50 protein-coding genes and 4 pseudogenes (1 of these 54 cut by a window edge) are annotated in these 56,950 nt (G+C 59.6%); 24 read left to right on the top strand and 30 right to left on the bottom strand.

The features are described from left to right. The 3 genes from BZ163_RS22495 to BZ163_RS22485 all read left to right on the top strand — a co-directional run. Positions 1–43, top strand: the end of a protein-coding gene (locus BZ163_RS22495) for an HD domain-containing phosphohydrolase (RefSeq protein ID WP_128872644.1). It extends 1,337 nt beyond the left edge of the window; only the last 43 of its 1,380 coding nucleotides appear in the window; its start codon lies beyond the left edge, outside the window; it ends in the stop codon at positions 41–43. A 292-nt stretch (positions 44–335) separates the two neighbouring features. Next, a complete protein-coding gene (locus tag BZ163_RS22490; protein ID WP_128872643.1) occupies positions 336–767 on the top strand; it encodes an NUDIX domain-containing protein in 432 nt (143 codons plus the stop codon). A gap of 22 nt (positions 768–789) precedes the next feature. Beyond that, positions 790–1,428, top strand: a complete 639-nt coding sequence (locus tag BZ163_RS22485) for a LysE family translocator (protein WP_128872642.1) — start codon at positions 790–792, stop codon at positions 1,426–1,428. Positions 1,429–1,638: 210 nt separating this feature from the next. On the opposite strand, the gene metR is transcribed toward BZ163_RS22485, so the two are convergent. Next, positions 1,639–2,556 (bottom strand): transcriptional regulator MetR, encoded by a 918-nt coding sequence (gene metR, locus BZ163_RS22480; RefSeq protein WP_128872641.1) that lies wholly within the window; start codon positions 2,554–2,556, stop codon positions 1,639–1,641. Between the two features lie 120 nt (positions 2,557–2,676). Between metR and metE the strand changes: the two genes are divergently transcribed. Next, on the top strand, positions 2,677–4,989 hold the full coding sequence (gene metE, locus BZ163_RS22475; protein WP_128872640.1) for a 5-methyltetrahydropteroyltriglutamate--homocysteine S-methyltransferase: 2,313 nt from the start codon (positions 2,677–2,679) through the stop codon (positions 4,987–4,989). 247 nt (positions 4,990–5,236) lie between these two features. Here metE and BZ163_RS22470 read toward each other — a convergent pair whose 3' ends face one another. Further along, the gene (locus BZ163_RS22470) at positions 5,237–10,771 is read right to left on the bottom strand and encodes a dermonecrotic toxin domain-containing protein (RefSeq protein WP_256579089.1); all 5,535 of its coding nucleotides are present in this window, start codon (positions 10,769–10,771) and stop codon (positions 5,237–5,239) included. A 224-nt stretch (positions 10,772–10,995) separates the two neighbouring features. Between BZ163_RS22470 and BZ163_RS22465 the strand changes: the two genes are divergently transcribed. Next, entirely contained in the window at positions 10,996–12,027 is a 1,032-nt protein-coding gene (locus BZ163_RS22465; protein WP_128872639.1) for an alpha/beta fold hydrolase, read from the top strand. Between the two features lie 149 nt (positions 12,028–12,176). Here BZ163_RS22465 and BZ163_RS22460 read toward each other — a convergent pair whose 3' ends face one another. The 10 genes and pseudogenes from BZ163_RS22460 to BZ163_RS22410 all read right to left on the bottom strand — a co-directional run bounded on the left by BZ163_RS22460 (position 12,177) and on the right by BZ163_RS22410 (position 24,426). Then, entirely contained in the window at positions 12,177–13,505 is a 1,329-nt protein-coding gene (locus BZ163_RS22460) for a sigma-54 dependent transcriptional regulator (protein ID WP_128872638.1), read from the bottom strand. Continuing rightward, entirely contained in the window at positions 13,502–15,403 is a 1,902-nt protein-coding gene (locus tag BZ163_RS22455; protein WP_128872637.1) for a sensor histidine kinase, read from the bottom strand. Before BZ163_RS22455 ends, BZ163_RS22460 begins: the two co-directional genes overlap by 4 nt. Positions 15,404–15,628: 225 nt before the next feature. Then, positions 15,629–16,363 (bottom strand): amino acid ABC transporter ATP-binding protein, encoded by a 735-nt coding sequence (locus BZ163_RS22450; RefSeq protein ID WP_128872636.1) that lies wholly within the window; start codon positions 16,361–16,363, stop codon positions 15,629–15,631. Further along, positions 16,360–17,031: an amino acid ABC transporter permease gene (locus tag BZ163_RS22445; RefSeq protein ID WP_064679493.1), complete on the bottom strand. Its 672-nt coding sequence runs from the start codon at positions 17,029–17,031 to the stop codon at positions 16,360–16,362. The genes BZ163_RS22450 and BZ163_RS22445 overlap by 4 nt, the downstream gene beginning before the upstream one ends. Then, complete coding sequence (locus BZ163_RS22440; RefSeq protein WP_128872635.1) at positions 17,031–17,777, bottom strand: amino acid ABC transporter permease; 747 nt, start codon at positions 17,775–17,777, stop codon at positions 17,031–17,033. The genes BZ163_RS22445 and BZ163_RS22440 overlap by 1 nt, the downstream gene beginning before the upstream one ends. 189 nt (positions 17,778–17,966) lie before the next feature. Next, positions 17,967–18,881 carry a glutamate/aspartate ABC transporter substrate-binding protein gene (locus BZ163_RS22435; protein ID WP_128872634.1) on the bottom strand — a complete coding sequence of 305 codons (915 nt, stop codon included), beginning with the start codon at positions 18,879–18,881 and terminating at the stop codon, positions 17,967–17,969. Positions 18,882–19,329: 448 nt separating this feature from the next. Continuing rightward, a pseudogene (gene glpD, locus BZ163_RS22425) lies at positions 19,330–20,867 on the bottom strand (glycerol-3-phosphate dehydrogenase). A 275-nt stretch (positions 20,868–21,142) separates the two neighbouring features. Continuing rightward, on the bottom strand, positions 21,143–21,898 hold the full coding sequence (locus BZ163_RS22420) for a DeoR/GlpR family transcriptional regulator (protein WP_027922833.1): 756 nt from the start codon (positions 21,896–21,898) through the stop codon (positions 21,143–21,145). A gap of 95 nt (positions 21,899–21,993) precedes the next feature. Continuing rightward, positions 21,994–23,499 (bottom strand): glycerol kinase GlpK, encoded by a 1,506-nt coding sequence (gene glpK, locus BZ163_RS22415; protein WP_128872632.1) that lies wholly within the window; start codon positions 23,497–23,499, stop codon positions 21,994–21,996. A gap of 75 nt (positions 23,500–23,574) precedes the next feature. Beyond that, on the bottom strand, positions 23,575–24,426 hold the full coding sequence (locus BZ163_RS22410; RefSeq protein WP_128872631.1) for an MIP/aquaporin family protein: 852 nt from the start codon (positions 24,424–24,426) through the stop codon (positions 23,575–23,577). Positions 24,427–24,788: 362 nt separating this feature from the next. Between BZ163_RS22410 and ybaK the strand changes: the two genes are divergently transcribed. Together ybaK and BZ163_RS22400 are read left to right on the top strand one after the other, a co-directional pair. Further along, on the top strand, positions 24,789–25,259 hold the full coding sequence (gene ybaK / locus BZ163_RS22405) for a Cys-tRNA(Pro) deacylase (RefSeq protein ID WP_128872630.1): 471 nt from the start codon (positions 24,789–24,791) through the stop codon (positions 25,257–25,259). Further along, a pseudogene (locus BZ163_RS22400) lies at positions 25,253–25,375 on the top strand (isomerase); the annotation flags it as partial. The gene ybaK and the pseudogene BZ163_RS22400, both read left to right, overlap by 7 nt. A 111-nt stretch (positions 25,376–25,486) precedes the next feature. Here BZ163_RS22400 and BZ163_RS22395 read toward each other — a convergent pair. Further along, positions 25,487–26,596: an ABC transporter ATP-binding protein gene (locus tag BZ163_RS22395; protein ID WP_128872629.1), complete on the bottom strand. Its 1,110-nt coding sequence runs from the start codon at positions 26,594–26,596 to the stop codon at positions 25,487–25,489. Continuing rightward, complete coding sequence (gene argF / locus BZ163_RS22390) at positions 26,593–27,513, bottom strand: ornithine carbamoyltransferase (RefSeq protein ID WP_128872628.1); 921 nt, start codon at positions 27,511–27,513, stop codon at positions 26,593–26,595. Before argF ends, BZ163_RS22395 begins: the two co-directional genes overlap by 4 nt. A 394-nt stretch (positions 27,514–27,907) precedes the next feature. On the opposite strand from argF, the gene BZ163_RS22385 reads away from it, so the two are divergent. From BZ163_RS22385 to grxD, 3 genes are all read left to right on the top strand, one after another. Continuing rightward, positions 27,908–28,198, top strand: a complete 291-nt coding sequence (locus BZ163_RS22385) for a hypothetical protein (RefSeq protein WP_128872627.1) — start codon at positions 27,908–27,910, stop codon at positions 28,196–28,198. Positions 28,199–28,332: 134 nt separating this feature from the next. Then, positions 28,333–30,438, top strand: a complete 2,106-nt coding sequence (locus tag BZ163_RS22380; RefSeq protein ID WP_128872626.1) for a molybdopterin oxidoreductase family protein — start codon at positions 28,333–28,335, stop codon at positions 30,436–30,438. A 96-nt stretch (positions 30,439–30,534) separates the two neighbouring features. Then, the gene (gene grxD / locus BZ163_RS22375; protein ID WP_007943565.1) at positions 30,535–30,876 is read left to right on the top strand and encodes a Grx4 family monothiol glutaredoxin; all 342 of its coding nucleotides are present in this window, start codon (positions 30,535–30,537) and stop codon (positions 30,874–30,876) included. A gap of 194 nt (positions 30,877–31,070) precedes the next feature. On the opposite strand, the gene bfr is transcribed toward grxD, so the two are convergent. Both bfr and BZ163_RS22365 read right to left on the bottom strand, forming a co-directional pair. After that, positions 31,071–31,544 carry a bacterioferritin gene (bfr, locus tag BZ163_RS22370; protein WP_064679481.1) on the bottom strand — a complete coding sequence of 158 codons (474 nt, stop codon included), beginning with the start codon at positions 31,542–31,544 and terminating at the stop codon, positions 31,071–31,073. A gap of 198 nt (positions 31,545–31,742) precedes the next feature. Beyond that, positions 31,743–31,961 (bottom strand): bacterioferritin-associated ferredoxin, encoded by a 219-nt coding sequence (locus tag BZ163_RS22365; protein WP_064679480.1) that lies wholly within the window; start codon positions 31,959–31,961, stop codon positions 31,743–31,745. A 314-nt stretch (positions 31,962–32,275) separates the two neighbouring features. On the opposite strand from BZ163_RS22365, the gene BZ163_RS22360 reads away from it, so the two are divergent. Next, complete coding sequence (locus BZ163_RS22360) at positions 32,276–32,878, top strand: peroxiredoxin (protein WP_064679479.1); 603 nt, start codon at positions 32,276–32,278, stop codon at positions 32,876–32,878. A gap of 189 nt (positions 32,879–33,067) precedes the next feature. On the opposite strand, the gene rnt is transcribed toward BZ163_RS22360, so the two are convergent. Together rnt and pyrC are read right to left on the bottom strand one after the other, a co-directional pair. Next, positions 33,068–33,745, bottom strand: coding sequence for a ribonuclease T (gene rnt, locus BZ163_RS22355; RefSeq protein ID WP_064679478.1), 678 nt, complete (start codon positions 33,743–33,745; stop codon positions 33,068–33,070). Continuing rightward, positions 33,742–34,787 (bottom strand): annotated as a pseudogene (gene pyrC / locus BZ163_RS22350) (dihydroorotase). Before pyrC ends, rnt begins: the two are co-directional and overlap by 4 nt. Before the next feature lie 159 nt (positions 34,788–34,946). Between pyrC and BZ163_RS22345 the strand changes: the two are divergent. Further along, entirely contained in the window at positions 34,947–35,855 is a 909-nt protein-coding gene (locus BZ163_RS22345; protein WP_128872625.1) for an OmpA family protein, read from the top strand. Positions 35,856–35,983: 128 nt separating this feature from the next. Then, the gene (locus BZ163_RS22340) at positions 35,984–37,201 is read left to right on the top strand and encodes an argininosuccinate synthase (RefSeq protein WP_007898502.1); all 1,218 of its coding nucleotides are present in this window, start codon (positions 35,984–35,986) and stop codon (positions 37,199–37,201) included. A 148-nt stretch (positions 37,202–37,349) separates the two neighbouring features. Here the strand turns inward: BZ163_RS22340 and BZ163_RS22335 are convergent, their stop codons facing one another. After that, positions 37,350–38,048, bottom strand: coding sequence for a hypothetical protein (locus tag BZ163_RS22335; protein ID WP_128872624.1), 699 nt, complete (start codon positions 38,046–38,048; stop codon positions 37,350–37,352). A 494-nt stretch (positions 38,049–38,542) separates the two neighbouring features. Between BZ163_RS22335 and BZ163_RS22330 the strand changes: the two genes are divergently transcribed. Further along, the gene (locus tag BZ163_RS22330) at positions 38,543–39,169 is read left to right on the top strand and encodes a response regulator transcription factor (protein WP_128872623.1); all 627 of its coding nucleotides are present in this window, start codon (positions 38,543–38,545) and stop codon (positions 39,167–39,169) included. Between the two features lie 88 nt (positions 39,170–39,257). On the opposite strand, the gene BZ163_RS22325 is transcribed toward BZ163_RS22330, so the two are convergent. The 9 genes and pseudogenes from BZ163_RS22325 to BZ163_RS34930 form a co-directional block, all read right to left on the bottom strand. Further along, positions 39,258–39,437: a PA3496 family putative envelope integrity protein gene (locus BZ163_RS22325; protein ID WP_007898493.1), complete on the bottom strand. Its 180-nt coding sequence runs from the start codon at positions 39,435–39,437 to the stop codon at positions 39,258–39,260. Positions 39,438–39,544: 107 nt separating this feature from the next. Next, entirely contained in the window at positions 39,545–40,183 is a 639-nt protein-coding gene (gene nth / locus BZ163_RS22320) for an endonuclease III (RefSeq protein WP_128872622.1), read from the bottom strand. A gap of 25 nt (positions 40,184–40,208) precedes the next feature. Continuing rightward, positions 40,209–40,796, bottom strand: coding sequence for an Rnf-Nqr domain containing protein (locus BZ163_RS22315; protein ID WP_128872621.1), 588 nt, complete (start codon positions 40,794–40,796; stop codon positions 40,209–40,211). Next, positions 40,789–41,400: an RnfABCDGE type electron transport complex subunit G gene (locus tag BZ163_RS22310; protein ID WP_128872620.1), complete on the bottom strand. Its 612-nt coding sequence runs from the start codon at positions 41,398–41,400 to the stop codon at positions 40,789–40,791. Before BZ163_RS22310 ends, BZ163_RS22315 begins: the two co-directional genes overlap by 8 nt. Continuing rightward, a complete protein-coding gene (locus BZ163_RS22305; protein ID WP_128872619.1) occupies positions 41,397–42,389 on the bottom strand; it encodes an RnfABCDGE type electron transport complex subunit D in 993 nt (330 codons plus the stop codon). Before BZ163_RS22305 ends, BZ163_RS22310 begins: the two co-directional genes overlap by 4 nt. 601 nt (positions 42,390–42,990) lie before the next feature. Next, positions 42,991–43,365: pseudogene (gene rsxB / locus BZ163_RS36550) on the bottom strand (electron transport complex subunit RsxB); the annotation flags it as partial. 17 nt (positions 43,366–43,382) lie between these two features. Then, positions 43,383–43,952, bottom strand: coding sequence for an electron transport complex protein RnfA (locus BZ163_RS22295; protein WP_128872617.1), 570 nt, complete (start codon positions 43,950–43,952; stop codon positions 43,383–43,385). Positions 43,953–44,095: 143 nt separating this feature from the next. Next, positions 44,096–46,147: a methionine--tRNA ligase gene (gene metG / locus BZ163_RS22290; protein WP_128872616.1), complete on the bottom strand. Its 2,052-nt coding sequence runs from the start codon at positions 46,145–46,147 to the stop codon at positions 44,096–44,098. Between the two features lie 9 nt (positions 46,148–46,156). Further along, complete coding sequence (locus BZ163_RS34930) at positions 46,157–46,321, bottom strand: hypothetical protein (protein WP_168187395.1); 165 nt, start codon at positions 46,319–46,321, stop codon at positions 46,157–46,159. A gap of 66 nt (positions 46,322–46,387) precedes the next feature. Here BZ163_RS34930 and apbC point away from each other — a divergent pair, with 66 nt between their 5' ends. Continuing rightward, entirely contained in the window at positions 46,388–47,482 is a 1,095-nt protein-coding gene (gene apbC / locus BZ163_RS22285; protein WP_128872615.1) for an iron-sulfur cluster carrier protein ApbC, read from the top strand. 65 nt (positions 47,483–47,547) lie between these two features. Here apbC and BZ163_RS22280 read toward each other — a convergent pair whose 3' ends face one another. Next, positions 47,548–48,306, bottom strand: a complete 759-nt coding sequence (locus BZ163_RS22280; RefSeq protein WP_128872614.1) for an SDR family oxidoreductase — start codon at positions 48,304–48,306, stop codon at positions 47,548–47,550. Positions 48,307–48,469: 163 nt separating this feature from the next. On the opposite strand from BZ163_RS22280, the gene BZ163_RS22275 reads away from it, so the two are divergent. The 4 genes from BZ163_RS22275 (at position 48,470) to groL (ending at position 51,976) form a co-directional block, all read left to right on the top strand. Further along, positions 48,470–49,201: a HugZ family protein gene (locus tag BZ163_RS22275; RefSeq protein WP_128872613.1), complete on the top strand. Its 732-nt coding sequence runs from the start codon at positions 48,470–48,472 to the stop codon at positions 49,199–49,201. Positions 49,202–49,267: 66 nt separating this feature from the next. Continuing rightward, positions 49,268–49,744, top strand: a complete 477-nt coding sequence (locus BZ163_RS22270; protein ID WP_128872612.1) for an FxsA family protein — start codon at positions 49,268–49,270, stop codon at positions 49,742–49,744. Between the two features lie 245 nt (positions 49,745–49,989). After that, complete coding sequence (locus tag BZ163_RS22265; RefSeq protein WP_008155545.1) at positions 49,990–50,283, top strand: co-chaperone GroES; 294 nt, start codon at positions 49,990–49,992, stop codon at positions 50,281–50,283. Positions 50,284–50,332: 49 nt separating this feature from the next. Beyond that, complete coding sequence (gene groL / locus BZ163_RS22260; protein WP_027922861.1) at positions 50,333–51,976, top strand: chaperonin GroEL; 1,644 nt, start codon at positions 50,333–50,335, stop codon at positions 51,974–51,976. Between the two features lie 104 nt (positions 51,977–52,080). Here the strand turns inward: groL and BZ163_RS22255 are convergent, their stop codons facing one another. Next, complete coding sequence (locus BZ163_RS22255; RefSeq protein WP_128872611.1) at positions 52,081–52,824, bottom strand: phosphatase PAP2 family protein; 744 nt, start codon at positions 52,822–52,824, stop codon at positions 52,081–52,083. Between the two features lie 220 nt (positions 52,825–53,044). On the opposite strand from BZ163_RS22255, the gene colR reads away from it, so the two are divergent. The 5 genes from colR to BZ163_RS22230 all read left to right on the top strand — a co-directional run bounded on the left by colR (position 53,045) and on the right by BZ163_RS22230 (position 56,774). Then, positions 53,045–53,728 (top strand): two-component system response regulator ColR, encoded by a 684-nt coding sequence (gene colR, locus BZ163_RS22250; protein WP_128872610.1) that lies wholly within the window; start codon positions 53,045–53,047, stop codon positions 53,726–53,728. Next, positions 53,718–54,998: a HAMP domain-containing sensor histidine kinase gene (locus BZ163_RS22245; protein WP_128872609.1), complete on the top strand. Its 1,281-nt coding sequence runs from the start codon at positions 53,718–53,720 to the stop codon at positions 54,996–54,998. The genes colR and BZ163_RS22245 overlap by 11 nt, the downstream gene beginning before the upstream one ends. A 157-nt stretch (positions 54,999–55,155) precedes the next feature. After that, positions 55,156–55,827, top strand: coding sequence for a class I SAM-dependent methyltransferase (locus tag BZ163_RS22240; RefSeq protein ID WP_128872688.1), 672 nt, complete (start codon positions 55,156–55,158; stop codon positions 55,825–55,827). Positions 55,828–55,830: 3 nt separating this feature from the next. Further along, positions 55,831–56,544 carry a lipopolysaccharide kinase InaA family protein gene (locus BZ163_RS22235; RefSeq protein ID WP_128872608.1) on the top strand — a complete coding sequence of 238 codons (714 nt, stop codon included), beginning with the start codon at positions 55,831–55,833 and terminating at the stop codon, positions 56,542–56,544. Positions 56,545–56,546: 2 nt separating this feature from the next. Continuing rightward, positions 56,547–56,774, top strand: coding sequence for a hypothetical protein (locus tag BZ163_RS22230; RefSeq protein ID WP_128872607.1), 228 nt, complete (start codon positions 56,547–56,549; stop codon positions 56,772–56,774). The last annotated feature ends 176 nt before the right edge of the window (positions 56,775–56,950 follow it).

Here is a 56,950-nt window from a genome sequence, read left to right as displayed (position 1 = left end):
CGCGACTCTCGAGGCAGACAAGGCGGCCCCAGCCCTGCATTGACCCCCCCTGTAGGAGCTGGCTTGCCAGCGAAGGCGGCCTCAAGCCAACGCAAACCTCAAGGCCTGCGCAAACCTAGGCCAACGCAAACCTCAAGGCCAGCGCAAACCTCAAGGCCAGCGCAAACCTAGGCCAACGCAAACCTCAAGGCCAGCACAAGCCTCAAGGCTATTGCAATCCTCAAGGGCCTCTTCGCTGGCAAGCCAGCTCCTACAGGGGGCGTGTTGTTCATGGGTTGCCCGGCACTCACCCTCATGTGATCCTTGCGCGTTTTACCCAAGGCCAGATCTGCCCCATGACCCTATCCAGCGTCTCGCCCCGCCTCATCCGCATCGCCGCCGCCCTGTTGATCGGCCCCGACGGGCGCACACTGCTGGTCCGCAAGCGCGGTACCGAAGCCTTCATGCAACCGGGCGGCAAGATCGAAGCCCATGAGCGACCGGTGCACGCCCTGGCCCGAGAACTGGATGAAGAGCTGGGCCTGGTCATCGATCCGGCGCAGGCCACCTACCTTGGGCAATTTTCGGCACCGGCCGCCAACGAGCCGGGTTTTGTCGTCCAGGCCGAACTCTTTCAGCTGACTATCGATTCAGCCGTATCCCCGGCGGCAGAGATCGAAGAGGTGTGCTGGATCGACCCGGCCACCGACGGCGATCTCATCCTGGCGCCATTGACACGGGACCTGATCCTGCCGTTTTATCGAGCCTCGCTGACCGCGATCGCCTGATCATTCACGCCGGGGAACTGCCATGATCCCGCTTCAAGACCTGCTGATTTTCGCCGCCGCCGCGTTGCTGATGGTGCTGACACCGGGGCCGAATATGATCTACCTGATCTCCCGTTCGATCTGCCAGGGGCGCAAGGCCGGAGTGACTTCGTTGCTCGGCGTGGTCGCGGGATTCTTCGTGCACCTGTTCGCGGCGGCTGCCGGTTTGACCGCCGTGTTCCTCGCGGTGCCGTTGGCTTATGAAGTGCTGAAGTGGGCCGGCGCGCTGTACCTGATGTGGCTGGCCTGGCAGGCGGTCAAGCCGGGGGCGCGTTCACCTTTCGAGGCGCAGCAATTGCCGCCGGACTCGTCGCGCAGACTGATCGCCATGGGCTTTTTGACCAGCGCTCTGAATCCGAAGATCGCGGTGTTTTACCTGTCGGTGTTTCCACAGTTCATCACGCCTGAACATGGCTCGGTGTTTACCCAGAGCATCCTCCTCGGCCTGACCCAGATCAGCGTCAGTTTCTGCGTCAATCTGCTTATCGCACTGTTCGCGGCGGGCATTGCCTCCTGGTTCGTCAACAACCCGACCTGGCTGGCGCTACAGCGTTATTTCATGGGGTTCGTGCTATCGGCGCTGGCCGTGCGGCTGATGCTTGAGCAGCGACGCACCGCCTGAACCTGCGGATTGAAAGGCTGGATGCCAGTCATGCCCTGGACTATCGGGCACCGCTGGCGGTTCGGGGGTGGGCGAGAAGGAGAAATATGAACACCACAGACCCTTGTAGGAGCGAGCTTGCTCGCGATGGACGTGAGGGCGCCGCGTTAAACCAGGCAGCCCGCGTCATCGTTAACGTCCATCGCGAGCAAGCTCGCTCCTACAGGGGGGTCAGCGAGCGGCGCTGACGCCATCCAGGGTCGAGAACGAGGTGTCCTTGGCCGTCAGCAAGAAATCGCGCATGTACGGCGCGTCCAGCATGTCGGCACGAATCCCTGCATACAAGGTTGCAAACAAGCCCTTCTCACCGAGGCGCTTGGCCTTCACATAACCCCGTGAGCTGTATTCATGCAGCGCCCAATGCGGCATGCCGCACACCCCGCGTCCGCTGGCCACCAGTTGCATCATCATTACCGTCAGTTCCGAGGTGCGGACCTGGGCCGGTTCGATGTCGGCCGGTTCCAGGAAGCGGGTGAAGATGTCCAGCCGGTCACGCTCCACCGGGTAGGTGATCAGCGTTTCCGTCAGCAGATCTTCCGGGACGATGTAGGCCTTGCCCGCCAGACGGTGCTGGTTGGCGACCGCGAGCATCGCTTCATAAGTGAACAGCGGCACATAGGTGATCCCGGCCAGCTCCAGCGGATCGGAGGTCACCACCAGGTCCAGGTCGCCACGGGCCAGGGCTGGCAGCGGGGCGAAGGAGAAGCCCGAGGCCAGGTCCAGTTCGACCTCCGGCCAGGCGTCGCGGAACTGGTCGATGGTCGGCATCAGCCATTGGAAACAACTGTGACACTCGATCGCCATGTGCAAGCGGCCCGCAGTGCCGCCGGCCAGCCGCGCGATGTCGCGCTCGGCGCCACGCAGCAGCGGCAGGGTGGCATCGGCCAGTTGCAGCAGGCGCAATCCGGCGCTGGTGAAGCGCACCGGCTTGGTCTTGCGCACGAACAGCGGCATACCCATGCGCTCCTCCAGCTCCTTGAACTGGTGGGACAGGGCCGACTGGGTCAGGTGCAGCCGATCGGCGGCATCGACCAGGCTGTCAGCTTCGCGCAAGGCGTGCAGGGTCTTCAGGTGGCGGATTTCAAGCACCGGGGGCTCCATGAGGAAAACTTGTGATCAACACGAAAAGGTTGAGTTTGTCTCATGTTGGGTTAGCTGTCGACAATAGCGCCATGTTTTACCGCATCTTTTACCGAGAGAATTTTCAACATGGCCTTGGCACACACACTGGGTTTCCCCCGCATCGGCGCAGACCGCGAACTGAAAAAAGCCCTCGAAGCCTACTGGAAGGGCGATCTTGACCAGGACGCGTTGAAAAGCGTCGGTCGCCAGCTGCGCGCCAACCACTGGCAAGTGCAGAAAGACGCCGGCATCGACCTGCTGCCGGTGGGCGACTTTGCCTGGTACGACCAGGTCCTCACACACTCCCTGACCTTCGGGGTGATTCCCGAGCGTTTCGACAGCGTCAAGGATCAAGACGGCCTGCCGACGCTCGACACCCTGTTCGCCATGGCCCGTGGCGCTACCGCGAGCTGCTGCGGTGGCGAACATGTCACAGCGCAATACGCCCAGGAACTGACCAAGTGGTTCGACACCAACTACCACTATCTGGTCCCGGAGTTCAGCGCTGATCAGTCGTTCAAACTGAGCTGGGAACAGCTGTTCGATGAAGTCGATGAAGCCAAGGCCCTGGGCCACAACGTCAAGCCGGTGATCATCGGCCCGCTGACTTACCTGTGGCTGGGCAAGGCTAAAGGCGACGATTTCGACAAACTCGACCTGCTGGAACGCCTGCTGCCGGTCTACAACGAAATCCTCGGTCGTCTCGCTGAACAAGGGGTGGAATGGGTGCAGATCGATGAACCGATCCTGACCCTCGATCTGCCGCAGGACTGGAAAAACGCCTTCGAGCGCGCCTATCACATCCTTCAGTACTCTCCGCTGAAAAAACTGCTGGCGACCTACTTCAGCGGTCTGCAAGACAACCTCGGCCTGGCAGTTGGCCTGCCGGTGCAAGGCCTGCACATCGATGCGGTGCGTGCCCCCGACCAACTGCTGCACGTGCTCGATCGCCTGCCGACCTACAAGGTTCTCTCGGTGGGCCTGGTCAATGGGCGCAACGTCTGGCGTTGTGAGCTGGAGCCCGTACTGGCGCAACTGCAATTTGCCCAGGAACGTTTTGGCGACAACCTGTGGGTCAGCAGTTCCTGCTCGCTGCTGCACAGCCCCGTGGATCTGGAGCGTGAAGACAAACTTGATCCGGAGTTGAAAAGCTGGCTGGCGTTCGCGGTGCAGAAATGCGGGGAAATCGCCGTACTGCGCGACGCCCTCAACGATCCGCAAGCGCCCAAGGTACAAGCCGCCTTGGCCGAAAGTCGTGCGATCCAGGCCAGTCGTGCCGAGTCGCCACGTATTCACAAAGCCGAAGTGCAGGCCCGCATCAATGCCATCGGCACCGCGGACAGTCAACGCCATTCGCCGTTCGCCAAGCGCATTGAGCAACAGCGCGCCCGGCTGAAACTGCCGGCGTTCCCGACGACCACCATTGGCTCGTTCCCGCAGACCGCTTCGATCCGCCTGGCACGCCAGGCCTTCAAGCAAGGCAAGCTGTCGGCCAACGATTACACCGATGCCATGCACAGCGAAATCCGCCACGCCGTGCAAGTCCAGGAGCGCCTGGGCCTGGACGTGCTGGTGCACGGTGAAGCCGAGCGCAACGACATGGTCGAGTACTTCGCCGAACAGCTGGATGGTTATGCCTTCACCCGTTTCGGCTGGGTCCAGAGCTACGGTTCGCGCTGCGTCAAACCGGCGATCATCTATGGCGACCTGAGCCGCCCGACCGCCATGACCGTTGACTGGATCACCTATGCCCAGAGCCTGACCGACAAGGTCATGAAAGGCATGCTCACCGGTCCCGTGACCATGCTGATGTGGTCGTTCCCCCGCGAAGACGTCTCGCGCAAAATCCAGGCGCAACAACTGGCGCTGGCCCTGCGCGATGAAGTGCTGGACCTGGAAGCCGCCGGCATCAAGATCGTGCAGATCGACGAAGCCGCGTTCCGCGAAGGCCTGCCGCTGCGTCGGGCGCAATGGCAGGAATATCTGGACTGGGCAGTGGAAGCCTTTCGCCTGACCGCGTCCGGCGTACGGGACGAAACCCAGATCCACACCCACATGTGCTACAGCGAATTCAACGACGTGATCGAGTCCATCGCGGCCATGGACGCCGACGTGATCACCATCGAAACCTCGCGTTCGGACATGGAGTTGCTCGAGGCCTTCAAAGCTTTCGACTACCCGAACGACATCGGCCCGGGCGTCTACGACATCCACTCGCCTCGTGTGCCGGACACGGCCGAAATGGTCAAGTTGATGAGCAAGGCGGTGCAGCGGGTTCCGGCCGAGCGGCTGTGGGTCAACCCGGACTGCGGGTTGAAAACCCGGGCGTGGCCGGAGACCGAGGCGGCGCTGGTGAACATGGTGGCGGCGGCTCGGCAGTTGCGCAGTCAGTTGGCGTAAATAGCCGAAGCTGATCCGGTCACACGAAAAGCCGTTGAACCTGTTGGCTCAACGGCTTCTTTGTTTCAGCGAACACGCGGTAGAACCGGGAGGCGGGCAGCCCGCCCCCCTCGGGCTCAAATCTCTTCGAAGTGCACAACGACGGGTGATCGTTGACCAATATCGGCATAGGGCAGGTCGGCGTCGTCAGCATGGGTCAGAAACCGATGTTCAGGCAATTTCAAGTGGGCTTTTTCGAAATTTCGCATCACTGGTTTTGCGCTGGAGTAGTGGAGTGGGCATACCAAAGCAGTTCGTTTGGCATGATTGTGGTGTTCCATACTTCGTATTCCTGCATATGATCGCTTCGCCCGTGCTTGCGCTTTCCGAGGTTTTTCAGCGGTCTGGTTTTGCGGATTTCCGCGGCGTTCTGGCCAATGAGATCGTCCAACATGCCATCGGTAGGTTTTTTACTGGCCAGCGCCTGGGAGGTGCGCATTTGTCGTCCAATAGTCCTGAGTTCCGTAGCCTTGTCGAGCAGTTCTTGAATGATCGGATTTGTAGCGTCCGTCGTTTCGATGCGCCGGGCGCTACCGGTCAATGTGTCCGCTTCGAATACCATCATGTGCTCCAGGTCGACAGGGAGCGTGTTCTGCCTGGCATAGGCCTGGACTTGGGTTTGATGTGCCGGTAGGTTGTCCAGGCGTTTCCGGGCATCGGAAACCAACGTTGCGAGATCCGTTTGAATCGGTGCCGGTGCCTGAGTTGGCGGGTTCAACAGGCGGAACTTCCCGTTGCTGCCTTGCTCCCAGACGACCTCGGTTCCACGCGGTCCGGTCAGGACGTATTGTCGTGCTTGGGTCGTTTTCTCCAGCCTCTCAGTCCCGATAAGCAATTGATCGTCTTCGGTGATGAAGACTTTTTTGTTGATTTTCCCTACCGGTTTCACGACTGGAGTCCCGCCGACGCCTTTGCGGGCTCGCTCGGTCAACTTATTGATACTCATCAGCAGCGGTTCAACCCATTCCACATGGAAATGCTGAGGATAACTGGCGGTCCAGGCTCGCAAGCCGCGACGGAATTGCGTGTAAACGTCAAAACATTCCTGGAGTATCTTATTACGCTCGTCTCGGGTAACGACGGTTTTCGACAGGTCATGATGCATTAACACGGCCTGATCCATTTGGACGCGCAAATTCCTTGTTTGTCGTTGCAACTCGAGCCAGGACGTATCGGTGGTAGCGTCGACACGCTTGACCATTTCCAATAGATGGCCAATTTTCACAGTCAGCACGGTGACAGTGTTGGTTTGATTCAATGATTCAACTTTCTCTTTCAGTTCTGCGTATCTTATTTCGTCAGGTGTCTTGTTTGTCCCGTGTTTTTTGGGGGGGGTGATTTTACGGAACCATCGATCCGACTGGTTTATCAGTTCCTCTGACTTATCCAGTTCGCTCACGATTTTTACACGTAATGTGCGCACTTTCTCCAGAATGCTCAGAAATTGATCAAGGCTCCCTGACGGCACCGTGTCCAACTCCCGCAAGAGGTCATCAGCCTGCTCCACCAATAGATCAATTCGTTGACCGACAAAGTGGTAGCGCAGAGTGCAGCGGTCAGCCAGCACCCAGGCGCACTCGCTTCGCACACGCACGTCGGCTGCGTTATCGCGTCTGGCCAGGCTCTTCAATTCCTCCAATGCCTCGTATCGCGGAATGACCAAATCGATATCGTTGGCGCACGCAGTATCGGCAGTCTCCACAAGTTGGGAAAAATGTGCTTGCTCAGCTTTGCTCAGTGAACTGAGTTCGGTATCAGGTTGTGGTGTATCGGCGTGCTCTTGAGGATCAAGCTTATAGAGTTTCCGAATTTTTTCGTATTCATCGAGCGCCGCTGTTGTTTGCAATCGCTGTATGTTGTATCGATCGGCAATTTCATTAGTTATGTCTTCCAACTGACCCTCTCGACGATAAGCCCGATCACGCCAAAAGCGTGGCAACCGCTGACGAATAGCCAATGGCCAGATCGGATCGAGCGCATCGGCTAAATGCCCAAGCCTTTGGCCGCCACCGAGCCCGCCGCCTTCGAAAGTCGTCCCATAAACACCGTACCAGGTGTCCCAATGACCCGTTTCGTCCAGGGCAATCGGCTGTTTGTAGGTTTTTTGGGCGTTACCGGACAATCGCCAGTTGCGTGAATCCTGGCTAAGTTCGACCTGGAAGAGGCGTCCCTGGCGTTCGATGAAGTCACCCTCGGCATGTCGGAAAATGCCACGATAGAGGCCGTGAGTGGCGGGTTGCAAACCGGCAAGCGAGAGCGGTTGTTCAAATTCGTAACCGGCGAAGCGTGCCAGCACGTGTCGGGCCTGGCGCTGCGAGACGCCATGCAGCGCCGCCGTATGTCTGACCAGCCTGTGAAGCTGGCGAGCGCGCGCCAGTGAGCGCGCCGCCCTGGTGCCGACCGAGAAGGCTACTTCACCAGGCAGCAGATCCATGGCGGCGTCGATCAGCGACAACAGCACCGATCCCAGTTCCGCCACGCCATCCCCAACCTCGCCGCGCAAAAAGGCGGCCACCGCCTGATTCGCGCTGGTCCAGGCATCGTAGAGGGCAATGGCGCTGCCAATGAAGGGCAGCATGCCCACCGCCATTTTTATGTAGTTGAAGGCGCGCGGGCCTTTCAATGTGTACCGTTCCAAGTACAGGTCGTCGTTGGAGCGCGAGGTGCCGCGATGGGCTTCGAGCAGGCGACCCATATGAGCATCGAGCAGGTGGTCGGCCAGCGAGGTGGTCGTCGGCCAGCGTGTCCCGACCTCGATCATGCCATCGAAGTTTTTCTCCACGGCCTGGTTGATGCGACTGACATGCGCCCTGACGTTACCTTGCAATGTTTTGTGGGCCAGGTAGTCGATCCACTTGTCATTCCCGCACAAGTTGTACAGACCTTTGCGCGCCGCTTCGAGACTGTCGTAGCGGCGCAGGAATTGGCCATCGTGGCTGTCGGGCAGGTACAGCAGGGTGACTCCGCTGATCTGCTCTTCGATAAAGGTCACGCCCGACAGGGTGACGGGACCTTCCCGGGGGGTATCCTGGCCACCCACTTTCAGGGAAACCGGCAGTATGGCGACGCGCTTGCCTGCGGTGGTCCAGGCCTCTGGGGTGTTGGCATCGATGGCGATGTTCAACACCTGTAACTCGTCGCTGTTGATGTGCTTTTGAAGTCGCGCGCATTCACCCTGAATCTTGAGCATCAGGCGCCAGGGTTCGACAAGACTTTCCCGGCGATGCTCCTTGACGAAGACGGATTCGGTGGCTGACCCCTTGAACGCTTCGAGGATCAGCTGTTCGTAAGCCTTGGGCAGATCCAGTTCCGGCAAGACTTTGCGCAGATAAGTCAGATCGATTCCGTTCAGCAAGCGAAGGCGATCTTTGTTCTGCGCCGCGCTGACCTCCAGCCGCATGAAGACTAAACGCTGCGACAGTGAGTCCTGCAGCACCGAATGAACATTATCGATATTGAGCTGCGCCAGGTCTTCGAGCGACATTTTGCTGCGCGCGGAGCCGGGCACGATGACCGTATTCTTCCTGACTCCGCCTGGCCCTGATTCAGACGCTGTTTCAATCGTGGTCGAGTCGGGGAAGTCGACTTGCACGGCAAATTGTCCCTCGGTCGAGAAGTCTTTGCTTAGTCGGGCGTGCAGGTGTTTGCGGGTGAAGTCGTCACGGGGTTCCAGGGCGATTGTCATGAGTTGGTGACTGCGTTGCATCGCCGGGATGTACGCCTCGAACAGGTCCTTGAGCCCGGCACGGTCAGCCTCGGTCAGTTTGCTGAGCCAGTCCGGCAGGTTGGAGGCGAGGGTTGCGCTTTGGTCCTGCTCCAGCAGATGGGCGATGGCCAGGCTTCGGGCGGCGTGTACCGGGACCTGTAAGGTGGCGAGGGATTTTTGACGCAAGATGTCCAGCTGTTCGGCACGTTGCACGGCGTCGGCCGATTCGACGTGACGCTGGCGTATTGCGGCGGCCTGTACTTCGAAGTCGCCGGTCAGTTGCTCCAAGCCATACAGGAGCGAGTCGCCGGTGATTTTTTTCAGCTGCACCGACAGCCCGTCGCTGCGATCGTGAATCTTGAACACCTGGCGTTCCAGCTCGCGACGATTGGCGAACCGTTGCAGGCCACCCCCCGTGCCGGGCCAATAGAGCAGCACGCTGTGTGGCGAGTCGGGGTCGGCGAGCACCTGCGCCCGGGTCATGATAAACGCGCCTTTGAGTGCCTCGGAGGTGACCGTGGAGGTCTCACCTTCCTGGCTGGTCAGCGATAGTGTCAGGCTGGCCGCCACCCTGTCCGGGCCGGGATCGTCGGGCGTATCCAGCAGGGCTTTGAGCAGGCTGCAGTCATCGTCGTCCAGTTGCTCGAGGGCCAATTGCAGTGCGGCTTCGGCATGCAGGCCTGTCTTGTGCGCGCGGTGCAGGGCGGTGAATGCCTGCTGGAACCTGTCCAGGTCCAGTGTGCGTGACCGGTTCAACAAGTCAGAGGCCGCCGTGTCGGCGGCTTGTTCGGCGTTTGCCAGGGCCTTGAGCGAGTCTTTGAACGGTTGCAGGCCCTCACCCTCGCCAACGTCTTCCACCAGTGCTTCGAGCGCATCGCGCTGTTTTTTCACCGTCCTCTGGCGCAAGGACCAGGGGATATCGGCGTACAGGTTGCCGAACAGTGACGTTTCATCGGTCTCGGCAATGTCACCGGCAGCTTCCAGCCTGGGTGGCGAGGCAAAAAAAGTGACGTGATTGCGTTGTCGATCAACCTGGTCGGCCTGGACCAGGGATTGCGCACCATGCGCCGCCAGTCCGGGCTTGCCGCGGGTTCCATGGCGTAAGGCAGTGACCTGAGCCTGCAGGTGAGCCGCAAACAGATCGCTCGAGCCCACGACCAACGGGTTGCTGGTGTTTGCGGTGTACTCAAAGCGCGTGTCATCGCTGGGTAAACCGGTCGGGACGAGTGCCTGGCTGGACAGCCAGTCTTCCATATCGCTGCGTTGATTGAATACCTGGATGGCGACGGGCTTGCTGGGCAGGTACAGCAATTGCCAGCCGCTGGTTGCCTCTGCGGCAGTGATGACCCACGCGCCTGTGAGTTTGATTCTGGCACTGTTGCTTAACACCAGCGCCACTTGCTCGGTATGAATGGGCTTCGCGTTCAGCGCCAACGGCCCGATGGGTGGGTCAATCAGCAACTGCAGGAATGTAAGCTGTTCCTGCGTCAGGGTGTTGCGGGCGACTGCCAGTTGGGCGGCTGCCTCGAAGTGGTTACGGTAAAGCTGAATGACTCGTTCCTGTCGCGATATTGCAGTACCGGGAGCGCGCTGGGCCCAAAAGGTTCGCCAGCGGTCGCCGTGGATTAATACCGGATCGAGTGCCTTGAGTCGTTCGAGCATTTGTAGCGGTGTCAGGGACAACAAGGGGTGGGCTTGCCCCAGGCCGGTCACTCGCCATTGCTGATCAAGCGTTGTTTCTAGCGTCGGGTGTTGCAGGACGAAGGCGCACGCCTGGGTAAAGCTGACAAAACTTTCCGGCTGTTCATCCGTGCCGGCGAAGAGCAAGCCGGCGTGTTGCCCGTTCAGGTCCAGTGATTGTTTCAGCAGTTGGTCGAGGGTGTCGCGGATTGTCGGACTGGCAGCCGCCAGTTCGCGCAAGGCCTGGCTGCTTTCGCGCCAGCGGGCCGAGGCAGTCAGAAAAAGGTTTTCGTCAGGCGATGGCGGCAAAGGAGAGAAGGGGGGCAGGTCAGCCGGTTTCGGCAGCGCGAGGTCCAAGAGCAGTCTATCGGTCATGGCAATATGGCTCACAGTGGCGGAGCGGCGGTTGCGCTCCTTGAGCGAGCCATTTAAGGAGAGTCCTGCGGGGCATTGGCACTACATAGTTACCGCACGGACCATTCAGCGACATTCATCAAACTGTCACGCAACTGTGGCAGCGCGCTTGAACAAATATCATCAGACTCGCGCTCTACTGGGGTTCTGCGTTTTGGTGTTTTTTCATGCGTGCTTTGTTTTTATCGGCGGCCATTTTTCTGGCCGCGCTGTTTAGTCTGCCATCCCTGGCGGCATCTCGTTGTGATGTGAATGTTCCAACCGAACGGGCCGATCTGGCGCAGGTGAGCCTGGCGTACCAGAGCATCGGTCGTGCGTCGGATCCGGCATTGCTCCTGGTCATGGGCCTGGGCGGACAGTTGATTCATTGGCCGGACGAGGTGGTGGTCGCGCTGTGTCAACAGGGTTTCCGGGTGATCCGGTATGACAATCGCGATGTCGGTCTGTCCACCTGGCGGCAAACGCCCGTCGATGCCAACCTGACGTTCGAAGTGCTGCGCTACAAACTCGGTCTGCCGGTGGCCGCGCCATACACCCTGACCGACATGGCTGACGATGCCTTTGGGCTGATGGATGCCTTGCACGTCGAGCAGTTCCACGTGCTGGGTGCGAGCATGGGCGGGATGATCGCCCAGCATATGGCGGCAATGGCGCCGCAACGGGTCGAGAGCCTGACCCTGATCATGACCAGCTCCGGTGCCGAAGGCTTGCCGGCGCCGAGTGCGGCGTTGGTGCAGCTCCTGTCGCGCCGGGGGGCGCCGAATCGCGAAGTGGCGCTCGAGCAGCAGGCCGATTTGCTGGCAGCGCTGGGCAGCCCGACAGTGAGTGACGATCGACAGGCGCTGTTGCAGCAGGCGGCACAGTCCTACGACCGGGCGTTCAACCCCGAAGGCGTGAAGCGCCAGATCATGGCGATCCTCGCCGAACCGAGCCGGGTGGCGCTGCTCAACCAATTGCGACTGCCGACGCTGGTGGTGCATGGCACGGCCGATCCGCTGTTGCCGGTCATGCACGGCGTGCACCTGGCGGCGCATATCCGCGGCAGTCAGCTGAAGCTGATTCCGGGACTGGCCCATCGATTCCAGGAAGCGTTCAAGACGCCGTTGCTGGCGGCGGTGTTGCCGTACTTGCAGGCCCATCGCGAAGATACTTCGCATTGGGCGCAGATTGATCCGGAGCCAGCGCCGAACCTCCTGTAACCCCCCGCAACCCCCCTGTCGGAGCTGGCTTGCCAGCGAACGCGGCGTGTCAGGCGACATCGATGCTGGATGTGCCGGCCCCTTCGCTGGCAAGCCAGCTCCTACAGTTGGATTTCGCCGGGCACAGGATTGGTGTACACCCCGATTCCTCAGTGACTCAACCCATACTTCTTGACCTTGTCGAACAGCGTGGTCTTGGCCATTCCCAGTTCGTGGCTGGCCTGGGTCAGGTTGCCGCCGCTGCGTTGCAAGGCGTCGCCGAGCAGGTTGCGCTCGAAGGCTTCCACCGCTTCGGCGAAGGCCAGGCCCTGATTGTTGCCGTTGGTGCCGGATTTCTTGAAGGCCGGCAGACCGAGGGCGAAACGTTCGGCGACGTTGCGCAGTTCACGCACGTTGCCTGGCCAGTCGTGACTCATCAGATTCGACAGGGTCTGGTTGTCCAGCTCCGGCACCGCGCGGTCGAAGCGCAGGGACGACTGCTGCAGGAAGTGTTCGAACAGCTGCAGGATGTCTTCCCGGCGCTCGCGCAGCGGTGGCAATTCCAGGGTCACCACGTTCAGGCGGTAATACAGGTCGCTGCGAAATTCCCCGGCCTTGCTCGATTCGTCCAGGTCGGACTTGGTCGCCGCGATCACCCGGCAATCCACCGCCACGCTCTGGTTCGAACCGAGACGTTCGAGGGTGCGTTCCTGCAGCACCCGCAGCAGTTTGATCTGCAAGGGCAGGGGCATGCTTTCCACTTCGTCGAGGAACAGCGTGCCACCGTCGGCGTGTTCGATCTTGCCGATCCGCCGTTTGCCGGCACCGGTAAACGCGTTGGCTTCATGGCCGAATATTTCGCTTTCGAACAGGTTTTCCGGCAGGCCGCCGCAGTTCAATGCGACGAATTGTCGGGTATGGCGACGACTGAAATCATGCAGGCAGCGCGCAACCAATTCCTTGCCGGTACCGGTTTCGCCTTCGATCAACACGTTGGCCGAGGTATCGGCGACGTTGGCGATCAGTTCCCGCAGGTTCTGCATGGCCGGCGAGCGGCCGATGATGCGGCCTTCCAGGGAGTCCCGTTCGGCCAGTTGCCGGCGAAGCGACGAGACTTCCCGCGCCAGGCTGCGTTGTTCCAGCGCACGACGGGCGACCTCCACCAGGCGTTCGGGAGAGAAGGGTTTCTCCATGAAGTCGTAGGCGCCTTTTTGCATGGCGCCGACGGCCATGGAGATGTCGCCGTGACCGGTGATCAGCACCACGGGCAGGCTGCGATCACGGGCCTTGAGCCGGGTCAGCAGTTCCATGCCGTCAATGCCCGGCAGGCGGATGTCGCTGATGACGATCCCGGCAAAGTTATTGCCGACACGCTCCAGTGCTTCTTCGGCGCTGCCCACGCCCACGCAGGGAATGTCTTCCAGGGTCAGCGCCTGTTGGCAGCCGAGCAGCACATGGGGGTCGTCTTCGACGATCAGCACACTAAGGTCGTTGTTCATATTGGCTCGGCGTGAAGGGGGCTTACCAACGGTAAACTGAGGACGAAGGAGGTACCACCGCTGGCCGGGTGTTCGACGCCCAGGTGGCCGCCGGTGGCCGCGGCCAGGCTCGCCGACAGCGTCAGGCCGAGGCCCAGGCCCTGTTCGCCGGGTTTGGTGGTGAAGAACGGTTCGAACAGATGCTTGCGCGTCTCGACGTCGATGCCATGGCCATTATCGCGCACACGCAGGCGATACTTGCCGTCGAACACCTCGCCTTCGAGCCACAATTGCGGCAACGGTTGGGCCTGCATCGCATCGAGGGCATTGCCTATCAGGTTGACCAGGATCTGTTCCAGTCGGGTCTGGTCGATCTGCACCTGCACATCGGCGATATCGCGATGCAATTGCAGGTGCGCGCTTTCCACGCGACTGCCAAGCAGTTGCAACGCCGCGTCGACAGCCTTGCCGAGGCTGGCCTGGCCTTTGTCGTCGCCACGTCGGGCGAAGGAGCGCAGGCTGGCGGTAATCCGGCCCATGCGGTCGATCAGTTCGTTGATGGTCTTGAGGTTGGTGCTGGCGACGTCCAGCTGACCGCGCTCGAGAAACCGTACGGTGTTGCCGGACAAGGTCCGCAGGGCGGCCAGCGGCTGGTTCAGTTCATGGGCGATGCTGGTGGACATCTGGCCAATGGCGGCGAGTTTGCCGGCCTGCACCAGTTCATCCTGGGCGCGGCGCAAGGTCTCTTCGGCCATCCGGCGTTCGCGAATCTGGCCCTTGAGCCGTTCGTTGCTGGCGCGCAGGTCGGTGGTGCGTTCGGTAATCCGACGCTCCAGTTGATTGTTGGCTTCCTGCAAGGCTTCCCGGGCGGCGAGGCGGGTGGCGATCACTTTGCGCCGCTCGTTCCAGGCGATCAGCAGGAACGCCACCAGGGCAAACGCCACTGCCACCAGAATCCCCTGATTGATCGCTTCACGCCGCAAATCCTGGAGGGGGGTGAGCAGGGTGAAATGCCATGGGGTGTCGCTCAGCGGTCGGGTTTGCGACAGGTAGCTGATGTTTTCTTCTTCGGACTCCAGCTCGCTGTTGGCCGGGAAGGTCAGTTTTTCCTCGCCTTCAGCCAGTTTTTCCCGGGCCAGCGGTTGCAGTTCGTTCAGCGGGAACCAGTAGTACTGCAGGCTGCGGGCCAGTTTTTCCTTGGTCTCTTCGCTGAGCGGTATCACCGATTTCAGGCGCCGCGCCGGATCGCTGGACAGAATGATGATGCCATTCTCGTCGCTGACGAAGGCCTCCAGGCGTGCCCGCTGCCAACGTTCTTCCATGGCTTCGAGGCGGACCTTGACCACCGCCACGCCGATGATCTTGCCGCGTTCTTCCAGGCCATGGGCCAGGTAATAACCGGGCTCGCCGTTGGTGCTGCCGATGCCATAGAAGCGTCCCGACTCGCCACGAACGGCGTTCTGGAAGTAGGCGCGAAAGGACAGGTCTTCGCCCAGGTAACTGTCGACGTCGCGCCAGTTGCTGGTGGCCATGACGCGGCCGGTGGTGTCCATCACGTAGATGGCCCGACTGCGGCTGCGCCGGTTCAGGCCTTCGAGGTATTCATTGACCGTCTGCCGGTATTCCGGTGACGGGTCGTCCAGCAGCCTGGAAACACTGGATTCGAGTTCCAGCAGGCTGGGCAGGTAGGTGTACTTGCTGATCTCGCTCTCGACGGCGCGGGCGTGCAGTTCCAGCTGACGCTGGCCATTCTCGCTGAGGCTGCGTATCCCATAGTGCTCGCTGATCCAGAAGCCGAGGTAACCCAATCCGATCATCAAGGCGATGACCAGCGGCGGCAGGAACAGGTGGCGAATCAGACGAGGTTTCACGACGAGTGATGGCGGCGCGGCGCGGTAAAGAGTGGGGTCGCATTTCATCACAGATGCCTTGGGTCAACCACAACACTTGATCGTTAGCCACCACCGGCCCCTGTAGGAACCGGCTTGCTGGCGAGGCAGACGACGCGGAGTGTCAGACAGACCGCTTTCGCTTTTGTAGGAGCCGGCTTGCTGGCGAAGGCGTCCTTTCAGACAACAATGATGTCGAATGGAAGGGCCTCTTCGCTGGCAAGCCAGCTCCTGCAGGGGGGAGCGGTGCTCTTCTTAGTGCTGCAGAATCTTGGCGAGGAAGTGCTGTGTCCGTTCGGCGCGGGCGCTGATATCGCCGAAGAACTCCTCTTTCTTGCAGTCTTCGATGATCTTGCCCTGATCCATGAAGATCACCCGGTCCGCCACTTTGCGGGCGAAGCCCATTTCGTGGGTCACGCACATCATGGTCATGCCTTCGTGGGCCAGTTGCACCATCACGTCCAGCACTTCGTTGACCATTTCAGGGTCGAGCGCCGAGGTCGGTTCGTCGAACAGCATGACGATCGGGTCCATCGCCAGCGCACGGGCAATCGCCACGCGCTGTTGCTGGCCGCCGGAAAGTTGCCCGGGGTGCTTTTTGGCGTGGGCCGAAAGGCCGACGCGCTCGAGCAGTTGCAGGGCTTTCTTGGAGGCCTCTTCCTTGCTGCGCCCCAACACCTTGACCTGCGCGATGGTCAGGTTGTCCATGATGCTCAGGTGCGGGAACAGTTCGAAATGCTGGAACACCATGCCCACGCGCGAGCGCAGTTTCGGCAGGTCGGTCTTCGGGTCGGCGATGGAAGTGCCATCGACCACCACATCGCCTTTCTGGAACGGTTCCAGGGCGTTGACGCATTTGATCAAGGTGGATTTGCCGGAACCGGACGGCCCGCACACCACGATCACCTCGCCTTTTTTGACCTCGGTGCTGCAATCAGTCAGTACCTGGAAGTCCCCATACCACTTGTTGACGTTCTTGATAGAGATCATACGGCGAACCTTTTTTGCAGACGCTTGACCAGCTGCGAGGCGGCAAAGCTGATGATGAAGTAGGTGAAACCGGCGAAGATCAGGAACTCGTTGGAGCGACCGATAATATCGCCACTGGCCCGCGAGGCATTAAGGAAGTCGACCAGGCCGACCGCGTAGACCAGGGAGGTGTCCTGAAACAGGATGATGCTCTGTTGCAGCAACAGCGGGGTCATCTTGCGGAACGCTTGCGGCAGGATGATCAAGCGCATCATCTGGCTGTAGTTCATGCCCAGGGCTTGAGCTGCACCCATCTGGCCCTTGGGAATCGACTGGACGCCGGCCCGGACGATTTCGCAGAAGTACGCCGCTTCAAACATCATGAACGCCACGATGCACGAGGCGAACGCACCGATCGGCGTGTCTTCGCCGGTGATCCAGCGCAGCACGAACGGCACCGCCAGGTAGAACCAGGTGATGACCAGCAGCAGCGGGATCGAGCGGAAGTAGTTGACGTAGGCGCCGGCAATGTTCGACAGCAACTTGCTGTGGGACAGGCGCATCAGGGCCAGGATCGTGCCGAGGATGATCCCGCCGACGACGCCCAGCGCCATCAGTTGCAGGGTCATGACCATGCCGTTCCACAGGCCCGGCAGGGACGGGATGATGCCCGAGAAGTCGAATTCCATCATTTACCCCCTACGGAGATCAGGCCAGGCACGGCAACTTTCTTCTCGACGCCGCGCATCAGCAGCATCAGGCCCATGTTCAGGGTGAAGTAGATCAGCGTCGCCAGGGTGAAGGCTTCGAACAGGTTGGCGGAGAACTCGGCGGTCTGCTTGGTCTGCGCCAGCAGCTCCATCAGGCCGATCAGCGAGGCCACGGAGGAGTTCTTGAACACGTTCAGGAATTCCGAGGTCAGCGGCGGAATGATGATCCGGTAAGCCTGGGGCAACAGCACGTTCCAGTAGATCTGCGGCAGCTTGAAGCCCATGGCCCGAGCGGCGGATTCCTGGCCGCGGGGCAGCGCCTGGATACCTGTACGCACTTGTTCGCAAACCCGTGCGGTGGTGAACAGGCCAAGGCACACGACGACGCTGAGGAAGGCCGAGGTGGTCGGGTTCAGGTCCTGTTTGTACCAGTCCTGCAGGTTTTGCGGCAGCAGGTCGGGTACCAGGAAGTACCAGATGAACAGTTGTACCAGCAGCGGCACGTTACGGAAGAGCTCGACGTAGCAGGTCGCGATGCCCGACACGATGCGATTCGGCACCGTACGCATGACACCCAGAATCGAGCCCAGCACCAGCGCGATGATCCAGGCAGCGACGGCGATGGCGATGGTCCAGCCCAAACCGGAGAGGTACCAGTCGAAATAAATCTCGCTGCCCACGCCGGTGGACTTGAAGAACACGCCCCAGTCCCAGTTGTAATTCATTAGGGTCTCCCCTCAGATCGTTCGATGTACAAGTGCCCGCATGGGGAAACTCCGTTCCCGTGACCTTGACGGTCAGGCACACACGAGCGGCTCGACAGCCACCGGTTCGAGTGTTTCCAAAAATGCCAGCAGGGAGTGACCATCCCTGAAAGGGCAGAAGCCCTCTCAGGAGATAAGGTTAGTCAGAAATCAGGACTTCTTGTCGTCAGCCGCTTTATCGGTCGGATTGGCGATCAGGGCCTTGAGCTCGTCGCTCATCGGGAAGTTCAGGTTCAGGCCTTTAGGCGGGATAGGTTGCATGAACCATTTTTCGTAGATCTTGTTGATCTCGCCCGACTTGTAGGTCGCGACGATAGCGTCGTCGACCGCCTTCTTGAACGGCTCGTCGCCCTTGCGGACCATGCAGCCGTAGATTTCGTAGGACTGGGGAGTACCGGTGACAGCCCAGTCATCGGCCTTTTTGGCCTTGGCTGCTTCACCGGCCAGCAAGGCGTCGTCCATCATGAAGGCAACGGCGCGGCCCGATTCCAGCATCTGGAACGACTCGCCGTGGTCTTTGGCGGAGATGACATTCATGCCCATTTGCTTGTCGGCGTTCATCGATTTAATGATGCGCTCGGACGTGGTGCCCGCGGTGGTCACGACGTTCTTGCCTTTAAGGTCGTCGAAATCCTTGTACGCGGAGCCTTTCTTGGACAGCAGGCGGGTACCGATTTCGAAGATGCCGACGGAGAAGGCGACTTGTTGCTGACGCTCGACGTTGTTGGTGGTGGAACCGCACTCGACGTCCACGGTGCCGTTTTGCACCAGCGGAATACGGGTCTGCGACGTCACGAGGTTGTATTTGACCTGGAGGTTGGGCATGTCCAGGTCTTTCTTGATGGCTTCAACGATTTTCAACTGGATATCGTGGGAGTAGCCAACTGGCTTGCCGGAAGCGTCCGCGATATAGGAAAACGGAATGGAAGCGTCACGATGCCCGAGGGTGATGGTGCCGGACTCCTTGATCTTCTTCAGTGTGCCGGTGAGTTCGGCAGCAAAAACTGGAGTGCTAATCAGAGCGGCAGCAATGGCTGCGCCCAGGATATGGGGAACGATGCGCATCAAATTTTCCTCGACATTGTTTTTTTTATGGAGCCAGTTCATCGGCCCTTTTGTGCTTCGAACGGCTGCCGGCTACTGAAGTGTCCGCCAACAGGTATTCGTCCAAGAGTGTAGAGCATGACTCGTGCCAGGCCAGGCCATATAGATCAAGTTATTGATTTATAAGGATATTAAATATTTATGGCTTGGTTTTTAATAACGAGATATCCGGTAAACCGAATTGACCGACAGGTCGCGTTCGGAAAACCGAATACAATCCGGCCCCCTACACATATCCCCTGTAGGAGCTGGCTTGCCAGCGAAGGCGGTGGATCAGTCAACATCTTCATTGCCTGTTATGACGCCTTCCCTGGCAAGCCAGCTCCTACAGGGGGTAGACAGTGTTAATCAGAACGCAAAAAGCCCCTGAATCTGGCGATTCAGGGGCTTTCGTTAACCGGTTTGCCGATCAGGCCGCTTCAATCTTGCTGCGGTTCTGTTCGACCTTGCCCAGATAATCCACCAGCTTTTGCTGCTCGTCCGCAGTGGTGAACAACCCCAGCTTGCTGCGACGCCACAGAATATCGTGCGCCGTGGTCGCCCACTCCTCGCTGCACAGGTAATCGACTTCGCGGGTATAGAGGCCGCCGCCGATGTGTTCACCCAGGTCGCCGAGGTTCTGCACACCTTCAAGCATGCGCCACACGCGGCTGCCGTAAGTGGTGGACCAGCGGCGGGCGATCTCGCTCGGCACCCAGTCGAACGTATCGCGGATCGCGAGCCGAGCGCCTGTGGAGTGGTCATGTCCTCGCCGCCCGGCAGGGTAGCCGTGGCCGTCCAGCGTGGCTTGATGTCCTTGAAGTACGGCGCCAGTTGCGCCAGCGCCGACTCGGCCAGTTTGCGGTAGGTGGTCAGCTTGCCGCCGAACACCGACAGCAGCGGCGCTTCTTCGCCAGTGCCCGACAAGGCCAGGGTGTAGTCGCGGGTGACGGCCGACGGGTTGTCGGATTCGTCGTTGCACAGCGGACGAACGCCGGAATAACTGTGCAGGATGTCGTCGCGGCTGATGCGCTTCTTGAAGTGGGCGTTGACCACTTTGAGCAGGTAATCGGTTTCGCCTTCGGTAATCGCCACCTTGGCCGGGTCGCCGGTGTACTCGCGGTCGGTGGTGCCGATCAGGGTGAAGTGGTTCAGGTACGGAATGGTGAACACGATACGCTGATCTTCGTTTTGCAAAATGTGCGCATGTTCGCCTTCATACATTTTCGGCACGATCAGGTGGCTGCCCTGGATCAGGCGGATACCGTACGGCGATTCCATTTTCAGGTCGTCACGGATGAATTTGGCGACCCAGGGACCTGCGGCATTGACCAGCGCCCTGGCGCGGATCGAAAACAGGCTGCCATCGGCGCGTTCCAGATGCAGGTGCCACAGACCCTTGGTGCGACGAGCGCTGACACAGCGGGTCTGGGTGTGAACGTGGGCGCCGTTCTCGCGGGCGGCCATGGCGTTGAGCACGACAAGGCGCGCGTCATCGACCCAGCAATCGGAGTATTCGAAGCCTTTGCTGATTTCGCTTTTCAGCGGGCTGTCCGGGCCGAACTTGAGACTCTTCGAGCCTGCGAGTTTTTCCCTTTTGCCCAGATGGTCATACAGGAACAGGCCGGCACGGATCATCCAGGCTGGACGCAGGTGCGGACGGTGGGGCAGCACGAAGCGCATCTGCTTGACGATGTGCGGCGCTTTGGCCAGCAGCACTTCGCGCTCGGCCAGGGCTTCGCGCACCAGACGGAATTCGTAATGTTCGAGGTAACGCAGGCCACCGTGGATCAGCTTGCTGCTGGCCGACGAGGTGTGGCGGGCCAGGTCATCCTTTTCGCAAAGGAACACCGAAAGACCGCGACCGGCGGCATCCGCTGCGATCCCCACGCCATTGATCCCACCACCGATGACGGCGATATCGTAGACCTCGGCGAGAGGGGGCGTAGGCAAGGTAGAAGTGGGCATCGGCTGGCCTCGGGCTTTTTTGATGTTCTGTATTGGATTTCGAACATTAATGTTCATTTGCGAAAATGGTAGCCCATAAACGCGCCCACAGCCAGCTAACTTCGATTGAAAATACTGATCGAAGGGCTAGGAAAGGAAAATTTTCGAACATTAAAAACGAGCGGAGGGGTATTGCGGGGAGGCATATTGTAGGAGGCGGCTTGCAGGCGAAGGCGTACTCAAGGGCGCCTTCGCCAGCAAGCCGGCTCCTGCAGGTCGTTTAACGCCCTTCGGGGTTAAACGACCTCCAGCCGAATCTTGTGCTGACTCAGCAACTGCGCCAACGCCGGCACTGGCTGCTGATCCGTCACCAGGCAATCGATCAGGCTGATCGGCCCCAGGCGAATCATCGCGTTGCGCCCGAACTTGCTGGAGTCGGCGGCGAGGATCACCTTCCGAGCGTTGGCGATGATCGCCTGGGACACCCGCACTTCCTGATAATCGAAATCCAGCAGGCTGCCGTCTTCGTCGATACCACTGATACCCACGAGGGCAAAGTCGACCTTGAACTGGTTGATGAAGTCGACACTGGCCTGGCCCACCACCCCGCCGTCGCGCCGCACGTTGCCGCCGGTCAGCAGTACGTCGAAGTCGTCCTTGGCGCTGAGCATGGAAGCCACGTGCAGGTTGTTGGTGATGATCTTCAGGTGATTGTGGTTGAGCAGCGCGCGGGCGATCGATTCGGTCGTGGTGCCTATATTGATGAACAACGAGGCGTGATCGGGAATCTGCGCGGCAATGGCTTCGCCGATCCGCTGTTTTTCATCGCGCATCTGGTCGGCACGCATGGCGTAGGCGGTGTTTTCGACGCTGGAATCGTAGGCTGCGCCGCCATGGTAGCGACGCAGCAGGTTGGCTTCCGCGAGCTGATTGATATCGCGGCGGATGGTTTGCGGTGTAACGACGAACAGCGTAGCCATTTCCTCGATGCTGACATAGCCGCGTTCGCGGACCAGTTCGAGGATTTGCTGCTGACGGGGAGGCAGATTCATGGGGCGTCCTTTGGGCTGCCGTGCAAAATTTGCCCATGATGCCGGAGGAATCTGCTCCCTACCAGTTACATACCGATACGAGTACCGGGCTTGGCTTATTCAGCGCCTTCGTGCGGTTCCCAGTCGCGTGTGCGGCTGACGGCTTTTTTCCAGCCAGCGTAGAGTTTTTCCTTGGCGCTTTCTTCCAGGGTCGGTTCGAACTTGCGCTCGATTACCGCCTTGCCGCGCAACTCGTCCAGGCTGCCCCAGAAGCCACAGGCCAGGCCGGCGAGGTACGCGGCGCCCAAGGCCGTGGTTTCGCGCATTTGCGGACGCTCGACCTGAGTGCCAAGGATGTCGGCCTGGAACTGCATCAGGAAGTTGTTCGCCACTGCGCCGCCGTCCACACGCAGGGACTTGAGGCGTTCGCCGGAGTCCTGTTGCATGGCATCGAGTACGTCGCGGGTCTGGTAGGCAATCGACTCCAGTGCGGCACGAATGATGTGATCCACGCGCACGCCGCGGGTCAGGCCGAACAAGGCGCCACGGGCATACGGGTCCCAGTACGGCGCGCCCAGGCCAGTGAAGGCCGGTACCAGGTACACGCCGTTGCTGTCCTTGACCTTGTTGGCGAAGTATTCGGTGTCGTGGGCGTCGTTGATGACCTTCAGTTCGTCACGCAGCCATTGAACGGTTGAGCCGCCGTTGAACACGGCCCCTTCCAGCGCATAAGCCACTTCGCCGCGGGGGCCGCACGCGATGGTGGTCAACATGCCGTGTTTGGACTTCACGGCTTTATCGCCGGTGTTCATCAGCAGGAAGCAGCCGGTGCCGTAGGTGTTTTTCGCCTGGCCCGGCTCGACGCACATCTGGCCGAACAACGCCGCCTGCTGGTCGCCGGCGATGCCGCCGATGGCGATGCCGCTTTTAGTGTGGCCATAAATTTCTGATGACGACTTAACTTCCGGCAGCATTTCCCGCGGGATATCCAGCACCTCCAGCATCTTCGCGTCCCACTCCAGGGTGTGGATGTTGAAGAGCAGGGTGCGCGAGGCGTTGGTGTAGTCGGTGACGTGTACCTTGCCGCCGGTGAATTTCCAGATCAGCCAGCTGTCGACGGTACCGAACAGCAGTTCGCCCTTGCGTGCGCGCTCACGGCTGCCTTCGACGTGATCGAGGATCCACTTGAGCTTGGTGCCGGAGAAGTACGGGTCAGTGACCAGGCCGGTGGTGTCGCTGATGTATTGCTCATGGCCATCGCGTTTGAGCTGCTGGCAGATTTCGGTGCTGCGCCGGCACTGCCAGACGATCGCGTTGTAGATCGGGCGGCCGGTGATCTTGTCCCAGACTACGGTGGTTTCGCGCTGGTTGGTGATGCCGATGGCCGCCACCTGGTCGTGGTGCAGGCCGGCTTGAGCCAGGGCCTCGACCATCACCGCGCTTTGGGTGGCGAAGATTTCCATCGGATCGTGTTCGACCCAACCGGGCTGCGGGTAATGCTGGACGAATTCGCGCTGTGCGGTGCAGACCACATTCGCGTCACGGTCGAAAATGATCGCGCGGGAGCTGGTCGTACCCTGATCGAGGGCAATGATGTAGTTCTTATTCTGAATGTCGGTCATGTCGATTGCCTTGGACGAAATAAGGGAGTGGGATCAGGCGCGGGATCGAATGGGCAGGATCGCACGCCTACGCTATCAAGAAGTTCTTGGTTTGCCGTCAATGGCCGGTGCGGCATCCGTCGTAGCAGGTAGGAGGCTGGGCAGATGACGGGCAATCAGCCCGCGATAGGCGGCAGCACCGAGGCAGGCACCGACTATCGGTGCAAAAATCGGAATCAGGAAATACGGGATATCGCGCCCGCCGGTGAGGGAAATTTCACCCCAGCCGGCAAAGAAAGTCATCAGTTTGGGGCCGAAGTCACGTGCCGGGTTCATCGCGAAACCGGTCAAGGGGCCCATCGAGCTGCCGATCACCGCAATCAGCAAACCGATCAGCAATGGCGCCAGCGGGCCTTTCGGCAGGCCATTGTTGTCGTCGGTCAGGGACATGATCACACCCATCAGAATCGCAGTGATGATGACTTCAACCAGGAAGGCCTGGGCGGTGGACAAGACCGGGTGGGGAAAGGTGGAGAACACCGACGCCAATTCGAGGCTGGCCTGAGTTCCACGAACCATATGGTGAGTTTGTTCGTATTCGAAGAATAAATTGCTGTACAGCGTGTACACCAGCAACGCGCCACAGAACGCACCGGCCACCTGGGCGAGAATATAAAAGGGCAGTTTGCGCTTTTCGAAATCGGCAAAAATGCTCAGGGCGATGCTCACGGCGGGGTTGAGATGCGCCCCGGAAACGCCTGCGGTGAGATAGATGGCCATGCTCACGCCGACGCCCCAGATGATGCTGATTTCCCACAGGCCAAAGCTGGCACCCGCAACCTTGAGCGCGGCAACGCAGCCGGTACCAAAAAATATCAGCAGCGCAGTACCCAGGAATTCGGCCATGCATTGGCTCGAGAGCGACGGTTGTTGTAAAGCAGTTGTCATTGAAAACCTCGTTTATTGTTGTTGTATGGCGCTTTTTCAAAGCGCGATTTTCACCGAGGCAGAATCCCCATCCTGATCCTCGGTTTGCTGCCGGGTGCTGCGGTGAGACATTTGTACTGTATTCGTATTCGAAAAAATATAGACAAGAAACGCTGCTGTCAAAGGTCGAAAGTGAACCGTCAGTCACAATCGAACTATTAGTCACGTCAATGACCACTTCGTTCACGCTGCGGGCTGAACATGGACGAACGGCGCAAGACCCCGCCAAGCCATTGAAACAGCACGGCAATAGCGCCATTTGTCGATCAATGTCTTAGAATCCAGCGCAGGATTTTTCTTCTGTCGCCCAGTCTGGAGCTGCCATGACCCCCGCATTGGATTTGTTGAAAAAAGTTCGTGCCGAACATCGAGTGCACAGTTACGAACATGATCCCAAGGCCGCGTCCTATGGGCTGGAGGCTGCAGAGAAACTGGGACTGGACCCGGCGCAGGTGTTCAAGACCTTACTGGCGGCCAGTGAGAAGGGCGAATTGCTGGTGGCGGTGGTGCCGGTCGTCGGAAGTCTCGACCTGAAGGGCCTGGCTCACGCGGCAGGCGTGAAAAAAGTCGAGATGGCCGACCCGGCGGCTGCGCAGCGCTCCACCGGTTACCTGTTGGGCGGCATCAGCCCGCTGGGACAGAAAAAACGCTTGCGCACCTTTATTGATAATTCCGCTCAGCCTTTTGCCAGCATTTTTGTCAGTGCCGGTCGTCGCGGCCTGGAAGTCGAATTGGCGCCTGCGGTGCTGGCCGAGCACACCCAGGCGAAGTTCGCCGAGATCGGCCGTTCCTGACGGCTTATCAGTGTTCGGTGCGGTGCGGGGGGGTGTTCTGCCGTCTGGAAAGGGATCGGGTGAAGATTGGCGGGAATGCGACACTTGTTGTGAGCGGCACGTTGTTGCTGGGTTGACTTCAATCCCTGTAGGAGCCGGCTTGCCGGCGAAGACGGTCTATCAGTTAATACCTCTACTGAATGTACCGCCGTCTTCGCCGGCAAGCCGGCTCCTACAGTTTTCAGATGTCAGCTGGCAGTGCTGTAGCGGCGGACACCGGAGTCGACCACCGGAATCTGCGCCGCGACGCTGCCCGATGCCTGGAACAGCACCAGATGTTCCGCGGCAACCCGAATGCCGACCTCTGCCCCCACCTGATGGTCGGCATGACTGGGGAAAATCGACTCCAGCTGCGCGCCGGTCGGCAACTGCAGGCGATACAAGGTCGACGCCCCCTGGAAGGACTTGCCGACAATCTTCGCCTTCAAACTGTTGTCCGGCGCATAAACGATGTCATCCGGACGCAGCAGCACGTCCACTGCGCCACCGATCGGCCAGGTGTAGGCCCGGTTGCCGCGCAACTCGCCCAGTTCGGTCTGCACCGACTCCGGGCTATTCAGCTGGCCGCGAATGAAATAGCCCTGGCCGATGAAACTGGCCACAAAGGGTGTCAGCGGTTCGTGATACAGGTTGTAGGGCGTGTCCCACTGTTCCAGGCGACCCTCCCTGAAAACCCCCACATGGTCGCTCACCGCGAACGCTTCTTCCTGGTCATGGGTCACCAGGATCGCGCTGGTGCCGCGAGCCTTGAGGATGTCGCGCACTTCGTGGCTGAGCTTGCGTCGCAGTTCGCCATCAAGGTTGGAGAAGGGCTCGTCGAGCAGCAGCAGTTGCGGCTCCGGCGCCAGGGCCCGGGCCAGGGCGACACGCTGCTGCTGGCCACCGGACAGCTCATGGGGGAAACGCTTGCCGAGGTTTTTCAGGTTGACCAGTTCCAGCAGTTCTTCGATCACGCGATCCTTCTGCGGATGTTTGCGGATCCCGAAGGCAATGTTTTCGGCCACGCTCAAATGCGGGAACAACGCATAGTCCTGGAACACCATACCGATCCGACGCTTCTCCGGAGCGAGGGTGAAGCCGGCGCGGGAGATGGTTTCCCCGGCCAGCTGGATTTCACCTTCGTGCACCGGTTCGAAACCGGCAATCGCCCGCAGGGTGGTGGTCTTGCCGCAGCCCGAAGAGCCCAGCAGGCAACCGATATCGCCGGCGTTCAAATGCAGGTTGAGGTTCTGTACCACCCGCTGGTCTTGGTAGCCGCAGGCGAGGTTGCGCAGGTTAAGCAGTAAGGGATGGCTCATGCGTGGTGATACGCCGGCTCGACCAGAAATTCGAGCAGGGCCTTTTGTGCGTGCAGCCGGTTCTCCGCTTGATCCCAGGCGACGGAGCGCTTGTCGTCCAGCAGGTCGAGGCTGATTTCCTCGCCACGGTGGGCGGGCAGGCAATGCATGAACAGCACATCGTCCGCGGCCAGATCGAGCAGGGCTCGATTGACCTGGAACGGCGCGAACAGCTTCAGGCGCTTGGCGGTTTCTTCTTCCTGGCCCATGGAGGTCCAGACGTCGGTGCTCACCAGGTGGGCGCCGCGCACGGCTTCCTTCGGATCGCGGACGATGGTCACCCGATCGCCGGCCTTGGCCACGAATTGCGGGTTGGGCTCAAAGCCCTCCGGGCACGCGACACGCAACTGGAAGTCGAACTGGATCGCCGCTTCTATATAGCTGTTGCACATGTTGTTGCCGTCGCCGATCCAGGCCACGGTCTTGCCCTGGATCGAGCCGCGGTGTTCGAGGAATGTCTGCATGTCGGCCAGCAACTGGCACGGGTGCAGGTCATCGGACAGGCCGTTGATCACCGGCACGCGGGAGTTGGCGGCGAATTCGGTCAGGGTGCTGTGGGCGAAGGTACGGATCATCACTGCATCGAGCATGCTCGACATCACGATGGCGCAGTCGCCGATCGGCTCGCCACGGCCCAGCTGGGTATCGCGCGGCGACAGGAAGATCGCCTGGCCACCGAGCTGGATCATGCCGGCTTCGAAGGAAATTCGGGTGCGGGTCGAGGACTTCTCGAAAATCATCCCGAGCACGCGGTTTTTCAGGGGCTCGAACAGTACGCCGCGGTTACGCAGGTCTTTGAGCTCAACGCCTCGACGGATCACGCTGACCAGCTCTTCGGGCGTGCAATCCATCAGGGAGAGGAAGTGCCTTGCGCTCATCATTGACTACCTTTTTGCAACAGACCGCAGATACTCAAAGCCTTGTTTAACTGAAAAACGGGCGAGACCTGCGGCGTAAGCCGCACGGGGCGACGAAATAGGGGAAGGCGCGATCTTATAATTAAATGTCGCGTCTTACCAATAGGGGCTACGGTTTTAGGGGATTCCAGAGGGGCTACGGGGTGACCGCAGTAGCGCATTTGAAGCCTGTTTCCTGACAGCAGCCGGTCATTTGTACACTGGGCTTGCAGGGCTTTGCAATAAAACGGCGTGGGGTTGACATGGCGATGGTCGGTTTTCTGCTGGCCATTGGCCGCTTTTGCTGACTGAAACATTTGATAAAGCAGGGGGCTGGGTTATAACTAAGATTCAAGCGACGCAGGGAGCCTTTGGAATGGAATCGAAAGAACAGCAGCTAATGGAATTACTCAGCCTCACGGCCCGCTCTCTGACCCATCTCACCGCGTCCATGACCTCGATGTCTTTCGAGCTGATGCGCAGTAACGACGAGGTCACCAAGGCGGCCGGCCGGCGGATGATCGACCGCATGGCGACCATCAGCACCGGTCTCGACGAGCACTGGCGACTGATCGGCGAACTCACCGGCGTGCATCTCGCCCAGGAACAGATCGAAACCATTCAGGAGATCCAGTTGCAGGCGCCGGCGAACCTGCCGCCGAACTGAACCGCAAAGGTCATCGGCTGGCCTGATGGTCACCGATTCACAAGACGAACCTCGCTGGCGCGACGCCGGGTCAGGCGCCATAGTTTTGTTCCCGCGGCCGACATTGCCCGCCCAGAACAAGACAGAGACTGGCCATGACCAAGACTCTCCATCACCGCGCGTGCCACCTGTGTGAAGCCATCTGCGGCTTGACCATCGAAACCACCGAGGCCGAAGGTCGCGTGCAGATCACCTCGATCAAGGGGGATGCCCAGGATAGTTTCAGCCGCGGGCATATCTGTCCCAAGGCCGTTGCGCTGCAGGATATTCAGAATGATCCGGATCGCCTGCGCCAGCCGATGCGGCGGGTCGGCAGCGAATGGCTGCCTATCGAGTGGGAAGAGGCCTTCAGCCTGGTCGCCGAACGCCTGGCAGCGATTCAGGAACGTCACGGCCAGAACGCGGTGGCGGTCTATCAAGGCAATCCCAGCGTGCACAACTACGGGCTGATGACCCACAGCAATTACTTTCTCGGCCTGCTGAAAACCCGCAACCGGTTTTCCGCGACGTCGGTCGACCAGTTGCCCCATCACCTGACCAGCCATCTGATGTACGGCCACGGTTTGCTATTGCCGATCCCGGACATCGATCACACCGATTTCATGCTGATCCTGGGCGGCAATCCGCTGGCCTCCAATGGCAGCATCATGACCGTGCCGGACGTGGAAAAACGGTTGAAGGCCATTCAGGCCCGGGGCGGCAAAGTGGTGGTGGTCGATCCGCGCCGCAGCGAAACGGCGGCGATGGCCGATCAGCATCTGTTCGTGCGTCCGGGTGGCGATGCGGCCTTGTTGTTCGGGCTGCTCAATACCCTGTTCGCTGAAGGGCTGACCACAGGCAGTCATTTGCCGGTGGACGGTCTGGATGAAGCGCGTGCCGTCGTCGCGAGTTTCACGGCCGAGGCCATGAGCCCGCTGTGCGCCGTGCCGGCCGAACAGATCCGCCAACTGGCGCGGGACTTCGCGGCTGCGCAGGCCGCGGTGTGCTACGGGCGCATGGGCGTTTCGACCCAGGCGTTCGGCACCTTGTGCCATTGGCTGGTGCAACTGATCAATCTGGTCACCGGCAACCTCGATCGCGTGGGCGGGGCGTTGTGCACCGAACCTGCCGTGGACCTGGTGGCCTCGACGTCGGGCGGGCACTTCAATCTGTGGCAGAGCCGGGTGTCCGGGCGTCCCGAATACGCGGGCGAACTGCCGGTGTCGGCGCTGGCCGAAGAGATGCTCACCGAAGGGGAAGGGCAGGTCCGGGCGCTGATTACCGTGGCGGGCAATCCGGTGCTCTCCACCCCCAATGGCCGCCAGCTGGAACAGGCGCTGGACGGGTTGGAGTTCATGGTCAGCGTCGACCTGTACATCAATGAAACCACGCGTTATGCCGACCTGATCCTGCCGTCGACCTCGGCGCTGGAAAACGATCACTACGACACCACTTTCAATATGTTCGCGGTACGTAACGTGACGCGCTTCAACCGCGCGATTCTGGCCAAACCGGAAGGCGCGTTGCATGACTGGGAAATTTTTGTGGGGCTGGCCAAGGCCTTTGCCGCGAAGACCGGCAAGGAACTGAAGCCGACGGTCCCGCCGGCGCAGATGATCGATCGCGGCTTGCGGGCGGGGTTGTATGGCGATGCTTCGCAACACAAGCTGTCGCTGGCGACGTTGTTCGATCACCCGCATGGTGTCGATCTCGGGGCGTTGAAAGCCAACCTGGCGCCACGTTTGAAAACCGCCAATCAGCGAGTCCAGGCCGCACCGGCGGCGCTCCTTGCCGACCTGGCGCGTTTCGCCGCCCTGCGAGCCCCGGCCCTGGATGAGTTGCTGATGATCGGCCGCCGTCATGTCCGCAGCAACAACTCGTGGATGCATAACTATCACCGCCTGGTGAAGGGCAAGCCGCGCCATCAGTTGCTGATGCACCCGGACGATCTGGCCAGTCGTGGGCTCCACGATGGACAGCGAGTGCGCGTCAGTTCGCGGGTCGGCGTGATTGAAGTTGAAGTGCTGAGCAGCCTGGACATGATGAAAGGCGTGGTCAGCCTGCCTCACGGTTGGGGTCATGCGCGGCCGGGCGTGCAGATGACGATTGCCAGTGGCCAGCCGGGCGCCAGTGCCAACGACCTGACGGATGAATGTCAGCTCGATGAGTTGTCGGGCAATGCGGCGTTGAACGGAGTGCCGGTCACTGTCGCGGCGGCTTGATCAAGTCTGTGGGGAGGCCGAGCATGGCGCTCGGGTTTCCGTTACAATGCGCTACCGTGCCGACCCTTGAGTCGGAAAGTTCAGCCGAGGTGCTCCATGGATATCATCGAAACGATTAAAGAGCAGATTGCCAACAACACCATTCTGCTTTACATGAAAGGTTCGCCGAATGCCCCGCAGTGTGGCTTCTCCGCAAAAGCCGCGCAGGCCGTGATGGCATGTGGTGAAAAATTTGCTTATGTGGACATCCTGCAGAACCCGGAAATCCGCGCCAACCTGCCAAAGTACGCCAACTGGCCAACTTTCCCGCAACTGTGGGTCGGTGGTGAGCTGGTCGGCGGTAGCGACATCATGACCGAGATGGCTGCAGACGGTTCGTTGCAAACGACCATCAAGGCTGCTGTCGAAGCTGCTGCTGCGAACAAGACCGAAGCCTGATCCGATCCCTGCAGGAGCAAGCTTGCTCGCGATGAACGATAATGCGGTCTTCCTGTAGGACCGCGTCGCCCGCATCGCGAGCAAGCTTGCTCCTACAAGGTTTCAGGTGCGCCTGAAATCCGGGCACAAAAAAAGCCCCGCCTCTGTAAGAGAGAGCGGGGCTTTTTATTGTCTCGAGTTCAGCAGGCGCTGATTTACTCTTCGCCCATCTGCGATTGCAGATAGTTCTCAAGACCGACTTTATCGATCAGGCCCAGTTGGGTTTCCAGCCAGTCGATATGTTCTTCTTCGGATTCGAGGATGTCTTCGAGCAATTCACGGCTACCGAAGTCGCCAACGGTTTCGCAATGCGCGATCGCCACCTTGAGATCGGCATGCCCGGTTTTTTCGATACGCAGGTCGCACTCGAGCATTTCCTGGGTGTGTTCGCCGATCTGCAGCTTGCCCAGGTCCTGGACGTTAGGCAGGCCTTCGAGGAACAGGATGCGCTTGATCAGCTTGTCCGCGTGTTTCATCTCGTCGATGGATTCGTGGTATTCGTGCTTGCCGAGCTTGTTCAGACCCCAATCTTCGTACATGCGCGCATGCAGAAAGTATTGATTGATCGCGACCAGCTCATTGGCAAGGATCTTGTTGAGATGCTGGATGACTGTAATGTCGCCTTTCATGATGGGGTCCTGCCCTGTATTAGCTGTCTATAAGGTAGAGTTTGAGCCGCACAAGTAAGAGTGTCAAACCTAAGTTATTGAAAGTTAAGTGAAAATTAATAGGAATAAGAATGTTTGTGTTCCGCGTCTAGAGCGTAACCGATTGATTTTCAGGCATAAAAAAACCGGACTTCAGTCCGGTTCTTTGAAATACGGTATTTATGCAGCGGTAAATTCTACAGGATAGGGTATCGCAGCCTGGGCCGATTGTATTTTGGTCAGGGTTTCGCGGACCACTTCCTTGGCAAGGCAGGCGCATTTACCGCATTGACTGGCAACGCCGGTAGCCTGGCGGACTTCCTTGTAGCTGCAGCATCCTTCATAGATTGCATCGCGAATTTGGCCGTCGGTGACGCCAGTGCAGAGGCAGACATACATAAGTGAAAACCGTCGCTGGTTGTGACTCAATTGCGATGGATCTTAATGTTAACGAGAATGATTGTCAAAGTTGTTTCTGACAGCTTCGCGTTATAAACGGGCACGACCGACGAACGGTTTTTTCCAAAGCAATGTGCCAGCAAGCGCCACCCAGCCTTTTTAACCTGTCTGCGAAAAACCGTTGAGGACAGCTCAAACACGCAGTGTATGATGGCCGGTCCTTATGAAGCGGGTGCGTGTCACAGGGCTGTCGCCTGAAGGTGGCAGGCTGGCACAAACCCGGAACTTCACGTTTTTACACCAGGAGATATCCAATGAGCGTACTCGTAGGCAAGCAAGCCCCTGACTTCACCGTACCGGCCGTACTCGGCAATGGCGAAATCGTAGACAGCTTCACCCTGTCGTCGGCCATCAAAGGCAAATACGGCCTGGTGTTCTTCTACCCACTGGACTTCACCTTCGTATGCCCGTCAGAGCTGATCGCTCTGGACAATCGCATGTCCGATTTCAAGGCGCGCAACGTTGAAGTGATCGCGGTGTCGATCGACTCGCACTTCACCCACAACGCCTGGCGCAACACCCCGGTCAACAATGGTGGCATCGGCGAAGTCCGTTACACCATGGCGGCCGACCTGAAGCACGAAATCGCCAAGGCCTACGACGTTGAGTCCGAAGGCGGCGTGGCGTTCCGTGGCGCGTTCCTGATCGACGACAAAGGCGTTGTCCGCTCGCAGATCATCAACGACCTGCCGCTGGGCCGTAACATTGAAGAGCTGATCCGTCTGGTCGACGCTCTGCAATTCCACGAAGAGCACGGCGAAGTCTGCCCTGCCAACTGGAAAAAAGGCGACAAAGGCATGACCGCTTCGACCGAAGGCGTCGCGGCTTATCTGACCGAGAACGCTGCTGCGCTGTAAGGCAGGTTCGAGGCATAAAAAAACCGGCCCTGGAGGCCGGTTTTTTTATGGGCGGGATATTTGCCGCCCAACGCAACCCCCCTGTAGGAGCTGCTTGCAGCGAAGGCGTCTGTCGCCTCACCCATGAGTTGCGGTGTATGGGAGGGACCCTTCGCTGGCAAGCCAGCTCCTACGGGGGAGGCGTTGCGGTCAGTCGTTGAAATCTTCCCAGCCGCCCATCTGTTTCCAGCGATTGACGATGCCGCAGAACAGCTCGGCCGTCTTCTCGGTGTCATAACGAGCCGAATGAGCCTCGCGACCGTCGAAGTCGATATCGGCGGCCTGGCAAGCCTTGGCCAGAACGGTTTGGCCGTAAGCCAGGCCTGCGAGGGTGGCGGTATCGAAACTGGAGAACGGGTGAAACGGGTTGCGCTTCATGTCCAGGCGCGCAACCGCTGCGTTAAGGAAGCCCAGGTCGAAGCTGCTGTTGTGCCCGACCAGAATCGCCCGCTTGCAACCGTTGGCCTTCAGGGCCTTGCGGATACCGCGGAAGATATCGGTCAGCGCCGCTTCTTCACTCACGGCCATGCGCAGCGGGTGATCGAGTTTGATCCCGGTGAATTCCAGCGCAGCGGCTTCGATGTTCGCGCCTTCAAACGGCTCGACGCGAAAGAAGTAGGTGTGATCGGGGTAAACAAACCCTTTTTCATCCATGGCGATGGTGGTGGCGGCAATTTCCAGCAAGGCGTCAGTGGCAGAGTTGAAACCCCCGGTTTCAACGTCGACAACAACGGGCAGGTATCCACGGAAGCGCTCAGCCATCGGGTGGCGCGAGCCACCTCCGCCGCCTTGACCGTCCTGTTCGTCGTCGAAATGGTCTTCACTCACGCGTGTTCCTCCAGCAGGCGCCAGCGCAGTTTTTCACCGGCGCGCAGCGGGATAACGGTCAGCTCGCCAAATGGCAGGCTGGTTGGGGCGTCCACTCTTCGCGGACCAGGGTGATGCGATCGGTGTTCACCGGCAGGCCGTAGAAGCGCGGGCCGTTGAGGCTGGCGAACGCTTCGAGCTTGTCCAGCGCGTTACGCTGTTCGAAGGCTTCGGCGTACATCTCGATCGCGGCATAAGCGGTGTAGCAACCGGCACAGCCGCATGCGGCTTCCTTGGCGTGCTGGGCATGGGGCGCCGAGTCGGTGCCGAGGAAGAACTTGTCGCTGCCGCTGGTGGCGGCGTCGAGCAGCGCTTCCTGGTGCGTGTTGCGCTTGAGGATCGGCAGGCAGTAGAAGTGCGGCCGAATCCCGCCCACCAACATATGGTTGCGGTTGTACAGCAGGTGATGGGCGGTGATGGTCGCGCCGACGTTGGCCGAGGCCTCATTGACGAACTGCACGGCGTCAGCGGTGGTGATGTGTTCGAACACCACCTTGAGCGTCGGGAAACGCTCGACCACACGACGCATGTGCTCGTCGATGAAGATTTTTTCGCGATCGAACACGTCGACGTCGCCACGGGTGACTTCACCGTGTACCAGCAAGGGCATCCCGACTTCGGCCATGGCCTCGAGTGCAGGGAAAATCTTGTCGATGCTGGTGACGCCAGAGTCCGAATTGGTGGTCGCGCCGGCCGGATACAGTTTGGCGGCGTGAATGAAACCGCTGGCCTTGGCCTCGCGAATTTCTTCGGGCTGGGTACGGTCGGTCAGGTACAGCACCATCAACGGTTCGAAACGACTGCCGGCCGGGCGTGCAGCGAGAATCCGCTGGCGATAGCCGTCGGCTTCAGCGGCGTTGCGCACCGGAGGTACCAGGTTGGGCATGATGATGGCGCGACCAAAGGTGCGCGCGACATCCGCAACGGTATTGGTCAACACGGCACCATCGCGAAGATGAATGTGCCAGTCGTCGGGACGCAGCAGGGTCAGGCGGTCGGACATGAGGGGATTCCAGGCGGGTCAAACTCTGGGGAATGCTACCGGAAAAGACTCTTCCAGGCACTCGCTATCAAGTTTTGCGGGAAGCTTCCGATATCCAACAGGTCTGCCGTGAACATTTGTGTGTCGGTCTTTTTGTTGTAGAAGCCAGTGGAGCCTCCCGTGCGCCAGCGTTATTTAGTCTTGCTCAGTGTGTTCGCCAGCCTTCCTGCGATGGCGCTCACATTCCAGACTCGCCTGGAGAGCAGCGAGTGGACGGTCGAAGGTGACAAGTTCGAATGCCGCCTGACTCAGCCGATCACCGATTTTGGCTCGGGTGAGTTCGTGCGCCGCGCCGGTGAGCAGGCGACGTTTCGGCTCAACTCTGATAACGCGATGATCGGCGGCGGTTCGGCGACCTTGCTGGCGGCCGCTGCGCCATGGCAGCCGGGGCGTGGCGACATCAACCTCGGTGCCGTGCAAATCGGTAGCGGCAATGTGCTGTTCAACAGTTCGCACGTACAGGCCGGGCGCTTGATCAGTGGCTTGATGGACGGCCGCAGTCCGGTGGTGCGGCATTATTCGGGCGATGGCCGGGTATCGGAAGTGCGTCTGTTGCCGGTCAAGTTCAACAAGGCTTTCAACGAATACCAGGGCTGTGTGGCGAAGCTGCTGCCGAAGAATTTCGAGCAGATCAGACAATCCCGGATCGGCTTCCCCGGCGAGGGCATCGAGCTCGACGCGCAGGCCAGGGCACAATTGCAAATGATGCTGGCGTTCATGCAGGCCGACCCGACGGTCAATCACATCGAGCTCGATGGTCACTCCGACAACAGCGGCAACCGCTTGACCAACCGGGACCTGTCGCGGCGCCGGGCCCTGGCGGTCATGGAGTTCTTCAAGGCCAATGGTGTTCAAGCGTCGCAGATCACCCTGCGCTTCCACGGCGAACGTTATCCATTGGCGCCAAACACCACGGCCGCCAACCGGGCGAAGAACCGTCGGGTCATTGTCCAGCTCGCGCGGGTGGCGCCGACCGAAAAACCGTCCCCCCGCGCCACGGCTACGGCGAGCGCGGCATCGACGTCCTGAACGCGCGGCGATCGTCGCTCGCTTGACATAATCTGTCGCTTCGTCGTCATAAGCTGTCGCGCCTCTGTAAATTATTCTGCATGACCGGTAGACTTGACGGCTTTCCGTAAACCCCGTGGAGTGATGGCATGGCGGACGTAAACAAGGTCGTTCTGGCGTATTCCGGCGGCCTGGACACTTCGGTGATCCTCAAGTGGCTGCAGGATACTTATAACTGTGAAGTCGTGACCTTCACCGCTGACCTGGGTCAGGGCGAAGAGGTCGAGCCGGCCCGCGCCAAGGCTCAGGCCATGGGCGTAAAAGAAATCTACATCGATGATCTGCGCGAAGAATTCGTGCGTGATTTCGTGTTCCCGATGTTCCGCGCCAACACCGTTTACGAAGGCGAGTACCTGTTGGGTACTTCCATCGCTCGTCCGTTGATCGCCAAGCGCCTGATCGAAATCGCCAACGAAACCGGCGCTGACGCCATTTCCCATGGCGCGACCGGCAAGGGTAACGACCAGGTGCGTTTCGAACTGGGCGCCTACGCCCTGAAGCCAGGCGTGAAGGTCATCGCTCCGTGGCGCGAATGGGACCTGCTGTCCCGTGAAAAGCTGATGGATTACGCTGAAAAGCACAACATCCCGATCGAGCGTCACGGCAAGAAAAAATCCCCGTACTCGATGGATGCCAACCTGCTGCACATCTCCTATGAAGGCGGCGTGCTGGAAGACACCTGGACCGAGCACGAAGAAGACATGTGGAAATGGACCGTCTCCCCGGAGAAGGCTCCCGACAAGGCGCAGTACCTGGAACTGACCTACCGCAACGGCGATATCGTCGCGCTGGACGGCGTCGAAATGACCCCGGCTACCGTGCTGGCGACCCTGAACCGCATCGGTGGCGAACACGGTATCGGTCGTCTCGACATCGTCGAGAACCGCTACGTCGGCATGAAGTCCCGTGGCTGCTACGAAACCCCTGGCGGCACCATCATGCTGCGCGCCCACCGTGCGATCGAATCGATCACCCTGGACCGCGAAGTGGCTCACCTCAAGGATGAGCTGATGCCGAAATACGCCAGCCTGATCTATACCGGTTACTGGTGGAGCCCTGAGCGTCTGATGCTGCAACAGATGATCGATGCCTCCCAGGCCCATGTGAACGGCGTTGTGCGCCTGAAGCTGTACAAGGGCAACGTGATCGTCACCGGCCGCAAGTCCGACGAATCGCTGTTCGACGCCAACATCGCGACCTTCGAGGAAGATGGCGGCGCTTACAACCAGGCCGATGCGGCGGGCTTCATCAAGCTCAACGCCTTGCGCATGCGTATTGCGGCGAACAAAGGCCGCAAGCTGTTCTGAGACCTCAGATAGCGCAGTGCAACCTGCGTCATTGAATCAGTGGCCCTGTCGTTGACAAGGCCACTGATCTGAAGGGGGGGTGTTCTGCCTGACATTGCGCTGCCGCGTACTGATGACTGTCCTGTCTGCCTCTACCGGTCTTCAATCGCTATTGACTGTCTTGTGTCAATGGATGCGTTTGTTCAATGACCGTCACGCCATTTGAATTCAAATTGTAAGCAAGATAGAGCGCTGCACCACTGTGTTTCTTTGTGTTTCCTGCAGGTTTGAAGGGGCGCTCTTTCAGCAGCCTCTGTGATTCATTGCAGGTGATGAACACGATGGCGTGTGCAGCTTTCCCCTGTTCTTGTCGAATATTTTCCAGCGAGGCGCCCATCTCGATGTGTTGGCTCATCCCGCGAATATCGACGATGTACAGGTCTTTGAGGCGCTCCGGCAGGCGGACGTAATGCTCCGGCGCGGCCTGTAGATCCGTCCCACGTGGGTCCTGTGCGTAATCGGGGGGAGGCGTGGAGCCGCGATCAATCGTCGATTGCCTTCGGGCCGGGTTTTTATGGGTCGTCCTGGACTCACGCTTTCCCGGATGCTCCGTCTTGCTCATGGCTTTTATGAAGTGCTCGCCGTTTTCAAAATCGGAAGGCGCGTAAAGCGACCGATAGTTGAAGTTGAGTGTGGCAAAGAAAAGAAACAGCAGATAAAAAGGAAAGCTGATCAAGAACCAGACGTAGATATCCCGGTCTTCATCATCAAGGAAGGGCAGGGAGACAGCTGCTGAAGTTTCCGACAGCGTTGCGAATATCGCGATGAGTGTCAGGGGGTTGGTGATCTTCTGTTTTATATGTTCCATGTTTTATTCTCATTGAAGTTGGTCTTTTCTCTTGGGTTTGTGGGAGAGGTTTTGGTCTGCTGCTTGGGATGGTAACTGCTTGTTAGTGTTTCGGGTATATCTGTTTCATTGTATTAGCGTCTAGTGGTTGTTTGGCTGTATGCATGAGAGGGCACGGAATGGGCAACATTATTAATGTGCGTCCTGGGCCGGAAAATATCGGTTACTTTTCAGGATAGTTCAAACGTCGTTGCAAGGCGGATTTTCGGTGTCCGAGTCTTTTTGTTGATTTTATGGTTGCAAATCGATACAAAAAAACGGTGAAGAATTGCAAGTCGAGCGCCTGACCAGTTTCCTGATGCAGAATATTCAAGGAATTTTTGTAGGAATAATCTGTGTTGTGTGTAGGGAATGTCTTTTGCTGTGGATGGCCGGGGGGGGCGGCATGCCACGGGTGAAACGACTAGGCTATTGTGCGGGCTCTAAAAATTCGAACAGCGAAATTGGACTTGCCCATGAATAAAGTGCTGATCGTGGATGATCACCCCGTCATTCGTCTAGCGGTACGTATGCTGATGGAACGTCATGGCTACGAAGTCATTGCAGAAACAGATAATGGCGTGGATGCGTTACAGCTTGCCCGCGAACTTATGCCCGATATTGTCATTCTGGATATTGGCATTCCGAAACTCGATGGGTTGGAAGTCATTGCGCGTCTGGCATCGGCAGCCATGCCGATAAAAGTATTGATATTGACGTCCCAGGCCCCGGGACATTTCTCCATGCGTTGCATGCAATCGGGGGCTGCCGGATATGTCTGCAAGCAACAGGATCTCACTGAATTGCTCAGCGCGATAAAGGCTGTATTGTCAGGCTACAGTTATTTTCCGAATCAAGCCCTGCACACGGTGCGTTCCAGTATGGGCAATGCCAGTGAGTCCGATATGGTGGATCGTCTGTCGGGGCGGGAAATGATGGTGTTGCAGCAATTGGCCCGCGGAAGGACCAACAAGGAGATTGCCGACGGCATGTTCCTTAGCAATAAAACCGTCAGCACTTACAAGACGCGCTTGTTATTGAAGCTCAATGCGCGCTCCCTGGTCGATCTGATCGAATTGGCGCAACGCAATGGTCTGGTGTGACGGCGGCAACGTACACGATAGGCGTCAGGCGATTATCAGAGGGGCGGCACTGGGTAAAAAGCCTCCGTTTCGGGAGGCTTTCAAGGTGTCATAGATCAAAATCGTAATCGGCCAATTGCTTTTGCAGTCGGCGCTCCTCCAGCAGATTGTCAATGGTGCGGCGTTTACTGAGGTTGGTCTTTGCCACTTCAACCACTGGCTCGGCGTCATCAGCCTCAACGGGGGTGAAGTCGTCTTCTACGTCCAATTGCTCTTTGCCAGTACTCATAGGGTCAACTCCAGGCTAAGACTGCCTTTGGCGCTCCTTATATCGACATTCGTGCGGCGGGTAAAAAAGATTTTTTCAATCGATAAATCGAAAAAACTAATAGCGCCTCAATCGTCGGAGGTCTTGTGCTTGTATTCGCACAGGTCTTCAATCCGGCAACTGCCACAGCGGGGCTTGCGAGCCAGGCAGACGTAGCGACCGTGGAGAATCAGCCAGTGATGAGAATCGAGCAGGTATTGCCTGGGCACGAACTTCATCAGTTTCGTCTCGACCTCGACCACATTCTTGCCCGGAGCAATCCCGGTACGGTTGCTGACCCGGAAAATATGGGTGTCCACGGCCATGGTCAGCTGACGGAATGCCGTATTGAGCACCACGTTGGCCGTTTTGCGACCGACACCGGGTAGCGCTTCCAGCGCTTCACGGGTTTGCGGCACTTCGCCGCCATGACGCTCCACGAGCAAGCGACAGGTCTCGATCACATTTTTCGCTTTGCTGTTGAACAGTCCGATCGTCTTGATGTACTCCGACAATCCCTCGACGCCCAAGGCATGAATCGCGGCAGGCGTATTGGCCACCGGATAGAGTTTGGCGGTGGCCTTGTTGACGCCGACATCGGTCGACTGCGCCGAAAGAATCACGGCGATCAGCAGTTCGAACGGCGACGAGTAGGCCAGTTCGGTTTTCGGTTCCGGGTTGTCTTCGTGAAACCTGCGGAAAATTTCCAGACGTTTTGCAGCATTCATGAACAGTGATTTTCCTCGAAGACAGTCAGTGTGAAGGTGTCGGGTGCGCCCAGGCCTGCCAGGCGGCGAGCAGCAGCCCGAGCAGAATGAATCCACCGGGCGCCAGGATAGCCAGGCGTACCCCACCGTCGGCGGTCAGGACCCAGCCTTGCCAGTCCGGTTGCGCGGCGCCAGCCAGCCACGGCAGGTGGCCGCCCAGTGTCCCGCTGCCCAACAGCTCTCGCAGAAAACCCATACCCATCAGTAACGCACCGAACAGGCCGCACAGGCGCAGGCGATCACGCCCTGTGCGCTGGAAAAAACCGGTCTGGTCCATGACGACGCATTGCAAGGCGATCAATCCTGCATACCAGCCCATCTGTTGATGCCATTGAAGCGACCAGGCCTGCGCCCCGAGTTCAGCGCAACTGGTCAGCGTGGCCGCCAGCAAGACGCCAGCCAGCACGTGGGTCGCCGGAATCAGTCGAGCGCGCAAGGCGCCCATGCACAGGCCAAAGGCACTGCTTACCATGATGAACATCAGCCACAAGCCCAGCGCCTTCATCAGTGAGTCCGTCGCGCCGATCAGGGGGGCCAGCATCAGCGAGTGTTGCAGGGGCGATGAGTTATTCATGGGCACTGCTCCCGAGCAGCTGTTGCGAGTGTTGATCAAAGTAGCGCAACGCGTCATGAATGGCGTTGATCACCGCTCTTGAAGTGATGGTCGCGCCAGCGATCTGATCGAATGTCCCCTGATCTTTTTTCAGCGCCCAGCCCGCATCGCCAGGTTCGGCTTGCGATTTACCCGCAAAGACCTGAAGCCAGGCGTTGGGCCAGTCGGCAATCCTGCCGCCCAGCCCCGGCGTTTCCGATTGATTGAGGGTTTTGACGCCCAGCAACCGGCCATTGGCACCGATGGCGATCAGCAGTTCGATTGAGCCTGCATAGCCCAGGGTCTGGCTGCGCAGCAATACGGCGCTGGGTTGGCCGGCCTTGGTCGCGCGGTAGCCACCCAGCAGCATGCTTTCTGGCAAGCCTGTTCTTGCAAGGCTGAGGGGCTGTTCCAGCGGCTGATTGTCATAACTGTCAGGGGGCAGCACGTCGAGCAGGTGGCGACTGTCGATCAGACGCTGTTCAGCCGCAATGCGCGGCGCGCTAGTGAGCTGCACGAGGTAGGTCGCGCCTGTTCCCAGGCCCGCCAGCAACACCAGGATCACGCCACTCGACGCTCGGCTCATGGTTCAACCCGCTCCTGCCTGGCCGCGGCAATCCGCTCCAGCGCCGGTACGCACAGGTTCATCAGCAGTACGGCAAAAGCTACGCCGTCCGGATAGCCGCCCCAGGTGCGCAGCACATACGTCAGCAGCCCCACGCCCGCGCCGAACAGCAGACGGGCTCCGGGGCTTTTGGCGCCGGATACCGGTTCGGTGACAATAAAGAATGCCCCCAGCATGCTCGCGCCAGTGAGCAGATGAAACAGCGGTGAGCCATGGGAATCGGAGCCGGTGCCGTTCCAGCACAGCAGACTGATCACGAACAGGCTGGCCAGCATGCCGACCGGCGCGTGCCAGCTGAACACCCGCCGTTGCAGCAGAAACGCGCCGCCCGCCAAAAAGGCCAAGTTGACCCATTCCACGCCACGCCCGCCGAACCGGCCGAATGCCGGGTTATCGGCGAACAGTTCGTCCATGGTCAGGCTGTTGTTGATCCGCAGGCTGTCCAGTGCGGTGGCCTGGGCCCAGGCATCCGGTGCCTGGCCGGGACTGAAACCGAACACCTGCCGCAAGCCACTGAGCAGGTCCATGCCATGGGATGATGGCCAATGGGTCATCTGCTGGGGAAAGGCCACCAGCACCAGGGCAAAACCGAGCATGGCCGGGTTGAACGGGTTCTTGCCGACGCCACCATACAGGTGCTTGCCAAACACCAGCGCAAAAGCCACCGCACTGACCGTCAGCCACCACGGGCAATAAGGCGGCAAGGCCAGTGCCAGCAGCGTCGCACTGACCAGCGCGCTGCAGTCGCTCAAGGTCGGTTTGATGGGGCGCTTGCGCAGCCGCAATACCAGCGCTTCAACCGCCAATGCGGTCACTCCCGCCAGCAGCAGGTTGATCAACACGCCCCAGCCATTCCACCAGAACAACACCAGCATTCCCGGCACCGTGGCCAGCAAAACCTGCGTCATGGCCTGCTGAAGGCGTTCGTCGGCCGGTTCAGGCAGTGGCATGGGCATCCACCTGCTGCTCGGCTTCAGTCACCGCGCGCTCCAGCGCTGCAATGTGTTCGGCCGGTGCTTCACTGGCTTGAGCTTTCTTGAGTTCGGCGCGGCGCATGGCCAATTGGATCTTCGCCCGATTCAGCTGCGCATTCTTCACCGGGGCCACAGGCGCCGGGGCAGGTGCAGCAGTGCTCTCCAGTCTGGCCAGGGCTTGCTCGGCGGCCTCGAACTGCTGTTGCAGCACGATCAGTTGCGATTGCTGATCGAACGTCGGCGGATGCCCGAAAGCCTTGAGCGATTTATTCAGTTGCGCGCGGCTCATCGCCAGATCGATCTTGGCCTTTTTCAGTGCGGCATCGGCATTGGCGGCCTTTTGCGCGCGCACGCGTTCCAGGGCTGCCTGCACCGGATCGAGCGCCACGTCACTGTACTGCGGCACGGCGCGTTGCGCCCGGGCTTGGCGCTCGGCGAGTTTCTGTTGTTCTTCACGACGCAAGCGGGCGTTGCGCTGTTCAAACCGGCGCCGCGCGTGATTGCGTTTGGCGGCGCGAGCCTGTTGCTGTTCAAGACTGAACGCCAGGCCGCCGACCACCGGCACTACCGTGGCCAGCGGCAACGGTCGCATCTCGATGCAATCCACCGGGCAGGGCGCTACACAGAGGTCGCAACCGGTGCATTCGTCGACGATGACCGTGTGCATCAGTTTGGCTGCACCGACGATGGCGTCCACCGGGCACGCCTGGATGCATTTGGTGCAACCGATGCACTCGGCCTCGCGGATGTAAGCGATTTGCGCGGGAGCCGCACCGCGACTGGTGTCCAGCTCCAGCACCGGCACCTTCAGCAGGTCTGCCAGGGCCGCGATGGTTTCGCTGCCGCCCGGCGGGCACTTGTTGATCGACTCGCCGCTGGCGATGCCTTCGGCGTAGGGCTTGCATCCGGGGTGGCCGCACTTGCCGCATTGGGTCTGCGGCAAGAGGGCGTCGATGCGTTGAATCAGACTCATGTTTTGATCAGCCCGCTGAATCCGAGAAAAGCCACTGCGATCAGTCCGGCGCCGATCAGATCGATCGGCAGGCCGCGAAAGGGCAGGGGGATATCGTTATCGAGTGTGCGCTGGCGCAGGTCGCTGAACAGACTCAGCACCAGCCAGAAACCCAGCCCGGCGCCGAGGCTCAGGGCTGTGGCGTGAAAGAATCCCTTGTCATTTTGCACATTGATCAGCGCCAGGCCGAGTACTCCGGCGTTACCCAGCAGCAGCGGCCAGAGGCCTTCGAACGAGAGTTTCTCAAACAGCCGTGCAAGCAGCTTCAACAAGGGCGCGATCAACAGCACGCTCAGTGGCAGAAATACGAACAGGCGCAGCGGCGTCAGCCCCAAAGGCACCAGCAGCCAGTGATAAAGCGCGTAGCTCGACAGGCCGACAATCAGCATCAGGCACGTCGTCGCAATGCCCAGCGCATGCACCTGGTGGCGCTCGCTGCCCAGCAGCGGATCGACGCCCAGCGGCCAGTGCAACACGAGGTTGTTGATCAGGGCGGCGCTGATAAGCGTAAGCAGTATCTCGGTCATGATCGTGCCGGCAAGAACGGGGGCTTTCCAATGGAGCTGTCTAACAAGGTTAGGCATTATCCGGCAAGGACGGAGGGTGGGCCAGACATGAAAATCCCACAGGCGCGCCAGGCACGACTGTGGGATCGATTTACCGCAGGGTGTTACTTGATGCGCTGACCTGGCTTGGCGCCGCTGTCAGGGCTGAGCAGGTAGATTTCTTCACCGCCGGGACCGGCGGCCATCACCATGCCTTCGGAGATGCCGAACTTCATTTTGCGCGGCTTGAGGTTGGCGATCATCATGGTCAGGCGACCATCGAGCTTGGACGGATCCGGGTAAGCGCTCTTGATCCCGGAGAACACGTTGCGTTGCTCGTCACCGATGTCCAATGTCAGGCGCAGCAGCTTGTCGGCACCTTCCACGTGTTCGGCCTTGACGATCAGCGCGACGCGCAAGTCGACCGCGGCAAACGCGTCGAACTCGATCTCCGGCGACAGCGGATCCTTGGCCAGCTCGCCGTTGCCGGCAGGCGCGGCATTGCCGGTGTCGGTCTGGCTGGCGGTCAGGTCTTCTTTCGACGCATCCGTCATGGCTTGCACTTTCACCGGGTCGATACGGGTCATCAACGGCTTGAACTCGTTCAACTGATGGTTGCTGAGCAAGGTCGCGTGGTCGTTCCAGGTCAGCGGCGCGACGTTGAGGAACGCCTCGGCGTCGGCGGCCAGCAGCGGCAATACCGGCTTGAGGAAGATCACCAGTTGGCGGAACAGGTTGATGCCCAGGGCACAGATGGCCTGAACTTCTTCCTGCTTGCCTTCCTGTTTGTTCAGCGACCACGGCGCCTTGTCGGCGATCCAGGCGTTGGCGCGGTCGGCCAGGCCCATGATCTCGCGCATGGCGCGGGCGAAGTCGCGAGCCTCGTAGGCTTCGGCAATGCTCGGCGCAGCGGCGAGGAAGGCTTCAGTCAGTTCCGGCGCGGCGTTACCGGCCACCAGCACACCCGCGTTGCCTTTGTGGATGAAGCCGGCGCAACGGCTGGCGATGTTGACGACTTTACCGACCAGGTCGGAGTTGACCTTCTGCACGAAGTCTTCGAGGTTCAGGTCCAGGTCGTCGACGCCACGGCCGAGCTTGGCCGCGTAGTAGTAACGCAGGTATTCCGGCGACAGGTGATCCAGGTAGGTCCGGGCCTTGATGAAGGTGCCGCGGGACTTGGACATTTTCTGACCGTTGACGGTCAGGTAGCCGTGCACGTTGATGCCGGTCGGTTTACGGAACCCGGCGCCTTCGAGCATGGCGGGCCAGAACAGCGCGTGGAAATTGACGATGTCCTTGCCGATGAAGTGATACAGCTCGGCGGTGGAGTCTTTGTTCCAGAACGCATCGAAGTCCAGTTCCGGCTTGCGGTCGCACAGGTTCTTGAAGCTGGCCATGTAGCCGATCGGCGCATCCAGCCAGACATAGAAGTACTTGCCCGGCTCGTCGGGGATCTCGAAACCGAAGTACGGCGCATCACGGGAGATGTCCCATTGTTGCAGGCCGGCATCGAGCCATTCGGCGATCTTGTTGGCCACGGCTTCTTGCAGGGTGCCGCTGCGGGTCCAGGCCTGCAGCATTTCCTGGAAGTCCGGCAGCTTGAAGAAGAAGTGCTGGGAATCCTTGAGCACCGGGGTGGCGCCGGAGATCGCCGACTTCGGATCCTTCAGGTCGGTCGGTGCGTAGGTCGCACCGCATTTTTCGCAATTGTCGCCATACTGGTCTTCGGTGCCGCATTTCGGGCAGGTGCCCTTGATGAAGCGGTCGGCCAGGAACATTTTCTTTTCCGGATCGAAGTACTGCGTGATCGAACGCGTGGCGATGTGCCCGGCGTCGCGCAGCTTCAGGTAGACCTGGCTCGACAGCTCACGGTTTTCTTCGGCGTGAGTGGAGTGGAAATTGTCGAAGTCCACCAGGAACTCGGCAAAGTCGGCGCTGTGTTCAGCCTGGACGTTGGCGATCAGTTGTTCCGGAGTGATGCCTTCCTTCTCCGCGCGCAGCATGATGGCCGAACCGTGGGCGTCGTCGGCGCAGACATAAATGCATTGATTGCCGCGGTGCTTCTGGAAGCGCACCCACATATCGGTCTGGATGTATTCCAGCATGTGGCCAAGATGGATCGAACCATTGGCATAGGGCAGGGCGCTGGTGACGAGGATCTTGCGTGGCTCGGACATGGGGCTCGGCTACTTGATGAAACGGAGGTCGGCCACTATAAAGCGCTGGCGCATATTTTTCACCCCGTGAGCCTGTTTCATCTTGTAGGAGCCAGGCTTGCCGGCGAAGGCATTCCCGAGTACGCCTCCGCCGACAAGCCGGGCCACCACAAAAATCGCGATCTTTTTGGGCATCCCGCCAGACCATCAGAACAGGTACGATACTCGCCTGATTTTCCAGTCTTGCTATCGGAGTTGCCCATGAGCGCCGTCAATCGCGCAGCGGTGGAAGCCGTCCTTCGCCAATACACCGACCCCTACCTGAACCAGGACCCGGTCAGCGCCGGGTGCGTGCGCAGCATCGACCTCCAGGGCGATCGTGTCAGCGTCCAGCTGGAGCTGGGTTACGCCGCCGGCCTGTTCAAGAGTGGCTGGGCGCAAATGCTGCAAATGGCCATCGAACAGCTCGACGGCGTGACCAGCGCCCGTGTCGAGATCACCAGTGTGATCGCCGCGCACAAGGCTCAGGCACAGATTCCCGGCCTAGCCAACGTCAAGAACGTGGTGGCCGTGGCGTCCGGCAAGGGCGGTGTGGGCAAATCCACCACCGCCGCCAACCTGGCCCTGGCACTGGCCCGCGAAGGCGCCAAGGTCGGGATTCTCGACGCGGACATCTACGGTCCGAGCCAGGGCATCATGTTCGGTATCCCCGAAGGTACCCGACCGAAGGTCAAGGATCAGAAATGGTTCGTGCCGATCGAGTCCCATGGCGTCGAAGTGATGTCCATGGCGTTCCTGACCGACGACAACACGCCGATGGTCTGGCGCGGGCCGATGGTTTCCGGGGCGTTGTTGCAACTGGTCACTCAAACGGCCTGGGGCGACCTGGATTACCTGGTCATCGACATGCCCCCTGGCACCGGCGACATCCAGTTGACCCTGGCGCAGAAAGTCCCGGTGGCCGGTGCGGTGATCGTGACCACGCCGCAGGACCTGGCACTGCTGGACGCGCGCAAGGGTGTGGAGATGTTCCGCAAGGTCAACATCCCGGTGCTGGGCGTGGTGGAAAACATGGCTGTGCACATCTGCTCCAACTGTGGGCATGCCGAGCATCTGTTCGGTGAGGGCGGAGGGGTGAAGCTGGCCAACCAGTACGGCGTCGAACTGTTAGCCTCGTTGCCGTTGGCAATGGCTATCCGCGAACAGGCCGATGGCGGCAAGCCGACAGTGATCGCCGAGCCGGACAGCCCGATTGCGCTGGTGTACCAGGAACTGGCTCGCCATGTCGGCGCGCGGATTGTGTTGCAGGAAGCGGTGACGCCGGCAATGCCGAATATCACCATCAGCGACGATTGATTCGCTGAAGAAACGCGGTCCAATTGTGGGAGCGGGCTTGCTCCCACATTTATTTTGCGGTGGTCTTAAATGCGCATCCCGCCATCCAACTCCAGTATCCGCCCGGTGTAATAGTCGTTCTCGAAGATATACGCCGCCGAATGAGCAATCTCCTCCGGCGTGCCCATGCGCTTGAGCGGGATCCCGGACGTCATCTTCTCCAGCGCTTCCGGTTTCATCCCCAGGGTCATTTCGGTTTCGATAAAGCCCGGTGCAATGCCCGCCACACGAATGCCGTAGCGTGCCAGTTCCTTCGCCCAGGTCACGGTGGCTGCAGCCACCCCGGCCTTGGCGGCGGAGTAGTTGGTCTGGCCGACGTTACCGGCGCGGGAGATCGACGAAATATTGATGATCGTGCCGCCCGTCTGCAGCTCGATCATTTTCGCCGCGACTTCCCGGGTGCACAGGAACACGCCGGTCAGGTTGACGTCGATGACCGCCTGCCATTGGGCCAGGCTCATTTTGGTCATCGCGCCATCCTTGACCTTGACCAGCAGAGCGTCGCGCAGGATCCCGGCGTTGTTGACCAGGCCATGGATCGCACCAAAATCGTCGGCCACTTGGGCGACCATGTGCGTCACTTGCTCTTCGTCGGCGACGTTGCACAAGTAGGCGCGGGCTTCGACGCCCTTGGCCTGGCACGCGGCGACGGCGTCGTCGAGTTTTTCCTGGTTCAGGTCCACCAGCGCCAGCTTCGCGCCAAGGCCGGCGAAATACTCGGCCATGGAGCGACCTAAACCCTGGCAACCGCCCGTGATAATGATTACTTTGTCAGTGAGTTGCATTCGCATGCCCCAATAGCAGGTCAGAGTGGTTTTCCTCCTGGATAGCCTCTCGATCTGCACCTGATGTGGCCTGGTTGCACATGAGAACTGCCCGCTGGCGTGCTGGAACTTATCCCAGATGCCCGTCCGTTTTTTTGACGGATTCTATATAAGGAGTCATAAATTGAGCGTTGAAGCGGCCAAGAATGCACGAGAATTGCTTCTCAAGGAATACCGTGGAGTGCTCTCGACGCATTCCAAGGCGATGCCCGGTTTCCCGTTTGGCTCGGTGGTTCCGTACTGTCTGGACGGACAGGGTTGGCCGCTGATCCTTATCAGCCGCATCGCCCAGCACACCCACAATCTGCAAAAGGACCCCAAATGCTCACTGTTCGTCGGCGAGCGCGGGGCCGAAGACGTGCAAGCCGTTGGTCGCCTGACCTACCTCGCCGAAGCGGAAAAGCTCGAGGACGAGGCCGCCATCGAAGCAGCGGCTGAGCGTTACTACCGCTATTTCCCTGATTCGCAGAGCTACCACAAGGCCCACGATTTCGATTTCTGGGTACTCAAGCCTGTGCGTCACCGTTACATCGGCGGTTTCGGCGCCATTCACTGGGTCGACCAGTTGACCCTGGCCAACCCGTTCGCCGGCAAGGCCGAGGCGAGCATGGTCGAGCACATGAATGCCGATCACGCCAAAGCCATCGCCCACTACGTCGAACTGGCCGGCTTGCCGAAGAGCGAACCGGCGCAACTGGCGGGTATCGACACCGAGGGCATGCACCTGCGCATTGGCCAGGGCCTTTACTGGCTGCCGTTCCAGGCGCCATGTAATACGCCGACACAAGTGCGGGAAGCCTTGGTTTTTCTGGCTCACGCCGAGCATTGGCCGAAAAATACAGTGGCCGACGCTTGAATTCATGCAACGGCGACGTCATCTAGGGGAGACTGGCAAGGCATTCTTGCGTTGAGGAACCATTTGATGCGCCCTTTTTTATTGCTCTTTGTACTGTTTCCGGTGTTGGAGCTGTTCGTATTCGTCAAGGTGAGCGGGGCGATCGGGTTTTTCCCGGCCCTGCTGCTGGTCATTCTCGGCTCGATGTTCGGCGTGTTCGTGCTGCGTATCGCCGGTCTGGCCACTGCACTGCGTGCCCGTGAAAGCCTGAACCGCGGCGAGCTGCCGGCCCAGACCATGCTCGAAGGCCTGATGCTGGCCCTGGCCGGCGGTCTGTTGATCCTGCCGGGCTTCGTCACTGACGTGCTGGGCCTGATCATGCTGCTGCCGATCTCCCGCCGGCTGCTGGCCAATAAAATGCGCCAGCGTGCCGAGGAACAGGCGATACGCCAGCGTGCGTTCGCCGATGACCTGCAACCCCGTGGCGGTCCGGCTCCGCGTCAGCCCCTGGGGCGCGAACCGGACGTGATCGAAGGCGAGTTCGAACACCGCGATCCCAAGTAATCGTTTCAGCACACGGCACCTTCGGGTGCCGTGTTCATTTTGGTGCGACAACCTGAAAAATTTTTGACCCCCGCCCTTGTAATAGGCTTGTCCGCCCTTATGTAACTGTCACCGCAAGGTTTCTGGCAATTACGCCAGACAGACTTCCGCGGTTCGCTTGCCGAACCGCACCCGGCTTCGCCGGATTTGTTAAACCCGCCGGGACTACACCGGCCGATGAAAACCTCAATTAGGAGAGATCGACAATGAAGCTTCGTCCTCTGCATGACCGCGTCGTCGTCCGTCGCAGCGAAGAAGAAAAGAAAACCGCTGGCGGTATCGTCCTGCCAGGTTCGGCTGCTGAAAAGCCAAACCAGGGCGAAGTCCTCGCTGTAGGCCCGGGCAAAGCACTGGAAAACGGTGAAGTGCGCGCGCTGGCCGTGAAAGTGGGTGACAAGGTTGTGTTCGGCCCTTACTCCGGCAGCAACACCGTGAAAGTCGACGGCGAAGACCTGCTGGTCATCGGCGAGAGCGAAATCCTCGCTGTTATCGAAGGCTGAATCCCCGCTCATTTTCCCGCTACTACAAAGTATTTAAGGAATATCGATCATGGCTGCTAAAGAAGTTAAATTCGGCGATTCCGCCCGCAAGAAAATGCTCGCCGGTGTCAACGTCCTGGCTGACGCAGTAAAAGCGACCCTGGGCCCTAAAGGCCGTAACGTGATCATCGAGAAGAGCTTCGGCGCTCCGACCATCACCAAGGACGGCGTGTCCGTTGCAAAAGAAATCGAGCTGAAAGATCGCTTCGAAAACATGGGCGCGCAGCTGGTCAAAGACGTTGCCTCCCGTGCCAACGATGACGCAGGCGACGGCACCACCACCGCTACCGTTCTGGCTCAATCGATCGTCAACGAAGGCCTGAAAGCCGTCGCTGCCGGCATGAACCCGATGGACCTGAAGCGCGGTATCGACAAAGCGACCATCGCCATTGTCAAAGAGCTGAAAGCCCTGTCCAAGCCTTGCGCTGACACCAAGGCGATCGCTCAGGTCGGCACCATCTCGGCCAACTCCGACAACTCCATCGGCGACATCATTGCCGAAGCCATGGAAAAAGTCGGCAAAGAAGGCGTGATCACCGTTGAAGAAGGCTCGGGCCTGGAAAACGAACTGTCGGTTGTTGAAGGCATGCAGTTCGACCGTGGCTACCTGTCCCCGTACTTCGTCAACAAGCCAGAGACCATGACTGCCGAGCTCGACGGTCCGCTGATCCTGCTGGTCGACAAAAAGATCTCGAACATCCGCGAAATGCTGCCAGTACTGGAAGCCGTTGCCAAAGCCGGCCGTCCGCTGCTGATCGTGGCCGAAGACGTTGAAGGCGAAGCCCTGGCGACTCTGGTTGTGAACAACATGCGTGGCATCGTTAAAGTCGCAGCCGTCAAGGCTCCAGGCTTCGGCGACCGTCGCAAGGCCATGCTGCAGGACATCGCTGTTCTGACTGGCGGTACCGTTATCTCCGAAGAGATCGGCCTGAGCCTGGAAAGCACTACCCTGGAACACCTGGGTAATGCCAAGCGCGTGATCCTGTCCAAAGAAAACACCACCGTGATCGACGGTGCCGGCGTTGAGGCTGACATCCAGGCTCGCGTTCTGCAGATCCGTCAGCAAGTGGCTGATACTTCGTCCGACTACGACCGTGAAAAACTGCAAGAGCGTCTGGCCAAGCTGTCCGGCGGCGTTGCAGTGATCAAGGTTGGCGCTGGTTCCGAAGTAGAAATGAAAGAGAAGAAAGCCCGCGTTGAAGACGCCCTGCACGCTACCCGTGCAGCCGTTGAAGAAGGCGTGGTACCTGGCGGCGGCGTGGCACTGGTTCGCGCTCTGCAGGCTATCTCCGAGCTCAAAGGCGACAACGATGACCAGAACGTTGGCATCCAGTTGCTGCGTCGCGCTGTTGAAGCGCCACTGCGCCAGATCGTTGCCAACTCCGGCGACGAGCCAAGCGTGGTTGTCGACAAGGTCAAGCAGGGTTCGGGTAACTACGGTTACAACGCTGCGACCGGCGAATACGGCGACATGATCGAAATGGGTATCCTGGACCCGGCTAAAGTGACTCGTTCGGCTCTGCAGGCGGCTTCGTCGATTGCCAGCCTGATGATCACCACCGAAGCCATGATCGCCGAGATCAAGGACGACGCTCCAGCTGGCGGCGGCATGCCAGACATGGGCGGTATGGGCGGCATGGGCGGCATGATGTAAGCCAGCCTTACCCCTGTAAAAAAGCCCCGTCTGCGAAAGCAGGCGGGGTTTTTTATTGCCCGGATTTTGACAGTCACACCGGTCGCACAATGTTGATCTTTGTTTCAGGCGCTGACCGGTTCTGTCTTGGTAACCCGATCAACCTTCACCGCCGGGCGATACAAGATGTAGTAATACGACCCCAGGCAAATCAGCCAGCAAAAAATCGCCGTCCACACGTTGTGCGAAAAGAAATGCGCCCCCTGCATCATCCGGCCGATGGAAAACACCGAGCCCAATGCGAAAGCGAAGACAAACGCCGTGCGCGCCAGGCGCGGACGACGGTCACGCAGCACAAAGAACAACGCAAACAGCGTGAACCCGGTCGCGGCATGCCCGCCAGGCCAGCAACGGCCGGGTTTGTCGGTTGGCGGCCGTGGGCTGAGCAGCTCGCTGTAGGTTTCATGACCGCCGAACTGTTCAAGGCTCCACGGGCATTGCACCGCGGTCAGCGCCTTGACTGGCGTGACAAAGGAGGTGGCCAGCGCCAGGGACAGCACCAGGCAGCCCAGTTCCCGTTTGATCGGCTTGAGCCTGTCGATGAAAAAAGAGCCGACAAAACCGACGATGGCCAACACCGAGAAGGCAATGACCGCTTGCTTGGCGCGGTCGTGCAGGATGTCTTCGAGGAAGTAACTGTGGCGCCCTGTGAAATCACCTGCGACCGGGTCATAGAACAGCCGGGCCAGGTCCATGTCCAGGGACGTCAGTTCCAGCAGTGACAGAATGATCGCCGCGATGGCAGGGACACCCAGGCACACCCGGAAATTGAGCGGGCGCGAGGCGGGGTGGGCAGTGGTCGACACCATGGCAATTCCTTGGTCAGTGAAATGTTCTGAAAAGCGCAGCCGCGCGGAGTCTGGGCATCTTCCTGTCGTCAGCCTGTGAACCACCAGTGAAAAAGTCGTTAAGCCCTTTAACCGGGGCGTGGCCAGGATCTGCAACTGCACGCAGTTCTGGCCCTGAGCCCCGCTTGGCCTTAAGCTGCGCGGGCCAAGACGGCCGTTACTGTGTACGCAGGAGGTTCCCATGAGAATTCTATTGGTTGAAGACAACCGCGATATCCTGGCCAATCTGGCCGATTACCTGGGGCTCAAGGGTTATACCGTGGATTGCGCGCAGGACGGATTGTCAGGTCTGCACCTGGCGGCCACCGAGCATTACGACCTGATCGTGCTCGACATCATGTTGCCCGGCATCGATGGCTACACCCTGTGCAAGCGCCTGCGCGAAGACGCCCGCCGCGACACCCCGGTGATCATGCTCACCGCTCGCGATCAACTGGACGACCGCTTGCAAGGCTTCAAGTCCGGTGCCGACGATTACCTGATCAAACCCTTTGCCCTGTCTGAACTGGCGGCGCGCATCGAAGCGGTCATGCGTCGGGCCCAGGGTGGCGGTCGCCGCACCTTGCAGGTCGGCGATCTGAACTACGACCTCGACACCCTGGAAGTCACCCGCGAAGGGCGGTTGCTGAAACTCAATCCGGTAGGCCTGAAGTTGCTGGCCGTGCTGATGCAGAAAAGCCCTCACGTGTTGCGCCGGGAAATTCTCGAAGAGGCGCTGTGGGGCGACGACTGCCCGGACAGCGACAGCCTGCGCAGCCATGTCCACCAATTGCGCCAGGTGATCGACAAACCGTTCGCCAAGCCCTTGCTGCAAACCGTGCACGGTGTCGGCTATCGCTTGGCCGAGGGCCGTGATGGAGTTTAGACAAAGCCTTGCGCAACGGATCATCATCGCCTTTGCGCTGATGAGCGCATTGGTGGCAGGGGCCTTCGCCATGGGCATTGTGGCGACCGTGCACCTGGTGGAAGAGAAATTGATTTCGGCAGGTCTGGGCGGCGATCTGCAACGCCTGCTGCTGATGGACAGTGTGTCGGACTGGAGCCATCGCCCGGAGCCGGACCAACTGTTCTATTTCAGTGGCGGGCCGGGCGACTTCGATTTGCCCAAGGATCTGCGCCACCTGGACCCTGGTTTTCACGAAGTGTTTCGCGAGCAGCTGTCGTACCACGCGATGGTCGAAGTGGTCGACGGCCGACATTACGTGCTGATGCAGGACCAGAGCGATTTCGAGGAGCGCGAGCGGGTGCTGTTTGCCGTGGTCCTGGTGGGTTTCGTGCTGAGCCTGGCGTTGGCGGTGTTTCTCGGCTGGGTACTGGCGCGCAAGGTCATGGCGCCGGTGGTGCGGCTGGCCCGTCAGGTCCGTCACCGCGACCAATTGTTGGGGCTGGCGCCACCGCTGGCACCGGATTACGCCGCCGATGAAGTCGGGGAGCTGGCCGTCGCCTTCGACGCCACCTTGGGGCGCTTGCGCCAGGCGTTGTCCCGCGAGCGGTTGTTTACCAGTGACGTCAGCCACGAATTGCGCACGCCGTTGATGGTGCTGGCCAGCTCCTGTGAGTTGTTGCTGGAAAATCCCGGTCTCGATCAACGGGGTCGCGCCCAGGTCGAGCGAATCGCCCGTGCCTGCGAAGAAATGCGAGAGCTGGTGCAAACCTTCCTGATGCTGGCCCGTGCGCAACGTGACGACGCCAGCATGGCGCCGCAACAAACCTTGAACCAGGTGGCTGACGGGCTGCTCCATCTGTGGCGCGAGCCGATCGAGGCCAAGGGGCTGAGCCTGATCTTCGAAGCGGGGGAGCCGGCATCCACGCGCTACAACGCCACCCTTCTGCACGCCGTCATGGGCAACCTGCTGCGTAACGCGTTGCATTACACCGAACGCGGGTTCATCCGCTTGACCTTGACGACCAGCGGTTTCATGGTCGAGGACAGTGGCGTCGGCATTCCCGAGGAAAAACGCGAAGCGATGTTCGAGCCATTCGTGCGGGGCAGCGAGAAGCGCGGCGAGGGCCTGGGGTTGGGTCTGTCGCTGGTGCAGCGGATTTGCGAAAACCAGGGTTGGAACGTCAGTCTGACGAACATGGAACCCAACGGCTGCCGCTTTCAGGTGGAGTTGAGCCAGGGCGCATCCTGATCAAGTGTTTCGCTGATGGCCCAGAGCTATCACTGTCTCCATGTAAAACCTCGCAATAATTCGACATTTTACATGACAATTTTTTCACAAAGGCATGACCTGGCGCCGACACGGCGCTGCCTATCGTGAGTCCATCAGTTGTTCTGGAGACCTGATGATGGACGACGGCCCGATCAAACTCGACTTTTCCGAAAAGTACGACGATCAACACGCTCAACACTACTTGCGCAAGCATCAGGCCGGCCTCGCTCGCCGCCTGTCGCATTGGCGTGATGAGCAAGTGGCGCGACAGGCGCTCAAGCTGGTTGGGGAGCCGGGGCTGGTCCTTGATTTACCCTGTGGCGCGGGGCGTTTCTGGCCGTTGCTCGCGGAAAAAGCCAATCGCGCCATCATCGGAGCCGACAACTCCGAAGCGATGATCAAGATTGCCTTGCAGGCGCAACCTGCCGACGTGGTGAAACGGGTACAACCCTTGCACACTTCTGCTTTCGACATCGCTTTGCCGGATAACGCCGTCGACAGCATTTTCTGCATGCGGTTACTCCACCACATCGGTGAAGCCGAGCATCGACTGGCCATTTTGCGTGAATTCGAGCGCGTCACCCGTGACAGCGTGATTCTTTCATTGTGGGTGGACGGCAACTTCAAAGCGTGGAAACGCAAGCGGCTTGAAGGTACCCGTGGGCAGGTCAGTTACCAAAATCGTTTTGTGTTACCGGCTGCTACGGTCGAAAAGGAATTCGAGCAGGCGGGTTTCCGTATCCAGCAACGACTGGATTTTTTACCGCTCTATGCCATGTGGCGAGTTTACGTATTACGCAAGAGGTAACAGATGGCAGTGCAATGTGCAGCAGGATCGCAAATCGCTCCCCAGGAGCGCTTCGACTACTACTGGAATCTGCGCGGCGAATGGGTAGAAGAGCCCAACGTCCGGCGCGGTGGAGAAAGTGGTGTGCAGCGCGTTCGCGGCAGCGATGGAAACCTGCTCTACACTAAACGACAGACCGGGCACATTTATCGCAGCTGGCGGTATCCGTTCGGTCGGCCGACGGTATTGCGCGAACGTGATGCGCTGATCGGTCTGAGCCGGATCGACGTGCGCGTTCCCGAAATTGTGTTCTGCGGTGCGCAGCGCGACCCGGTACACAAATGGCGAGCCCTGCTGGTGACCAAGTCACTGGACGGCTTTGAGGAACTCGAACATTGGTACGCCGGCGGCGGTCGTGAACGTCACGGTGAAGCGGTGCATGATCGCGTGCTCAAGGATCTGGCCGAGAATCTGGCCCGCATGCACAAGGGCCGTTTGCAGCACAGCTGCCTTTACATCAAGCACGTGTTCGTCCGGGTCACCGGCGAGGGCGATGCGGCCAGGGTCGAGGTGGCCTTGATCGACCTGGAGAAGTGCCGGCTGCGGTTGACCGCCCGTAGCGCCGCCACCCATGACATGAAGCAATTGCGCCGCCACTCGTCGTTCAGCACGACGGACTGGCAAAAACTCATCTACTTTTATGAGACGGCGTTTGGCAGCGCTATCAAGGGTTTATAGCAATGAAACTCGAAATTGCACGAGGTTTATTTTTGATAGGAGCCTTGGCAGTTGCTTCCCTGGCGCTGGCGGTTTGGGAGCAGCCTCGCCCGCGCGTCCTCAGCTCGATGAACGCGGATGCGCGTTGTCCATTGCCACGGGCTGCGAAGGCAACCGTGGTCACCCAACCCGATCATGATTTATTGCTGTTCATGTTCGGACTTTCTCAAGGACTGAGGCCGAAGAGTTGAACCGATTGAAGCCCAAATAAAAGGCCTCGCTAATGCGAGGCCTTTTTAATTCCCGTGTCTCAAGACTTGCACCAACCCCTGTAGGAGCGAGCTTGCTCGCGATGGATCCAAGAACACCGCATGTTATCCAGCAAACACGCGTTATCGTTGGCGACCATCGCGAGCAAGCTCGCTCC

Origin of the sequence: Pseudomonas sp. VI4.1, from assembly GCF_002029345.1 — a bacterium.
In the GTDB taxonomy this organism is placed as follows: domain Bacteria; phylum Pseudomonadota; class Gammaproteobacteria; order Pseudomonadales; family Pseudomonadaceae; genus Aquipseudomonas.
This window is presented reverse-complemented; position numbering and strand designations above follow the sequence as displayed.

What these genes read in the sequence shown, in the direction of transcription:
- BZ163_RS22240 (WP_128872688.1), top strand. Translation starts at nt 55,156, where the DNA reads ATGGACGACGGCCCGATCAAACTCGACTTTTCCGAAAAGTACGACGAT.
- BZ163_RS22270 (WP_128872612.1), top strand. Translation starts at nt 49,268, where the DNA reads ATGCGCCCTTTTTTATTGCTCTTTGTACTGTTTCCGGTGTTGGAGCTG.
- BZ163_RS22410 (WP_128872631.1), bottom strand. Translation starts at nt 24,426, where the DNA reads ATGACAACTGCTTTACAACAACCGTCGCTCTCGAGCCAATGCATGGCC.
- BZ163_RS22265 (WP_008155545.1), top strand. Translation starts at nt 49,990, where the DNA reads ATGAAGCTTCGTCCTCTGCATGACCGCGTCGTCGTCCGTCGCAGCGAA.
- metE (WP_128872640.1), top strand. Translation starts at nt 2,677, where the DNA reads ATGGCCTTGGCACACACACTGGGTTTCCCCCGCATCGGCGCAGACCGC.
- BZ163_RS22280 (WP_128872614.1), bottom strand. Translation starts at nt 48,306, where the DNA reads ATGCAACTCACTGACAAAGTAATCATTATCACGGGCGGTTGCCAGGGT.
- BZ163_RS22380 (WP_128872626.1), top strand. Translation starts at nt 28,333, where the DNA reads ATGACCAAGACTCTCCATCACCGCGCGTGCCACCTGTGTGAAGCCATC.
- argF (WP_128872628.1), bottom strand. Translation starts at nt 27,513, where the DNA reads ATGAGCGCAAGGCACTTCCTCTCCCTGATGGATTGCACGCCCGAAGAG.
- BZ163_RS22440 (WP_128872635.1), bottom strand. Translation starts at nt 17,777, where the DNA reads ATGAATTACAACTGGGACTGGGGCGTGTTCTTCAAGTCCACCGGCGTG.
- BZ163_RS22385 (WP_128872627.1), top strand. Translation starts at nt 27,908, where the DNA reads ATGGAATCGAAAGAACAGCAGCTAATGGAATTACTCAGCCTCACGGCC.
- BZ163_RS22305 (WP_128872619.1), bottom strand. Translation starts at nt 42,389, where the DNA reads ATGCCACTGCCTGAACCGGCCGACGAACGCCTTCAGCAGGCCATGACG.
- glpK (WP_128872632.1), bottom strand. Translation starts at nt 23,499, where the DNA reads ATGACCGACATTCAGAATAAGAACTACATCATTGCCCTCGATCAGGGT.
- BZ163_RS22340 (WP_007898502.1), top strand. Translation starts at nt 35,984, where the DNA reads ATGGCGGACGTAAACAAGGTCGTTCTGGCGTATTCCGGCGGCCTGGAC.
- groL (WP_027922861.1), top strand. Translation starts at nt 50,333, where the DNA reads ATGGCTGCTAAAGAAGTTAAATTCGGCGATTCCGCCCGCAAGAAAATG.
- BZ163_RS22310 (WP_128872620.1), bottom strand. Translation starts at nt 41,400, where the DNA reads ATGAGCCGAGCGTCGAGTGGCGTGATCCTGGTGTTGCTGGCGGGCCTG.
- BZ163_RS22255 (WP_128872611.1), bottom strand. Translation starts at nt 52,824, where the DNA reads ATGGTGTCGACCACTGCCCACCCCGCCTCGCGCCCGCTCAATTTCCGG.
- BZ163_RS22485 (WP_128872642.1), top strand. Translation starts at nt 790, where the DNA reads ATGATCCCGCTTCAAGACCTGCTGATTTTCGCCGCCGCCGCGTTGCTG.
- BZ163_RS22295 (WP_128872617.1), bottom strand. Translation starts at nt 43,952, where the DNA reads ATGACCGAGATACTGCTTACGCTTATCAGCGCCGCCCTGATCAACAAC.
- BZ163_RS22445 (WP_064679493.1), bottom strand. Translation starts at nt 17,031, where the DNA reads ATGGAATTCGACTTCTCGGGCATCATCCCGTCCCTGCCGGGCCTGTGG.
- colR (WP_128872610.1), top strand. Translation starts at nt 53,045, where the DNA reads ATGAGAATTCTATTGGTTGAAGACAACCGCGATATCCTGGCCAATCTG.
- grxD (WP_007943565.1), top strand. Translation starts at nt 30,535, where the DNA reads ATGGATATCATCGAAACGATTAAAGAGCAGATTGCCAACAACACCATT.
- BZ163_RS22455 (WP_128872637.1), bottom strand. Translation starts at nt 15,403, where the DNA reads ATGAAATGCGACCCCACTCTTTACCGCGCCGCGCCGCCATCACTCGTC.
- BZ163_RS22365 (WP_064679480.1), bottom strand. Translation starts at nt 31,961, where the DNA reads ATGTATGTCTGCCTCTGCACTGGCGTCACCGACGGCCAAATTCGCGAT.
- BZ163_RS34930 (WP_168187395.1), bottom strand. Translation starts at nt 46,321, where the DNA reads ATGCCCAAAAAGATCGCGATTTTTGTGGTGGCCCGGCTTGTCGGCGGA.
- BZ163_RS22450 (WP_128872636.1), bottom strand. Translation starts at nt 16,363, where the DNA reads ATGATCTCTATCAAGAACGTCAACAAGTGGTATGGGGACTTCCAGGTA.
- BZ163_RS22335 (WP_128872624.1), bottom strand. Translation starts at nt 38,048, where the DNA reads ATGGAACATATAAAACAGAAGATCACCAACCCCCTGACACTCATCGCG.
- BZ163_RS22460 (WP_128872638.1), bottom strand. Translation starts at nt 13,505, where the DNA reads ATGAACAACGACCTTAGTGTGCTGATCGTCGAAGACGACCCCCATGTG.
- BZ163_RS22435 (WP_128872634.1), bottom strand. Translation starts at nt 18,881, where the DNA reads ATGCGCATCGTTCCCCATATCCTGGGCGCAGCCATTGCTGCCGCTCTG.
- metG (WP_128872616.1), bottom strand. Translation starts at nt 46,147, where the DNA reads ATGTCCGAGCCACGCAAGATCCTCGTCACCAGCGCCCTGCCCTATGCC.
- BZ163_RS22315 (WP_128872621.1), bottom strand. Translation starts at nt 40,796, where the DNA reads ATGAATAACTCATCGCCCCTGCAACACTCGCTGATGCTGGCCCCCCTG.
- BZ163_RS22395 (WP_128872629.1), bottom strand. Translation starts at nt 26,596, where the DNA reads ATGAGCCATCCCTTACTGCTTAACCTGCGCAACCTCGCCTGCGGCTAC.
- BZ163_RS22490 (WP_128872643.1), top strand. Translation starts at nt 336, where the DNA reads ATGACCCTATCCAGCGTCTCGCCCCGCCTCATCCGCATCGCCGCCGCC.
- bfr (WP_064679481.1), bottom strand. Translation starts at nt 31,544, where the DNA reads ATGAAAGGCGACATTACAGTCATCCAGCATCTCAACAAGATCCTTGCC.
- nth (WP_128872622.1), bottom strand. Translation starts at nt 40,183, where the DNA reads ATGAATGCTGCAAAACGTCTGGAAATTTTCCGCAGGTTTCACGAAGAC.
- BZ163_RS22235 (WP_128872608.1), top strand. Translation starts at nt 55,831, where the DNA reads ATGGCAGTGCAATGTGCAGCAGGATCGCAAATCGCTCCCCAGGAGCGC.
- BZ163_RS22245 (WP_128872609.1), top strand. Translation starts at nt 53,718, where the DNA reads ATGGAGTTTAGACAAAGCCTTGCGCAACGGATCATCATCGCCTTTGCG.
- BZ163_RS22230 (WP_128872607.1), top strand. Translation starts at nt 56,547, where the DNA reads ATGAAACTCGAAATTGCACGAGGTTTATTTTTGATAGGAGCCTTGGCA.
- BZ163_RS22465 (WP_128872639.1), top strand. Translation starts at nt 10,996, where the DNA reads ATGCGTGCTTTGTTTTTATCGGCGGCCATTTTTCTGGCCGCGCTGTTT.
- BZ163_RS22330 (WP_128872623.1), top strand. Translation starts at nt 38,543, where the DNA reads ATGAATAAAGTGCTGATCGTGGATGATCACCCCGTCATTCGTCTAGCG.
- BZ163_RS22360 (WP_064679479.1), top strand. Translation starts at nt 32,276, where the DNA reads ATGAGCGTACTCGTAGGCAAGCAAGCCCCTGACTTCACCGTACCGGCC.
- BZ163_RS22325 (WP_007898493.1), bottom strand. Translation starts at nt 39,437, where the DNA reads ATGAGTACTGGCAAAGAGCAATTGGACGTAGAAGACGACTTCACCCCC.
- BZ163_RS22420 (WP_027922833.1), bottom strand. Translation starts at nt 21,898, where the DNA reads ATGAATCTGCCTCCCCGTCAGCAGCAAATCCTCGAACTGGTCCGCGAA.
- apbC (WP_128872615.1), top strand. Translation starts at nt 46,388, where the DNA reads ATGAGCGCCGTCAATCGCGCAGCGGTGGAAGCCGTCCTTCGCCAATAC.
- ybaK (WP_128872630.1), top strand. Translation starts at nt 24,789, where the DNA reads ATGACCCCCGCATTGGATTTGTTGAAAAAAGTTCGTGCCGAACATCGA.